Source organism: Collinsella aerofaciens (assembly GCF_028209885.1).
Lineage (GTDB): Bacteria > Actinomycetota > Coriobacteriia > Coriobacteriales > Coriobacteriaceae > Collinsella > Collinsella aerofaciens_BA.
This window is the reverse complement of the sequence record NZ_JAQLEM010000010.1, coordinates 1-57,671: the sequence shown is the minus strand read 5'-3', so window position 1 is coordinate 57,671 and position 57,671 is coordinate 1. Positions and strand designations below refer to the sequence as shown.

Sequence of the window (57,671 nt, the reverse complement as noted above, 5' to 3'; positions counted from 1 at the left end):
CCTTAAGGTCGTGCTCGCGCACGGCAGGGTTCACGTGGCGCAGCGCCTCCTCGACGATATCGTCCATGAGCTCGAGCGTGGTCGACAGGCGCATACCGCCACCCTCGAGCTTGGTGATGGCGAGCAGATTCTCGACGGTGGCGTTGAGCCACAGCGCATCCGAGCGAATGGATAGAAGCAGGCCGCGGCGCGTCTGGGCGTCGAGCACCGCGGTGCCGGTCGAGCCCTGATCGAGCAGCACGTCGGCATTACCCGAAATACTGGTAAGTGGCGTGCGCAGATCGTGCGAGATGGAGCGCAGCAGGTTGGCGCGCAGCTGCTCGTTTTTGGCGAGCACCGCCGCCTCCTCGCGGGCCTCCATGGCGCGGGCGCGATCGAGTGCCAGCTCGCCTTCGCTCACGATAGCATCGGCAAGTGTCCGCTCCTCATGTGTCAGCACGTCGGGCTCGGCAACGATAGCCAGCACGCCCACCACCGAGCCGGGGTCGCCCGAGCGCACGAAGCCGTCGCCCGTGCGAACCGTCAGGTAGATGCCATAAAACGCCGAGCCGCCAAACGTGGCGTCGAGCGGCGTTCCCACATAGGCGGACGCCGAGAGCCGCGGCGGCATCTGCGGCGCCGGCTCGTGCACCGGGGCGGCATCGCCCACGGCTGTGTACGTCGCACGCGGCAGCAGGTCATCGCCCTCGGCGTCGGCGCTGTACCACACGACCGGACAGCCCGAAAGACGCGCCAGCTGCGTGGCCATGGCGTGAACGATCTGATGCTGATCGGCGCACCGCTGCAGCATGCGGTTGGTCTCGAGCACCATATGCGTGCGGCGGTCGCTGGCGGCAGCCTGTGCCAAGGCGCGGCGCAGGGCCAACGCAATCGAGCTCGACACAAGCGAGACCACGAACATGATGAAGAACATGCCGGGATAGCCGCGGTCGATAAGCGACAGCGAGTAGCGCGGGTCGACAAACAAAAAGTTGTAGAGCGCCACGGCGGCAGCCGAGCTCAGCAAGCAATACAGGCGACTCCAGGTAAAGAATGCGCACAGCTGAACGGCGAACACATAGACGATCATGATGCTCGGCGCGAGACCCGGATGGTCGAGTAGCGCGCCCACAATCGTCGCCGCGACCAGCAGCCCCACCGATACGCAGGCGTCATACAGAGGAGTGCGGCGCGTCAGCGTTGTGCGCCGCCACCAAAAGCTATCGGCAATATCGCCGTCCGTACGGACGTCCATCAGCGTCCCGCCCCTCTCTCAAAAACAAAAACCACCACAAAGGGACAGGCACCTTTGTGGTGGTTTCCCTTGTGGTGGTTCCAAGTGTATAGCCTTTGCAACCGGCGGTCGCTAGACAAACAGCACGTGCGCGAGCAGGGCACACACGCACACCGCTCCAAATACCAGTGCCACGATCGAGATCACGCGGTCGGCCATGTCCATGTTGGCACGATTCGTAAAGAACCGATCTTCGGCGGCGTCGACGCGCGCCTCACGCACCATTTCGACCACCGCCTCACGGCCATCGAGCGCCTTTGTATCCATGTTTACCTCCCCGGCCTCATGCTTATCCATCAAAAACCAACTCCGTGTAGCCGCCGACGTCTACGGCCGCTCGTTGGGAGCCAGGCGTTGCATCTTGTTCACGGCCTTGAACTTGGTGAACAGCGGCACGTACTCAAAGCTCACGTTGGAGTTCTCCAGGCCGTACCAACGCGCGGGCGTGCCGGCGGCGCGGCGAATGATGTACTTGAGCGTGATGGCCGTACGCTCGCTGGGCTCCACATCGCTTTCGGGCGCCAGAAGCTTACGGATCAGGACGAACTTGAACGTGCCGATGTTACCCGGATCCTTGTAGACCGAGTAGTCATGCGTCTGCGGCGGCAGCTCGCCGGTGGCAGCCAGGTCCTGAACAACCTGACGCAGGTAGGCATTGACGCGCTGGTTGATCTTGTAGCCCAGGTACAGGTGCACGCGGAACACGTAGTCGGTGCCGAACGTCTCGACCGAATAGGCAAAGGTGTGCGGTTCGTCCATGGTCTCGACATTCACGAACCACCAGGCGCGGGCACGCTTGGGATGCTTGTCCAAGATCGAATAGACGATATCGCGGTCGATGTAGTCGGTATGGGTGTCCTTGGTCAGGTACACGACGTTGTCACTCATGCGCTCGTAACGGTCGTCGTCGCGCAGGCGCTTGAGCTGCGGCAGGTAGCTGCGCAGCGGCAGCAGCGTAAACTGGCGCTGCTCGACCGCCGTGCCGTTGTACCAGCACACCATAATGCCCATGATGAGTGCAGCCATGAGGATGGTGAAATAGCCGCCGTGGAAGAACTTGGTGAGCGAGCTCACGAAGAAGAAGCCTTCGAGCAAAAGGAAGAAGGCCGCGAAGATCCACGGAGCAACCTTGAGCTTGCGCTCCTCGTGCAGGTAGAAGAAGAGCAGCAGCGTGGTGCACATCATAGTCAGCGTAATGGCAAGGCCGTAGGCGGCTTCCATATGCGCCGAGTTCTGGAACAGCAGCACCACGATGACGCAGCCGACAAGCATGACGTTGTTGACCATGGGGATGTAGAGCTGGCCCTTGGTCTCGGCAGGGTAGAAGACCTGCATGTGCGGCATGAGGTCCAGACGGCTGGCCTCGGACACCAGCGAGAATGCGCCGGTGATGAGCGCCTGCGAGGCAATGATGGCCGCGACGGTGGAAAGGCCTACGGCAAACGGGCGCAGGCCCGGGGCGAGCATCTGGTAGAACGGGTTGAGGTCGGCAATGCCCATGAGCTCGGGGTTGGCAGCGTTGTTCATAAGCCAAGCGCCCTGGCCCATATAGGAAAGCAGCAGGCAGCACTTAACGAACGGCCAGGTAGCGTAGATGTTGCCGCGGCCGACGTGGCCCATGTCGGAGTAGAGCGCCTCGGCACCGGTGGTGGCGAGGAAGCAACTGCCCAGAATCATGATGCCCGCGTGGTTGTTGGGGCTCAGCAAAAAGGCGATGCCGCGCACCGGGTTGAGGCACAGCAGCACGGCGGGGTGCTGGAAAACAAAGAACAGACCCGTGCCGCCCAGGAACAGGAACCACAGCGTCATGATGGGGCCAAAGGCGTGACCGATCTTGGCCGTACCGATGCGCTGTACCAAGAAGAGCACGATGATGATGGCGAGCGTAATGGCGACGACGCGACCCTGGTCATCGCCCAGCACGGCATGGACCGCCGGGATGGTGCGCAGGCCCTCGATGGCCGTGGTAACGGTAACGGCAGGTGTCAGGATGCCGTCGGCGAGCAGCGCGGCGCCACCCAGCATGGCGGGGATGATGAGCCACTTGCCGCAGCGCTTGACCAGGCTGTACAGGGCAAAGATGCCGCCCTCACCATGGTTATCGGCGCGCAGCGAGATGAGCACATACTTGATGGTGGTCAGCAGCGTGACCGTCCACACGACAAGGGAGAGCGCGCCGAGCACGAACTCCTCCGTGACGCTTCCGATGCCGCCGTTGCCGGCAACGAGCGCCTTGGTTACATACATAGGGCTGGTGCCGATATCGCCGTACACCACGCCCAGCGTGACGAGCATCGCCGAGATGCTCACAGGAATCGCAGCGTGCGAGGCTGCCTCCTTGGCCTTTTGTTCCATAAGCCGGTTTCCTCCCAACTTTAATGTTCGAAGGGATTATAGGTAATCGGCCCATGTTTTAATGCACTGTTTTCCCAGCTAGATAAAGATTTATACAGTCTTTAGGCTACCGCGGCGATATGAAGTGTGACAAAGGGACTATCCCCTTGTCACATTCGTCATTTTCCGAGCCAGTTTTTGAACCACCACTCCATGGAGCGGCTCATCTCGGCCATAAAGGGGCTCGTGTGCTTGCGGGTGTAGATATCCACGACGCGCTCCCCCACCTCACGGGCGTGCGGGCGAAACATCGCATCCATCTCGGCCACCTGCGCATCCATAGTCGCGGCATCCGCACGGCAGTAGCGCTCCTCGTGCACCAGGTTCACCACGGGGTGCGCGATTGCCGGGCGCTCCTTACGGGGCGTGCCGATGATGAGCATCGACAGCGGCATGGTATAGGGCGGCAGATCGAGCAGCGCGGCAACTTCCTCGGCGTTCTCGACGATGTCGCCGATATAGCAGCTCCCCAGCCCCAGGGCCTCGGCGGCAACCACGGCGTTTTGCGCGGCGATCACGGCATCCTGAGCCGCGATGGCAAAGTCGCCCAGACCCGGCGCGCGGCGGGGCGCCTTGCCCGTACGCTCTACAAACTCGGGCTCAAAGCAGCCCACGTGCTCAAACAGATCGATCCACTTGGCATAGTCGACCACAAATATAAGTGCCCAGGGCGCCTTGGCGATCATGGGCTGGTGGTCGCACAGGTCGGCCAGGCGGTCGAGCGTTGCCTGCTCGCGGACGCTCACGATGGAATACATCATCATGGCGCCCGCCGACGGCGCGCGGCTCGCCGCATGCAAGATCGCCGCCCGCTGCTCGTCGGTCACCGCCACGGGACGGTCGTCGTCATCACGCGCGAAGGCACGCGTGGACGAGCGGTGTTCCAAGATGTCCAGCGCCGCGTTGCCCGTAGTCTCGACCGGATAGCCGCCCGCGTCCACGCCCACAGCTCCGCCGCAGTACTCGGTGCCCGTCATACAAACCTGCTCGCCCATAGCTCTATCCTCGCTAATTCTTTAAGAAGCCTTTACGTTTCCGTGTAATTCCCGTCCATTATCGCGCAGGCCGCCACTACATTGCGCCACACCGCCGCACGTGCGCGTTAATATGGCTGGTTGTTGTGCGCAGCCACCAATTGCAGCGCATATCTTGGTAACAATCGGGTAAACCCCCGCTTTCGTACGTTTTAGTTTGTGAGGAGTCTCAGCATGTTCGCTGCCGCCATCTCGCTCGTCGGTCTTGCGGCGACCGTCTACCTTGTCTTGCGCGAGGCCAAGGCCATTCGCGCTCAGTCGGGCACCGTTGCCAAAAGCGCTCTTGGGTGGAGCGTCGTCTTCGGCCTGTTCCAGGTCTTTTTGACTATTTGGGGCGCCATTGGCCTCGTCGCCCAAAACGAGCCGCTCGCCTTTGTGATGCTCATCCTGACCAACGCCATCCTCACCGGATGCGCCTGGGCCAGCATCGCCCGCGATCGCATCGCCCCGCGCGTCTTTGCGTTCGCCAAGCCCGACGCCCCCGCCCCCACCGGCAAGCTCGCCCGCCTGCGCGGCGCCTTTGTGGGCAAACCACTCGTCGCCGCCGTCCTGTGCCTGCTGCTCGCCGGCGTCTTTGCGCTGCTGGGCATGGAGGTCTCGTCCAACCACGACTTTACCTGCGTCTACCCCCTGTGCATCCTGCTCGAGTGGGCCATCATCACCGTGCTCATGATCGGCTTGTTCTTCCTGTTCCAGCGCCACGGCGCAGCTCCCGCGGTCCTGGCCTTTGCCCTCTTTGTCCTGGGCATTGCCGAGTTCTTCGTCATCACGTTTAAATCCATGCCCATCCAGCCGGGCGACCTTTCGGCCATCTCCACCGCCGCCGCGGTCGCCGGCACCGGCTACACCTTCTCCATCTCGCTGTTCTGTGTGCTGTCCATGGGCTTTACCGCCATCGCCATGCTGCTGTGCGAGTACGCCGGCCTGGTGGCACCGCACCGTCAGAAGGGCGCCGCCAACGCCAAGCGCATGCTGCTCACCAACCTGCTCGTCGCCGTGCTGTGCCTGGGCGGTGTGACCGCACACGTCACGCTCATCGACTACTACAACACCCTCGGCATCACCGTCTATACCTGGCGCCCGCTCGAGAGCTACTGGCGCGAGGGCTACCTGCCCGCTTTCATTAGCGCAGCGCAGTCCATCAAGCCGCCCAAACCCGCCGACTACTCCGTCGACGATGCCAAGGCCACGCTCAAAAAGTACGCCAAGGCCTACGACAAGTCCGACGCAGCCAAGAGTGACGAGCGCACCGCCGCAAAGGAGCAGTTCGACAGCGAGAAACCCACGGTCATCGCCATCATGAACGAGACCTTCTCGGACCTATCCATCTACCAGAATATGCGTGCCGGCTACGAGGGCCCGCAGTACTTTAAGAACCTGTCCAACTGCCTCAGCCGCGGCAAGCTCTACGTGAGCGCCTACGGCGGCGGTACCGCCAATACCGAGTTTGAGTTTATGACCGGCAACTCCATGGCCAACCTGGGCTCGGGCGTGTACCCCTACACCATCTACAACATGGAAACGACCGGGAACCTGGCAGAGCAGTTCAAGTCGCTCGGATATTCCACCACGGCCATGCACCCCAACCACGCAACCAACTGGAACCGCGAGAACGTCTACAAGGACTTTGGCTTTGACCAGTTCCTGTCCATCAACGACTTCCAGGGCGCCGATACCCTGCGCGGCATGGTGACCGACCAGGCGACCTACGACAAGATTCTTGAGCTGCTCGACCAGAACGCCGATCCGCAGTTTATCTTCGACGTGACCATGCAGAACCACTCGGGCTACGACACGGGTCTGCTGCCGGTCGACAAGCAGATGCACCTGAACATCGACACGACCGATCTGGACGCCAAGACCGTCGAGGACGGCACGCTCTCCGATGTCGACGAGTATGTCTCGTGCATCGAGCAGTCCGACCAGGCGCTTCGCTACTTCCTCAACGCCCTGAGCAAGCTCGACCGTAAGGTAGTCGTGGTGTTCTGGGGCGACCACCAGCCGTTCTTCCCGTCTGAGTTCAACGACAAGTGGTTTACCGGCGAGGACGATGCCACGCACCAGGAACGTCTGTGGCAGACCGACTACATCATCTGGGCCAACTACGACGTTGCCGGCTGCGACCAGACGAGCGAGGTCGACGACCTGTCCACCAACTACCTGTCCACGCAGCTTATGCAGCTGATCGGCGCACCGCTGACCGACTACCAGAAAGCGCACATGACGCTGCGCGAGTCGCTGCCCGCCATCAACTCGGTGGGCTACGAGGACGCCAGCCTGCGCTGGGCGCTCTCCTCCAACGTCACCGGTGACGATGCCGCTGCCGCGGCTGTCACCAAGGCACGCGAGGATTACGCCAAGATGCAGTACTACGAGATGTTCCGCGACGGCAAGAACGTGTACACCGAGCACTTCCAGACCGAGGCCAACGAGACCGACCCCAACCTGGCACCGGGTACAACCAAGATCAAGTAGCGGGTCGCTGCTAATTCACAACTGAAACGTCTGTCCGGGCGGAGGCATATAAGGTTCCCTGCTCGGACAGTCCTGCGCAAGACGGAGGCCACATTAAGTGGCCCCTTTTGCGTGCGGAACTCGCGATGAACCTTATATGCCTCCGCCCGGACAGACGCCCTGTTGTTGGAGCGCAGCTTGTCATAGGGGTATCCGCTGAACATATATAAGTCGAAGGCCATGTCTTGTGGCCTTCTTTGTATCCGGAAACCGTGTCCCAGAATTCACGTCCGGAACGGGATGCAGTTTCCGCTTGGGACCCGATTGGAAAAGTGTGTCCCACTATTCAGCTGGATTCCGGGATGTATTTTCCGGTTGAGGCTCGTTGGGAAAGTGCGTCCCACTTTGGGCTGATTCTGGGACGTGGTTTCCGGTTGGCTCTCATTGGGAAAGTTCATCCCATTTCTCGGCCTAATTATGGGACGCAGTTTCCCGTTGAGTCCCCCGCCCAGAGTGGGATGCACTTTCCGCAAAGCACCTCAACGGGAAACTACGTCCCATTCCAAAGGCAAATTCCGGGACGCATTTTTCGAAAGCCTGCCCATCCGGAAAGCCCGTCCCACTTTGGACGCATCCGGGCACGGAACCATCGACCTATCAGGCCTCCCATCAATAAAGAGGCGTCCTCCCGGACGGCGGGGCACGAAGTTCATCGCGAGTTCCGCACGCAAAGAAGGCCACTTAATGTGGCCTTCGTCTTGCGCAGGACTGTAGAGCAGGGAACTTCGTGCCCCGACGCCCGGGAGGACGTTTCATTTAGAAAGATGGACCGACCGCCGTCAGCGATGGGAGCTACTCCCCCAGCACGGCCTTCTTGGCGGCTGCGGCCATGTTGTCCAGGTCCTCCTTGGTGGGGTGATCCTTCGCGGCAACCCAGTTGTCGAGCAGCATCTTAAATCGGGCGTTGTCGGGATCTTGCTCGAGCATGGCCTCGTAGCGTTGCTTGACCGCGGGGCCCATTTTACCCTGGCACATCGCCCAGCCTACAAGCTCGGCATCCCCAGCCAAATTGGAAGTTACGCGGTCGATAATCTGCTGGTAATAGCTCTGGTCAGCGCCAAAACCGCAGGTACCAAAGAGGAAAACGCGCTTGCCGTGCAGAGCGGAGAGCAGCGCGGCAACCGAAGGCGTGCACGCGCCCTTGTCGCACCAAAAGCCAACGAGCACCGTGTCGGCCGCGCAGGCGCCCTGCGCCTCGAGCGCAACCTGATCTGCATCCGCATCGTCGCTCAACGCCGCGGCATGGACGAATTCAACGCCCGCAGCCTGCAGAGCGCGCTTGATCGCGCCCGAAACCATCCTGGTATTACCGCTCTTGCTGTTAACCACCAAAGAGCACGTCATAGTCACGTTGCCTCGTTTCCCCCAAAACTAAAGCCACTAATGCAATTTATTAGATGAATATCTTAGTACTAACGTGACAGATGTAAACCACCGTCTGTCGATTGATTAATTTGCCCCACGGGCTTCCTCACTGGGCGAACTGGCTGCGGTAGAGTTCGGCGTAGAAGCCGCCTGCCGCTAGCAGCTCGTCGTGCGTGCCGCGCTCGATAATCTCGCCGTCGCGCATCACCAGAATGCAGTCGGCGTTGCGGATGGTGCTCAGGCGGTGCGCCACGACAAAGCTTGTGCGGCCAGCCATGAGCTCGTCGAATGCCGCCTGCACCTGCAGCTCGGTACGCGTATCGATGCTCGACGTTGCCTCGTCCAGCAGCAGAATCGCCGGATCGGTGAGCATGACGCGCGCGATGCACAGCAGCTGTTTTTGACCTTGGCTAAACGTGCCGCCGTCCTCGCCGATCACCGTATCGTAGCCGCCTGGCAGCTGCACGATAAACTTGTGTGCATGCGCGCGCTTGGCCGCCTCGATAACCTGCTCGCGTGTGGCGCCTGGGCAACCGTAAGCAATGTTGTCCGCTACCGTGCCCTCGAACAGCCAAGTGTCCTGCAGCACCATGCCAAAGGCACAACGCAGGCTTGCGCGCGTGTAGTCACGCGAAGCCTTGCCATCGACCGCGATGCGGCCGGCATCGATATCGTAAAAGCGCAGCAGCAGGTTGATGAGCGTCGTCTTTCCGCAGCCCGTGGGGCCGACCAGGGCAAAGCGCATGCCGGGCTTGGCCTCGATGCAGATATCCTGCAGCAGTTTGCGGTCGGGCACATAGCTAAAGTCCACATGCTCAAACGAAACCTCGCCCTTCGGGGCGGCGAGCTCAATGGCATCCACAGCGTCGGGCTCCTGCTCGCGTGCATCGAGCAACGCGAACATGCGGCGCGCCGAGGCGTATGCGGTCTGGATCTGCGTAATGACGTTGGTGACCTCGTTGAACGGCTTGGTGTACTGGTTGGCATAGGACAGGAAAATCTGCACGCCGCCCACCGTGAGCGCAGCGGGCACGCCCGTGATCACGCCCACGCAGCCAATCACGGCGACCACGGCATAGATGATGTTGTTGATAAAGCGCGTGCCGGGGTTAGAAAGCGAACCCATAAACTGCGCGCGCTCGCCCGCCGTATAGAGCTCGGCGTTGAGGACATCAAAGCGCTGTTGAGCGTGCGGGCCGTAGGCGAAGGCGTCCACGAGCTTTTGCTCGCCCACATACTCCTCGATATGACCGCCGAGTTGGCCCTGGATGCGCTGTTGAGCAGTGAAGCTCTTATTGGAGAGCTTGGCGATGGCGCCGGCTGCAAAAATGGAAAGCGGCGTGACGAGCACCACCACGAGCGTCATGGTCAGGTTAATGGAGAGCATAAACGCGAGCGTGCCCACGATGGTGATGACGCCGGTGAAGAGCTGCGTAAAGCCCTGCAGCAGGCCGTCACCCACCTGATCGACGTCGTTGACCACACGGCTCATGAGGTCGCCGTGGGCATGGCCGTCGATAAAGCTAAGCGGCATGCGGCTGAGCTTGTCGCTCGCCTCCACGCGCATGTCGCGCACCGTCTCGTAGGACAGACGGTTGACGCAGTAGCCCTGCAGCCACTGAAAGGCCGCCGCACCCACCACGACAATCGCGAGCTTGGTAACGAGCGGCAGCAGCGACCCGAAGTCCACCTGCCCGGCGGTAACGATGAGGTCGATGCCCTCGCCAATGAGGATGGGCGTATAGAGCTGCAAGATCACCGAGATGGCGGCGCTCACAAACGACGCCGTAAACGAAATGCGATGCGGACGGACGTAGCCCAGCAGGCGGCGAGTTACCGCGCCCACGGGGTAGCGCTCGGGGTCGCCGGGCTGGCGCGGACCGTCGCCCAGGTCGCTGAGGTTATCGTTGCCGGACACGTTGGCCGTCATCGTGGCGACCGAACCGGAAGAAGTATACGGATTCATCTAGCAGCCCTCCTTTGCGCAAGTGGATGCCGGGGCAGCCGGGGCGCCTGGGGCGGGCGCGGGCATCGCGCTCCCCTGCTGACCCTCGAGCTCCTCGCGACGAAGCTGCGACTGGCAAATCTCGCGATAGAGCTGGCAGGTCGTGTACAGCTCATCGTGCGTGCCCAGGCCTGCGACAGAGCCGTGGTCGAGCACGCAGATCATGTCGGCATCGCGCACGGTCGAGACGCGCTGGCTCACGATGACGGTCGTCAGCGGCAGCCCGCCCTCGGCGGCACCGCGCACGCTGCGCTCGCGAATGGCATGGCGAAGCGCCGCGTCGGTCTTAAAATCGAGCGCCGAGGCGGAGTCATCCATGATCAGAACCTGCGGCGTGCCCACTAAGGCGCGCGCGATGGTCAGGCGCTGGCGCTGGCCGCCGCTGAAGTTCTTACCGCCCGCCTCGACCGGGGCGTCGAGCCCCTGTGGCTTGTTGTGTACGAACTCGCTTGCCTGCGCCATATCGAGCGCCGTCCACAGTTCTTCATCGGTTGCCGACTCGTCGCGCCAGGTCAGGTTGCTGCGGATGGTGCCGCTCACCAGCGACGCGCGCTGCGGGACGGTCGCAACCACACGGCGCAGCTGCTCGAGCGGCCAGGCGCGCACGTCGGAGCCCATCACGCTCACACTGCCGGTGCCCGCATCGTACAGGCGCGGGATAAGCGAGACGAGCGTGGACTTGCCGCTGCCCGTGCCGCCGATAATGCCAAGCGTCTTGCACAGCGGGAGTTCCAGGGTCACATCGCTCACGGCATTTGCGGCGCCCACGCCAAACGAAAAGCTCGCATGGTCAAAGCTCAGAGCGGAGACCGGGGCGTCGATGTCCGTCGCGGGTGCCTGGGGCAGTGCGACCGGCTCGTTATCCTCGTCGGTGATGCTCGGCACGCAATTGAGCACCTCGTTGATACGTGACGCACTGGCGCTCGCCTTGGTAAAGACCACGACCAGGTTGGCGACGTACACGATGGAGGTCAGGGTCTGCGTCATGTAGTTCACAAACGCCATGACCTGGCCCTGCGTGAGCTCGCCCGCGTTGACCTGAATGCCGCCCACCCACAGGATGGCGCACACACCCAGGTTCATCACCAAAAACGTCACGGGGTTGAGAACCGACGAGAGCTTGCCCACCGCGATGGCGGTATTGGCCTGGTCATCGGCGGCTTGGGCAAAACGCTCACGCTCGTGGCCCTCGCGCACAAAGGCGCGAACCACGCGGGCGCCCGAAAGCCCCTCGCGGCAAATGAGCGCGATGCGGTCGAGCTTTGCCTGCAGCTGCTTGTAGTACGGAATGCAGCGCGCCATGACAAACCAAAACACCAGGCCAATGGCGGGCGTGCAAATCAAAAAGATCATGCCGAGCTTAAGGTCGATGGCAAGGGCCGCGCACATAGAGCCCACCGCCAAGAAGGGCCAGCGGATGAGCATGCGCACGCCCAGCGCCACGGCAAGCTGCACTTGGTTGACGTCGTTGGTGATGCGGGTGATAAGCGACGGCGTGCCAAAGCGGTCGAGTTCGGCATAGCTCAACTTGTTGATGTGCTGGTAGAGCGCACCGCGGATATCGGTGCCCATGCCCTGCGAGGTGAGCGCCGCCATCTTTTGGCAGACGAGCGTAAACGAGATGCCGATCACAGCCATGGCGCCAAGTACCATGCCGTAGTGGATAACGGCGTTGACATCGTGTGCGCCAATACCCTTATCGATCATCTGGGCAATCACCAGCGGCGTCAGCAGGTCAAAGATCACTTCGATCAGCTTACACGCAGGGCCAATCACCATATACCGGCGAAACTTACCACCAAAACGCCTGAGCAGCTCAATCATGTATAGGCGCTCCCTATCATCATTCACACTCAATCCGAATCATGATAGTACGGTGAGCCCAAAAGAAGCGTAAACAACTCGTCATTTCTAATGGGATTCGGTTTCCAAAGAAGCGGAGAGGCGCGCACCCAGCCAGTGTCGGGTCGACCACTTGGCATACTTGCATTAGTGCTACCAAGTTAGTCGCCGACCCTTGAAATGAGGTGCCGAGATGAACGACATTCTCGCAAGAAGAGCAAGACGAGCAACTGTGGGCATCGCCCTTTCCGCGGCACTTGTCGCGGGAATCGCCCCCGTAACGGCGATCGCTGCAGAAACCAGCGCCCCCACCGGTGCGGCCGTTTCGCAGACGAGCGCCGCCAACGGCAATTCGGGCGCCCCGCAGACAGAAGACGCGGCCGCCGCAGAAGAAAAAGCGTATGCAGCCATGCAGGAAGCGCTCAAAAACCTCGAGGCCGCAAAAAACGCCGCAAGTCCCGAGAAAATTGCGAGATTCAATGATGACATTACCCGTTTTCAAGAGTACCGCGAAAAGATGGCGGCGCAAGCCGCCGAAGGGAGGGAACTCCTTCCCACCATGCAAGCGGACATCGATGCTGCCCAAGCCAAATACGACGGGGCCATCAACCGGGTAAGCGAGCTCCAGGCAGAATTAGAGAAGAAACATGAGATGCTTAAGACACTCGAAGCACTCGGCTACGAGGAGTTTGTCGAAACTGTTAAACAGCAAATAAAGCAGTTGCACAGTGAGATCATATCGGCAAAAACGCACGTAAACTATTGCGAAACGGAGCTCCGCGAGTTCCAGTACCGCCTCAGAAGAGAGGAAAGACGAGTTAATGACTGTGAACGTGCTGTAGAGAAATATAAAGCCGATATCGACCGGTTCACAGCCTGGCGAGATGCGCTCCTCGACAATTTGAAAAAAGCGCAAGCGGCCTATGACGACGCCTGCAAGGCATACGAAGAGGCGAAAGCCGCGGCAGACAAGGCCACCTCGCCCGAGATAACGAAACCGACCGAGACGACGCCTCCCTCCGCCTCAACGCAACCCGCCGAGGCGACACCGCCCGTTGCCTCACCTGCAACCGGCAAAGACGCCCTACCAAGCTCCACCAAGCAGGCGAACTCGAGCAGCGGCAAGCAAGCAGATACGACCGCCGGCAAGCTCGCGAACACGGGCGATGCAGCGCCGAGCGCAATCGCACTCGCAGCAGTCGCCGCCGCAGGCCTCGGAATAACCGCCACAGCCACACGCCGCATCAAGAACTCGAAATAGCTGCCAGCGGTTATTGTCTCCGCCAATCCACAAGCCAAGAGACAAAAAGAGGCCCGTTTCCCCAACCCAGGGAAACGGACCTCTTTACTTGAAAAAAACAAATGGTAATGCCGCCGTCTCTTGAACCACGCAGCCATCAATGCCCAGACAACACCAGCAAGCCGCGTTCCTTAAGGGATAGATTAAATTAGATAAACGCGCCTTTACGGGTGATTTTTGGACGACGGGGCCCGGCCGGTGACGAGGTATTTGGTAGTCGAGCGATCCCGCAGGCGCAGCCGAGGACCAGCGAGACACCAAATACCTCGCCGCCGGCCGGGCCATGTCGCGGCACCAAAAAGCGCCCGTGCGTTCGATGGATTCGGATGCCCGACAGAGGCTCCTTATGGCTGCTTCCTTCCGGACCTGACCAGATTCGGAACATGTCGTCATCCGAACCCATCGAACGCGCTAGGCGCTCGGTATATCTTACCTGCTCCCGCCCGCCAGAGCAAGGTAGCTAATTTGGGACGGAGCTTTTTTGACTACTTTTGCAGCCCGATTGCCAGAGCAGCCAATGAGTAGTCAAAATAGTCCCATCCCAAAATGACCGGCTTGGTGCCGCACCACAGAAAGGACCTATCTACTACGTTTAGGCCGCAAGGGTCAACCATAGCCGGCTTTTTCGAAAATCGGCAAGCTTTCTACCTGCGGTTTTGTTTTTGCAAATTCCGGGATGGTCGAAGGTGGCCGGTTTAACGTAGTAGATGGCCGCATTTCGTGGCAAACGGTCCGACCCAAGGCACAAGGCGGCCAACCTCGAATGGCCATTCTCGAAGTTGCGGTGGAATACGGACTGAATTGGCCCCTTAAAGGCAAAAACGCTCCGTATTTCACCGCAACTTATCGAGGGGATGGGTTTTAGATACGGCCAAGGTCGTAGGATCGAGCGGCCGCTTCGCCGGCGCAGATGAGGTTGGTTGTGGCTTCTTGCGGATCGAGTGCCTGTTCCAGGCCCATGGGTTTGCGGCAAATCGGCAGTACAAGGTCGATGCCTTGCCCATACACCGCATCCAGGTTATCAGCGCGACCGCCCACGACAGCAATCACCGGCTTGCCATATCGCTTCGCACGACGGGCCACACCCACCGGCGCCTTACCGGCGGAGGACTGCTCATCCATATTGCCCTCACCCGTTATGACCAGGTCGGCATCGCGCACGCGCTCGTCAAACCCCACGAGATCGAGCACCGTCTCCACACCCGAGCGCAGCTCCGCACCGAGCGCCAGCAACGCCGCGCCCAAGCCACCGGCAGCGCCCGCACCGGGCACGCCGAGCACCGAGCCAAATGTCCGTGCACCCTCGGGCACGCGCAGCAACCCTTGGGCCCGCGCCTCGAAAATCGCTGTATCGAGCAAGCGGCCGTAGCCGACCATCCAGCTGTCGCACCTGCTCAGTGCCTCGGCATCATCCGCCGGCAGACCCTTCTGTCCGCCGAACACCGCAAGCGCGCCGCGACGCCCTACGAGCGGATTATCGACATCCGAAAGCACAACAATACGAGCGCCATCCAAAGCCCGAAGCGCTGGCGCCAAATCAACGCTCGCCACCCGCTCAAGTCCGGCAAGACCGGGGGCGACATCGCAGCCCTGGTCATCGACCACACGCGCGCCCAGCGCCTGCAGCATGCCGGCGCCACCGTCGTTGGTGGCACTGCCGCCCAGACCAATATAGAGTGTCTTTGCGCCCATGCGAACCGCGCGAAGCATGAGCTCGCCCACGCCATAGGTTGTGGCCGCCAACGCCGCCGACTCCGTACAAGGCGAATACCCAATGCCGGCCGCCTCGGCCATCTCAATTACAGCCGACTCGCACTCGACATCAACCAGCATCCGGGCAGACGCGCGCTTGCCCAAGGGACCTGCCACCTCGCAGGTCACAATCTCACCGCCGCACGCGGCAACGGCATCGAGCGTTCCCTCGCCACCATCTGCCAGCGGCAATGCACACACCTCGGCATCGGACCACACACGGCGCATGCCCTCGGCAACCGCCGCCTCCGCCTGCGCACTCGACACGCTGCCCTTAAAGGAATCAATCGCCAGCAGCACACGGCGGGGTCGGCGGCACGCAGGACCAAAGTCAACCGCCATGCCAGCATCCTCACCGGCACCTGCAAGCGCCGCGGCGTGGGCGGCATGCGCCTCAAGGTTCGGACCGCAGCCATAGCCGCTGCCACCCGCTCCGCGCAGACCGCCAAAATAGCTACTCAGCAGCTCGCGGCATTCATCCGCCAGGACCCCAGCCGTCACGTTAAACCGATGATTCAGGCGCGAATCGGCATTCAGGTCATACAGCGAACCCAGCGCGCCCGCCTTGGCATCACTCGCGCCATACACGCAGCGCCCCACGCGCGCGTTGACCATAAGGCCCGCGCACATGCAGCAGGGTTCCAACGTCACATAGACCGTACAGTCGAAAAGGCGCCAGCGGCCAAGCGCCTGGGCAGCGGCGCACACGGCCGCAAACTCGGCATGAGCCGAAGGGTCCTGGTCGAGTTCGCGCCGATTGTGCGCCCGCGCGACGATCTCACCGTCGCGCACCACTACGGCACCAATGGGGACTTCGCCCACTGCCGCGGCGGCGCGCGCCTCGGCCAGCGCCTCGCGCATGAACTTCTCGTCGATTTCGGTGATCGTCATCGTTCGCCTTCCCTGTTGCAAATTCAAAACGATGCTATCATTACGACTCACGGAGAGATGGCAGAGCGGTTGAATGCGGCGGTCTTGAAAACCGTTGAGCGCGAGAGCGTTCCGGGGGTTCGAATCCCCCTCTCTCCGCCACTCCTAGTGATGCACCGGTGTCATGGTCCGCTCAAACAGTGCATCGACCACGTCGGCTATCTCAGGTCGACGCTCAAGATCGTGGCCCGATTCCCACCATATCGTGAAAAGACGAATAATACCGCCGGCGACAAACTCAGACGTCATCTCGAGTGACACGGGGGCCAGGGCGTCCTCGGCAAGCACGTTCATCACACGCTCGCGGATGGAGCGGGCAATGCGGTCGCAAATAACGTTGGTCAACATGCCCGACATGCTGCTTGCCAAAATGTTATCCATGAGCCGCTCGTGCGTCAGAATCAAATCCATGGCATCGTCCAAAATCGCGTGCCGAAGCGCGCGCACGTCCTCGGCAGACACTGCGCCGGCCTCATCGGGCTGTTTTTGCGGCAAGCCCGACATGAGCTCATCGATATAAAAGGCAAAGTAATCGTTCTTGTCGCGAAAGTGCTTGTAGAACGTCGTGCGGCGAATCATGGCGCGGTCGCACAGCATGGCAACCGTCAGGTCCTCAAAACGATGCTCCTCGAGAAGCTCGGTAAAGGCATCGAACAGGGCGCGGTAGGTTTTCTTGATGCGAAGGTCCACTGGTATCGCCATCCTCAGGGCAAAGACAACACTCGTCAATCTGTCGCATATCTTACACCTGTACCTCGCGCGCTTTGCCCCGGTGCCAACCCCGCCGAAAACACAACGCTTACCGGAAAGTTCGGCACGGTAAAACGTTGCGGGTATACTAGTAGCGTTATACCAACGGCAGCTGGCGCATGCCGCCGCGGCCATTCGAAACGGAGACATCATGATTACCGTCATCATCGGCATCGTTGTTGTCATTGTGATTGTCTGCGCCATCGCCGGCATCTACAACAACATGGTCACCAAGCGTAACCGCATCGATAACGCCTGGCAGAACATCGATACGCAGCTGCAGCGCCGTAACGACCTGATCCCCAACCTGGTCGAGACCGTCAAGGGCTACGCCAAGCACGAGCAGGAGACGCTCTCCGCCGTGATCAGCGCGCGTAACACCGCCGTCAAGGCCACCACGCCCGAGGCCAAGATGGAAGCCGACAACGTGCTGACCGGCGCACTGCGCCAGCTCTTCGCTGTGGCCGAGGCCTATCCCGATCTTAAGGCAAACACCAACTTCACGCAGCTGCAGGCATCGCTCGAGGATACCGAGAACAAGATTAGCTATGCACGCCAGAGCTACAACGACTGCGTGCTCAGCTACAACAACGCCATTCAAACGTTCCCGGCTGTCATCTTTGCCGGCATCTTCCAGTTTAAGGAGCGCCAGGGCTTCGAGGCCGCCGAAGCAGCCCGCCAGGCCCCGACCGTCAAGTTCTAGTAGTTTGGCAGCGCATCCTTAATCGGCCAAATGCATAAACCGCCCCGTCGAATGCATACTTCGACGGGGCGGTTTCCTTTTTCGCGAAGGTCCCCCTCTAAGCGCCGTGCATTTTTAGGAGCATTCAACATAACCAAGAGCTTCGGGCGCCACGATAAATGCCAAAGACCGCGAATATCCCTGCAAATCAAACGCTGTCAGCCCATAACCCCGCCCATCATCCGTAGAAAACATCGAGAAATCCCGATTTTTTGCCCGAGGCCGGTATGCAGGGGCCTTCGATTGCAGAATACTCGCAAAAATGCACGTCGCCACCGCCCCCACATGGCGCGAAGCAAAAAAGGGCGACCTTCCTTTCCGGCGCACTCCGCAGGACGAAAACCCCCGCCGCACGAAGTGCGCAGCGGGGGTTCTTTCATGTCCGAGGACGCACCGGAAAGGAAGGTCGCCCTCGGGCCGGACAGCTAAGGCAGCTTACGCGACGGTGTAAACCCAGTTGTGCTTATCCTCGACAGCACCAGACTGGATGCCGGTCAGGGTCTCGCGGAGCTTCTTCATCACAGGGCCGATCTCGGTGTATCCAGCCGGGAAGGTCACGGTCTCGTCGGCGCCGTAAACCTTGTTGTCGATTTCGCCAACCGGAGAGATGACGGCAGCGGTGCCGCACAGGCCGCACTCGACAAAGGTGCCGGCCTTGACCTCGGCCCACTCGACGGGACGCTGGTCGACGGTCATGCCCAGATCCTCGGCAACCTGAACGAGCGAGCGACGGGTGATGGAGGGCAGGATGGAGTCGGTGTGCGACTGCGGAACGACGAGGGTGCCGTCCTCCTTCACGAACAGGACGTTCGCGCCGCCGGTCTCCTCGACATAGGTGCGGGACTCGGAGTCGAGATACAGGTTCTCGGCATAGCCCCCGCGATGGGCCTCCATCGTGGGCTTGAGGGACATGGCATAGTTAAGGCCGGCCTTGATGTTGCCGGTGCCGTGCGGTGCGGCGCGGTCGTACTCGGAAACGCGCAGCTTGACGGGCTTAAGGCCACCCTTAAAGTACGGACCGACCGGGGTCACGAGAATACGGAACGTGTACTCAGGAGCGGGAGCCACGCCGATCACGTCACCGGAGCCGATCATAAATGGACGCACGTACAGGGTTGCACCGGAGCCGAAAGGCGGAACCCAGGCGGCGTTGGCAGAAACGACCTGCTTGACGGCCTCAACAAACTTGTCCTTGGGGAACGGGGGCATCTCGAGGCGCTGGGCAGAGTTATACATACGCTCGGCGTTCATGTCGGGACGGAAGCAGACGATGCTGCCGTCCTCGGCGGTATAGGCCTTCAGGCCCTCAAAGACCTCCTGGCAGTAATGGAAGATGCCGCCGCACTCGGAGACATGCAGGGTGTGGTCGGTGGTCAGGCCACCCTCGTCCCACTCGCCATCCTTCCAATGAGCCTCGTAGCTGTAATCGGTCTTCATGTAGCCAAAGCCAAGGCTACCCCAATCGATATCCTTCTTCTCGACAGCCATATGTCGCTCCTTACATACACAGTTGCATACTCGCGAACCCGCACGCAAGGACCGAGGCCGACCGCGTCGCAACGTCGCACGCCCGGAGCGTAGAGCCGGACGGGACACGCGAACAGCATCAAAGCCGATGGCACGTCGGTTCGCATGCACGAGATTGTACTCCCCGCATGCGTTGGATAAAACGTTTTTCTTTAACTAACTAAAGTATTTTCATTTGACCGAAGCAAAGGGCCCGCCACCGTAAACGGTGACGGGCTTCAACGGCACGGTTTGCGCGCTGGCTCGAGCTACGCGTTCTTTTTGCCCAGCTTAGCCTTAACCAGACCGACCACAGTCGGGATGATCGACACGGCAACGATACCAACGATTAGCAGCTCAAAGTGCTCCTGCACAAAGGGAATGCCGCCAAAGAAGTAACCCAGCAGCGTAAAGACCGTCGACCAGGTGATACCGCCCAGCACGTTATAGATGACAAAGTTACGCCAGTGCATGCCGCCCATACCGGCGATGAAGGGCACAAAGGTGCGGATAAACGGGAAGAAGCGACCCAGGAAGATGGCCAGGTGGCCCCACTTGTCCAGGAAGTCCTCGGACTTTTTGATACGCTCGGGCGTCATGGCCTTCACCTTGCCCGAGGCGATGATCTTTTGGCCAAAGAAATGACCGATCATAAAGTTGCACTGATCGCCCAAGATGGCAGCCGTCCATGCGACGGCCAACAGAGCCACGATGTTAAAGCCGCCGTTGTGGGCAAAGAAACCCGAGGCAAACAGCAGCGAGTCGCCGGGAAGGAACGGGAAGAACACCACGCCCGTCTCGATAAAGATAATCAGGAACACGCAGCCGTACGCCATAAGCGGGCCGGCGGCGATCCAGCCGGCGATCGCAGTGCGCGGATCCTTAAGCAGCTCGGCGATAAAATTGATGAAACCCATGAAGTAAAACCTCTCAGTTGTGGGCGCGGACACGTCCAAGTTGACCAGTATACGGTTACGACACGGCCACGCACACGACCTTACAAAAGCGTGACTTCATTACCAGCAAGTTTGCATAATTGACACCTGTCGCGCAAAGCAGGCAAGATTGCCCTTTCTAATCCCTAGCTAATCGCTATACTTTATTGAATTGCATTGTCGCGGCGCTAAGGGAGGGCGGCCGGTGAGCTTTATCAATACCATTCGCGAGGACATCAAGACCGTCCAGGCACAGGATCCCGCTGCGCAAAACGGCCTGGTCATCTTCCTCTCCTATCCCGGCCTACACGCCAAGTGGAACCACGTACCCGAGCACTGGCTCTGGGAGCACGGCCATCGCTCGCTCGCCCGCGTGCTCTCGCAAATCACCCGCCATATCACTGGCGTCGAAATTCACCCTGCCGCGCAGATTGGCAAGCACTTCTTTATCGACCATGCCATGGGCGTCGTCATCGGCGAAACCGCCATTGTGGGCGACAACTGCGTACTCTATCAGGGCGTCACGCTCGGCGGTACTGGCAACGAGACCGGCAAACGCCACCCAACGCTCGGCAACAACGTCACCGTGGGCACGGGCGCCAAGGTGCTCGGCAACATCCGCATCGGCAACAACGTCAAGATCGGCGGCAACTCGGTCGTCGTCAAAGACGTGCCCGACAACTGCACCGTCGTGGGCGTGCCGGGACGCATCATCAAGCGCAACGGCTGCCGCGTGTTCGAGGAGAGTTTCGACGCCAAGCAGCATCGCGAGTACATGCCCGATGACGCCGCCGAGCAGAGTGCCCTCAACCGCCAAGGCATCACCGAGAACGCCCGCCGCGTCAAAGAACTCGAGCGAGAGGTGGCGGAGCTCAAGGCCCTCGTCGCCAAGCTCGTGGACGAACGCTAGGGCTGCGGACGGTACAGACCCGCATCAACGCAAGAAGGCGCGCCAGGGAATCAATCCCCCGGCGGGCCTTCTTTTCGATGTGACAAGGGGACTGTCCCTTTGTCACCTTAGGCGAACTGACTCAGATAGAGGTCGGCGTAAGCGCCCTCGGCTGCGAGCAGCTCCTTATGTGTGCCCTGCTCGACAATGTTGCCGTGATCCATGACCAGAATCAGGTCGGCATCCACGATCGTCGACAGGCGATGCGCGATCACAAAACTGGTGCGCCCGCGCATGAGCGCGTCCATGGCGCGGCCGATGGCAAGCTCGGTGCGCGTGTCCACGCTCGACGTCGCCTCGTCCAGGATGAGAATCGCCGGGTTGTTGAGCAGCACGCGTGCAATGGTCAGCAGCTGGCGCTGGCCCTGACTAATGCTCTCGGCATCGTTGGCCACCCGCGTGTCATAACCCTGCGGCATGGTACACACAAAGAAGTCGACCTGCGCGGCGCGCGCAGCCGCCACGATCTCGTCGCGCGTCGCCTCGGGACAGCCGTAGGCGATGTTCTGCGCAATCGTGCCATCAAATAGCCAGGCGTCCTGCAGCACCATGCCAAACTGCTGGCGCAGCTCGCCGCGGTCCATACGGCTCGTGTCCACGCCGTCGAGCGTAATGCGGCCACCGTCGATCTCGTAGAAGCGCATGAGCAGGTTGATGAGCGTAGTCTTGCCCGCGCCCGTGGTTCCCACCACGGCGATCTTCTGGCCCGGCTCGGCGGTAAACGACACGTCGCGCATAAGCGGCTTGTCGGGCGAATAGCCAAAGCGTACATGCTCAAAAGCGACGCGACCCTCAACGCGACCCGGCAGCTTGGCGGCCTCGTCCGGCAGCGGATCGGCCTCCATCTCGGGCTCATCGAGCAGGTCGAACACGCGCTCTGCGCTCGCCAGCGCGCTCTGCAGCGAGTTAAAGGTAAACGACAACTGCGTCATGGGTTCGGACGCCTCGTAGATAAACTGGAAGAACGCCTGGAACACGCCGACGGTCATGTGACCGGCAACCAGCATACTGCAGCCCACCAGCGCGATCACGATCTGCGCCAAACGGCCGATAAAGCGCACCGCAAGGCCGACGGCGTTAATCATAAAGTCGGCCTTGGCACTCACGCGCGCCAGCTCGCCCGAGACTTCGTGCACCTCGGCAGAACTCTGGCGTTCGCGGTTGAACGCGCGAATCACCAGACGGCCCGAGTAACCCTCCTCAACCGCGCTCGTAATCTTGGAGACCCATTCCTGGCGCTCACCGGTTACGTCATGCGTGCGGTGCGAGACCACCTTGGTCACCAGCAGCGATACCGCCGTAAAACCCAAAAAGATCAACGTGAGCCTAACGCTATAGACGAACATCATGATGATGGCGCCCGTCACGGTGCCGATCGACATCAGCAGCTGCAGCAATCCGCGCTGCATGCTCTCGGACATCTTGTCCAGGTCGTTGGTCGCGCGGCTGACTACCTCACCGGGGCGATGCGCATCAAAGTAAGCGAGCGGCAGACGGCTGAGCTTTTGCGCGATGCGGTTGCGCAGGCGCAGGTTGAGGCGCTCAGCAACACTCGACATCAAAAAACTCTGCAGTGCATAGAACGATCCGGCGGCCGTCCAGATTAAAAAGTAGATGAAGATGGTTCTGCCGCAGCTCTCCCAGGTGATGTTGAAGGTGGTGTCGTTGGCAAACGCCACCTGTATATGGCCCCACAGCTCGTCGATAACATGAGCGCTATATGCCGGCGCGGCGGTGTTAAAGATGACGTAGAACACAATGCTCACGAACACGATATAGAAGCGCCAATGGTCGCCGGCAGCCTCACTCCACAGGCGGCGCACCGTCGCCCAGGTGTCGCGGGGCGTCTCGTCCTCGTCTTCGTCGTCCACGTCGCGCATACGCTCTGCCTCGGCGCGGGCGCGCTCGTCCTCGGCACGTTCGTTTTCCTCGTAGAGCGCTTGGCGGCGAGCCTCGCGCTCGGCTGCAGCCTTGGCGGCGTCATCCAGCTCGGTCGACGCGGCAGCCGTTTCCTCGACCAGTCCCGCGGCAGCGGCGTCATCAACGCCGCCCTGCTTCTTGAGCTCCTCGGTCATGCTACTCACCTCCCTTCATCTGCGATTCCGCGATAGCGCGGTACACCTCGCAGGTTTCCATAAGCTCGTCGTGCGTGCCTAGGCCCACGATCTTGCCGTCTTTGAGCACCACGATCTGATCGGCATGCAAAATAGTCGAGATGCGCTGGGCGATGATGAGCACCGCGGCATCGCACGTCTCGTCCCGCAACGCATGGCGCAGGGCGGCATCGGTCTTAAAGTCCAGGGCCGAAAAACTGTCGTCGAAGATATATAGATCGGCATGCTTCATGAGCGCACGGGCGATGGCCAGACGTTGGCGCTGGCCGCCCGAAAAGTTCGTGCCGCCCTGCGCCACCGGGGTATCGAGCCCCTGCGGCTGATCGAGCACAAAGGTGCTCTGGGCAACCTGGAGCGCATGAAGCATGTCTGCCTCAGTCGCGTCTTCGTTGCCAAAGCGCAGGTTGCTTGCCACGGTGCCCGAGAACAGCCACGCCTTCTGCGGCACATAGGCAATACGCCCGCGGATGTCGTCTTGCGAAAGTTCGCGCAGATCGACGCCGTTCAGGCGAATGGCGCCCTTCGTGGCATCGTGGAAGCGAAGCAAGAGCTTGGCCACCGTTGACTTGCCCGATCCCGTCGAGCCGACAATCGCAGTCGTCTGACCGCGGCGACAGGCAAAGTTCAGATCGCACAGCGTGTCCTCGTCGGCATCGTCAAAACGAAACGACATGTGATCGAACACGGCGACCGCATCCGATCCGTCCTTTGAGTCGGACGCGCTCGCGTCGAGCGTGCGTTCGCCATCCACGATACTCGGCTCGATCTCCAACACCTGCTGCGCACGGTTGAGGCACGCCGCGGCGCGCGGAAGCGTCAGCACCACCATCTGCGCCATCATCACAAAGAACAGGATCAGAAGCGCGTACTCCAGCACCGCCGAGATGCTCGCGATCTGCATGGCGTGGGCGCCCACGCGGTTGCCGCCCACCCACAGCACCGCCACCTCGGCGATGTTCATCAAAAAGAAGCTGGAGCTGTCGAGCCCCACAAACAGGTGGTTGACCTTAATGGCATTGTCCGCGTAATCGCTAAACACCTCGTCCAGGCGCTGCTCCTCATGGCGCTCCTTGTTAAACGCACGGATGACGCGCACACCCACGATGTTTTCGCGCAGCACCACGTTCATACGGTCGATAAAACTCTGCAAGCGCATAAAGATCGGAGCCGCGTTGGCAACCGTAAAGACCGCCGCAACCAGCACGATCGCAACCACGACGCCCAGAAGCATGCCCATGGCCGAATCGATGAGCCAGGCGAAGATGATGCCTGCCACCGCCAGGAACGGCACCGGCAGCACCAGCTGGATCGTCTGCAGAATCGCCTGTTGAATCACGTTGATGTCGTTGAGCGAGCGCGTGATCATCGAGCCCGTGCCAAAGCGCTCAAAGTCACTGGCAGACAGCTCGAGCGACTTGTCGTAGACGGCATTGCGGATATCGCAGGCCACGTTGGCGGCCAAGCGCGCCGAAAGATAGCAGCCCAACACCGCGCCGCCGCTGGCCATGCCGGTCGCGATAAGCATGTAGAGGCCGTTGCGCAGGATGTAGTCGACATCGCCCGTGGTGATGCCGGTGTTGACCATGTTCGCCAGCATCGTAGGAACCAACAGCGTACCGACGTTGTCGATTAGCAGCACCAACAACGTCACCGCGACAAGCCTGCGATACGGCTTCATAAACCTCATTAAGAGTCGCACGACTCCCCCTCACCTTGATTCTCGGCCTGGCTCTCGGCAGCGATATGCTGCTTAAAGGCATCGCACTCATCGCCGAGCGCATGGGAAAATTTTCCGATTAGGCGCATGATTTCGCGCTGTTCCCAGGGCTCGAGCACTTCGAAAGCCTGTTGCTCGGCTTCTTGCGCCGGCAGCGCATATTGCTCGGCAAACCGCATGCCCGCTTCGGTCAAACGCACAACCTTGTTCTTACGGCTGCCTTCGGCAAACTCCAACGTTGCAAAGCCCCGCGCCGTCAAGGTTTTAATTGCCGAGTTGATAGTCTGCTTGCTGTAGAACCATTCGCTTGTCAGACGACTCACAGCGATGCTACCGCCCGCCGTGCTGGTATCGACGAGCATCCAGTAAGCGCAGTCCGAAAGACCGCAGGCGCGCGAGAACTCCGAATAGATATGGTCGAGTCCATTGAGCAACCGGTCGAAGTCGACCAGCGTAACCGCACTATTCATCTATCCCACCATTCGATTGTCCGATTTTTGACCAATTTATGTCTCTAGATTAGTCCGAGTTTTGACTATCGTCAACAGGCGTTCCGCAAATGTTTGCACTTTTATGGCCTATCGGCAGAAAAAGACCGCCGGCGCGGGGGCAGCGCCAGCGGTCACGTGAAATTCGGGTTTTATTGCCTGTTAAGCGGCGACGGCCTCATAGACCGTAGCGCCCGAGAAGCTATCATGCAGGCTCTTGCCGGCAATCCACGGCAGCTCGACGACCTCGCAGACCGTATTGACGAGCTCGGAGCAGTCAGTAAAGTGGCCCTTGTCGTTGAGGGCCTCGCAATCCTGAACACGCCAATAGCCATCGGTGTGCGTGATGTAGTACTCGTGATCGTTGATCGACACGAAAGCGCGCGTCTTGGAACGCAGCAGCTTCAGAAATCCTTCGAAATCGGTCTCGACGACATCTCCAGCCTGGAACATGATAGTTACCTCCTGGCCCGGCGCCACCACGGCGCGTTGATAAACGTTGGTACTCCTTTAGTAAAACCTTTATCAGAGGTTATGCGTTCGTCATTTAGGCAAGTGGTAAAAAACCGCAGGGTAGACGGGATAAAACGTTTAACCATCCCATTGGTTTGTCACATTCTGAAGGTACTTTTATGCAAACCTACTTTCCCAATTGGAATCTATCCTTTTGGCCGGGCAATTGACCGTCTATCGTTTGAGCCCGACGGGTATGAACGGGGCATCTGCAACGCCATCGCAAGGAGACACCATGGAGACTATCGAAGCGCTCATTCACCGCCGCAGCTGTCGCAAATACAGCGATCGCCCCGTCGAGGCCGAAAAGCTTGCACGTATTATCGAAGCCGGCCAATATGCACCGAGCGGCATGGGCCGCCAGCCGGTGACGTTTGTCGCCGTCACCGACCCCGCGACCGCTGAGCGTCTCTCACAGCTCAACGCGCAAGTCATGGGCAGCAACAGCGACCCCTTCTATGGCGCCAAGACCGTTGTGGTGGTGCTGGTCGACCGCAGCGTGCCCACGCATCTGGAAGACGGTTCGCTTGCCATGGGTAACCTGCTCAATGCTGCCTATGCGCTGGGCGTTGATTCGTGCTGGATTCACCGCGCGCATGAGGTTTTCGATTCGCCCGAGGGTCTGGAGCTACTGGCCAGCTGGGGTCTACCCGCCGACGGAAGCCTACGCGGCGTCGGTCACTGCATTCTGGGCTATGCCGAAGACGCACTTCCCGAGGCAAAGCCGCGCCGCGACAACGTGGTCTACGTAAGGTAACCCAGGAGCGTCATAGGGGTAGCTAATTTGGGACGGGGCTATTTTAGCTACCCCTCTCGCAACTTATATTGACGTCGCCGTTGTCGTCGTTTCGTTCGTGTGAGTCGTTTCGGCTTCGCTGCTTTGTTCGTCCTCGTCCTTTTGCGCATCGGCGATGGTGGTGGCCGCCGCGACGATACCGCGTTGGGGCACAACGCCCGTCTGGGTCTGTGCGCCCTCGACAACTTCTGTGCCTGCATGCGCGAGCTCGGGCGATTTAAACATTGCGTCCAAGTTGGCGCCGCCGCCGGCGTAGCCAAGCGCAGCGAGCGCGATGACGATCGCTGCAACGACAACCACGATCGGCACGTAGCGATGCCAGCCGGCGGGATTGAGCCCGCTGCGGCGAGCCGCCCCGCGGCTGATGTAACCGAGTGTGCCGTCGTGCTTGAGCTTTGAGCCCACCACGCGCTTGCGGCCCCACAGCGACGACTCGGCCTGCATAGCCAAGCGAGCGCTTGCCGAAGGATAGCCATATTTAGTGCGCTTGAACGAGCCATCAAACCCCGAGGCGTGTTTGCCCCACGTCACCGATGTCGTGCGTCGGTTAACCGGCGCGGCGCTCCGTCTTCTGCGGCTCGGTTTTGAAGTCTCAGCCATATGCCCTCGCACGCCGTAACCAAATCGAAACAATAACGCTTTGGACTGTAGCACACGCGTCGCGCGCGGTCACGGGCGCCTCGCTCAACGGTCATCGTCCTTCAGCAAGCGCCACAGCGTTGTACGGCTTATGCCCAGCACCTCCGCCGCACGGGTTCGGTTGCCGCGTAGATGATCTACAACCAGATGCGCGATATCTCGCTCGGTATCGGCCAGCGGTCGCAGGATATACAGGTCACTTTCGAGTGTCGGGGCGCCAAAGGTTGCGGTCTTAATCACGTCCTCTTGGGCGAGCACTTCCTCCGCCACAGCGCGGTCCACCGCGCCCGCCCCCACCAATATATACAGTCGTTCCGAGACCTCGCGGAGCTGCAGATAATTGCGCGGCCAGCGGTAAGCATCGAGCGTCTTCGTCGCCGCGGCGGACAGCGTGGGTGCTGCCGTCCCAAATGCATCAGCGAGATATTCCAAATAGCGCGCAACCTTTGTCGACGCGGCTCCCTGCTCGGCAATCGCCGGCGCCACGCTCACCGCACAGGCGAAGCGCTCGGTCACAAAGGCGGCTTGATCACTTTCGCTGCCGCCCGGCATGTCGTTCGCCGTCAGCACCACATGGCAGCGCGTCGCCAACGCGGTGTCGGCCATCGTGGAAACGAGCTCGCGGAGGCGCTGGGGACCAACCGCATTCCAGCCCTCAATGCAAAGGGTCAGCCCTGTTTGAAACAGCGGCGATTCGGAGCTTTTGAGCACATGGCGCCAACCCCGATCGGTGAGCTCATCGAGCGCGACGGAAACAAAGGGTTGATCGGCAAAAGGACCGTCCAGATAGAGGCGCTTGGCTATCTCGACCTGACCCGCCCCCAGCTCGCCCTCGAGCATAAGGGGCACTCCGCGCGCGTAGCTCTCGGCGACCGGCGCAGCCATCGAGGCCGCCCCCTCAACGATGCCGTACGCGCTCGATTCGTAGCGGGCCTCAACTTCGTCGGCATTGAGCCATTCGATGCCCGCATGTGCCGCGGCGCCGCGCACCTCGCGGACCACGGCGACCCAAAGCCCCCCGCCCTCTTTGTCGGTGGGGCGAACGGTCAGGCTCAGGCGCGCACCCGCACGTCCCATAACCAGACGCGCGCCGTCTCCTATACGGTCGAGGCGCTCAGCGACAAAAGCCGCCACATCCCGCTCAAGAGCCGCGTCATTCATGGTAGAAATCGCGACGTCCCCCCGCGCATCGATTGCCAATGCCGAGGCCCCGGCAGCAGCCAGGGCCTCGGTCAAGATGTTCAGCTTGGAATCGCTATCCATGATTTGCCCCTGTCCGCGGCGATGTGCAACCGCCGACGGTCGCACGACCGAGTGTTTCAAAATTGAACGATATTGCTCACCAAACACTATAGGGCAGAAAGCGCCGTCCTGCGAGTATAGGTGTTGCCCCGCATCGCCATCCTGGCGGGGCGATAAGAGCTCTTCGGGACCTATCAACCTGCGGACAAGCCATACCCGCAAGAGCTCCTATCGCTCCACCGTGAGAATGCGCTCACCAGCAGCCAACACGCAAACTGGCTACTTCTCTACCAGATTCCCAGCACGTACTGCATTCCCAAGCTCATGCACGCAATGCCAATCCAGCAGCAAAGGCCCAGCGCAATGGGCTTACCGCCCTTTTTGACCAGCTCAACGATATCGGTATTGAAACCAATAGCCGCCATGGCCATCACGATAAAGAACTTCGAAAGCTCCTTGATAAGTGCCGTAACGGACGCGGGAAGCTGAAGCACCGTGGTGATCACGCTCGCCAGCACGAAGAACAGCACAAACATGGGAAACGCGCGTTTAAGCGAGAACGTGCTTTTGGCGTCGCCGCCAGCCTTGCGCGCTAGATGCATCTGCCAGCATGCGAGGACCAACGTAATGGGAATAATGGCCAGCGTCCTGGTGAGCTTGACCACCGTGGCGCTCTCGAGCACATTGGCACCGGGATGCATGCTGTCCCAGGCGCTCGCCGCAGCCGTTACCGACGAGGTGTCGTTGATGGCGGTGCCGGCAAACATGCCAAAGCCCTCGTTGGTCAGCCCGAGCATGCCGCCGAGCGTCGGAAACACGAGCGCCGCGATAACGTTAAACAGGAAGATGACCGAAATAGCCTGGGCAATCTCGCGATCGTCGGCATCGATGACGGGTGCGGTCGCGGCGATGGCAGAACCGCCGCAAATCGACGAACCCACACCCACAAGCGTCGCGATCTTGCTCGGCACGTTCATGACGCGGCAGAGCACGAAGGCGGCAACAAGCGAGGTCGAGATCGTCGCCACGATAATCGGCAGCGACTGGGCGCCCTTGGACAGAATCTGCGAGAGGTTCATGCCAAAGCCAAGCAGGATAACCGCGTACTGCAAGATCTTTTTGGATGTATAGGTGACGCCAGCAGCGAGCGGTTCGCGACGATTCTTGGGAAAGACGAGAGCCAGGACCATGCCAAAGAGGATGGCAAATACCGGCCCGCCAACCACCTCGATCTGCTTGCCGAGCAGCGTTGCGGGAATGGCGATGATCAGGCAGAACAAGACGCCCTTCCAGCGCTCGCGTACGATATTTGCCAGTTGCATATGGGATTCCTTCTTCCTATTTCACGTTTGCGACGACTTACGATACGACAACGCTAAGCGCAATCCCGCGCAAACGCAGGAAAAAATGTCGCAAAAGTTATCGGGCGGCGATTGAATTACCCACCGCGGAGGGCTGACTCGCGGCATAATAAACAACTGACATATGAGTGTGAATGAACGGTTGCGAGGCGCTATGGAAGAATCGATGCACATCGGCGAGCAAGAAGCGAGCCTACAGGACCAGTCCTACCACACCATTCGACGCAAAATCGTCTACCTGGACTACAAGCCGGGCGAAAAGCTGGGCGTTAAACAGCTTTGCGACGACCTGGATATGGGGCGCACCCCTGTGCGCGAAGCGTTGGTGCGTCTGGCGCAAGAGGGCTTGGTGCGCACCGTGCCCCAAAGCGGCACCTATGTCTCGCCCATCAACCTTACCCTTGCCGAGAGTGCCTGCTACATTCGCGAGCACCTGGAAAAGCAGGTGATCGTGGAGTGCTGCGCGCGTGCCACCTCGGTGGGCATCGAGCAGCTCGACCGCGCCATCGTGCTGCAGGAAAAGGCGATGGCCGAAGAGGATCGCATCGGCTTTTTTTTGAGCGACAATCTCATGCATCGCATGATCTTTAGCATCGCATGCCGCAGCACCGTGTGGTCGTGGCTCGAGGAGACCAATGCCGACCTAGAGCGCTTCCGCTGGCTGCGCGCCGCCACGCAGACGCTCGACAAGCAGGAGATTGTTAACGAGCACAAGCAAATCCGCCGCGCTATTGCCGGACGCGACCCCATCGAGGCGCGCTTTTTGGTGAGCAAGCACCTGCACATGATGTTCCGCAACCAGACCGAGATTCTGGACCAGTATCCCGAGTACTTCGAGACCAGCAAGCTCCGCTAACCTGCCAAAACCACCACAAAGGGGACAGGCACCTTTGTGGTGGTTTCTCCGTACAAAAAGGCCCGGCTCCGTCTGATGACGCGGAGCCGGGCCTTGGCTGTTGGAACGCCGGAACATCCGCTACTCGACAGTAACGCTTTTCGCCAAGTTTCGGGGTTGGTCGACGTCGCATCCGCGCAGGATGGCGACCTCGCGGGCGAGCAGCTGCAGCGGGACGCTCGCCGTGATGGGGCTGAACACGTCGCGGACTGCCGGCACGCGGATGATGCAATCGGCGATCTTGTTGATCTCCTCGTCGCCCTCAGTGGCAACGACGATGACCTTGGCACCCCGCGCCTTGCACTCCATAAGGTTCGACACGGTCTTGTCGTAGGTGGCGCTCTTGGTGGCCACGGCGATGACAGGGAAGCCCGGGTCGATCAGGGCGATGGGGCCGTGCTTCATCTCACCGGCGGCGTAGGCCTCGGCGTGCAGGTAGCTGACCTCTTTGAGCTTGAGCGCGCCCTCGTAGGAGATAGCGGCACCCATGCCACGGCCCACGAACAGCGCCGATTGCGCGTCCTTGCACAGCAGGGCGGCCTCATGAACGGTCTCGGTTTGGGTATCCAAAATCCACTGGATCTGCTCGGCCGTATCGGAAAGCTCGCGGAACAGCATGCGCGCCTGCTTGGTGGTCAGGCGGTATTTGACCTGCGCCAGCAGCAGCGCCAGCAGCGTCAGGCTCACAACCTGGCCGATAAAGCTCTTGGTCGAGGCGACCGCGATCTCCTTGTTGGCCTTGGTATAGATGACGCCGTCGCTCTCGCGCGCCACCGGGCTGCCCACCACATTGGTGATGCCGAAGACCTTGGCACCCTTGATGCGCGCGTCGCGAATGGCGGCAAGGGTATCGGCCGTCTCGCCCGACTGGGACACGGCCACAACAAGCGTCGTCGGCGTGATGATGGGGTTGCGGTAGCGGAACTCGCTTGCCGCCTCGACCTCGGTAGGAATACGAGCCCAGCCCTCAATGAGATTCTTAGCAATGAGGCCAGCGTGATAGCTGGTGCCGCAAGCGATCACGTAGACGCGGTCGATGTCGTTGAGCTCCTCGAGCGAAAGGCCCAGCTCGTCGATGTCGAGCTCGCCGGCTGGCGTCATACGACCGACCAGCGTGTCGCGCACGACGCGCGGCTGCTCGTGGATTTCCTTGAGCATGAAGTCGGGATAACCGCCCTTTTCGGCCATGTCCAGATCCCAGTCGATGTGAGTGACCTTGGGCTCGATAACATTGCCGGCCTCGTCGGTGTATTCGACGCCTGCGGGCGTGAGCTTGGCAAACTGACCGTCCTCGAGCACCACGACATCGCGGGTGGCGTCGATGAGTGCAATGACGTCGGAGGCGACATAGGCGCCGGTCTCGCCTGCGCCGACCACAATCGGGGAATCCTTGCGGGCTACGGCGATCACGCCGGGCTCGTCAGCGCACACTGCGGCCAGACCATAGGCACCGACCACGTGGGTGCAAGCCTCGCGCACGGAGGCCATCAGGTCGTGCGTCTCGGCATAGGCCTCTTCGATCAGATGCGCAAAGACCTCGGTATCGGTCTCGCTCTTAAAGTGGTGGCCGCGGCCCTCCAGCTCTTCGCGCAGCTCAGCGAAGTTTTCGATGATGCCGTTGTGGACGATGGCGATACGACCGTCGCAGCTGGTGTGGGGATGGGCGTTAACGACGGAGGGCTTGCCGTGGGTAGCCCAGCGGGTATGGCCGATGCCGCAGGTAGCGTCGCTGTCGATATTGGAAAGCTCGCTCTCCAGGCCCGCGACCTTGCCCACGCGGCGGATGACGTCGAGGTGAGCCGCGGCGCCCTCGCCCACCTCGAGCGCAACGCCCGAGGAGTCATAGCCGCGATATTCCATGCGCTTGAGGCCCGTGACCAGGATGTTCTTTGCAATATCAGAGCCGGTGTAGCCGACAATTCCGCACATAGGATAAATCCCTTCGTTCGCGTGACTGCAAGACGTCCACGCACAGGGGGCGCTGAGACGTATAACGTTCGAGTATTGTACTCACGCAAGCGCAAGCTGATATACCAGAAGTGGTATCTCAACTTAGATGCCACCCGATGCACACATGCCCAGCCGGTCCAAACCACCACAATGGGGACAGGCACCTTTGTGGTGGTTTGGACCGGGGCGGCGGCCTATCCCGGCGAAAGATCTCGATCTGTAACATCTGGGCCGCAATAAGCCGGCTTAGTGTTACAGATCGAGACATTACGGTTCGGCCCCTGCACTATGTCTCGATCTGTAACAGGTAGAGCCGGTTTTGCCGTCCAGATGTTACAGATCGAGACAATTGAAGGCCCGGGCAGCTCAAACCACCACAAAGGTGCCTGTCCCCTTCGTGGTGGTCCGGGGCAGTAGCGGCGTTTGCCCAGATAAAACCTGCCAAAATAAACCTGTCCCTAATTGGCAGGTTTTGACACCCTAGGGGCGGGCGATGCTACAATCTGCCTTGTACTTGAAACGCATCAAAGGGGCCGCTATGGCAAAGGTGAAAATCAGCGACGTCGCGCGCGAAGCGGGGGTCTCGCTGGGCACGGTTTCCAACGCGCTCAACCACCCCGAAAAGCTGCGTCCTGAGACCCTCAAGCTCATTAACGAAACCATCAATCGACTGGGCTACCTGCCCAACCAAAGCGCTCGTCAGCTTGCGGGCGGCGCCACCAAGTCCTTTGGCCTGGTGCTCCCCCGTCTCGATCACGGCTTTTCGCTCCAAATCGCCAGCGGCGCCCACAACGAGGCCCGCAAGCACGGCTACGATCTGCTCATCGCCAATGCCGATAACGACGATATTCTCGAGGATCATTACCTGCGCTACTTTATGGGCACTCAGATGTCCGGCGTCATGGTTCAGCCCATGGCATCCCCCGACTGGCACCCCGCCATGACCAAAATGCCCGTGCCGATCGTCCATCTGGACATCCACTGCTCCGAACCCGGTTACTACGTGGCCGCCGACAACGAGGCACAGGGGCGCATTATCGCCGAGCTCGCCATCGCCCGCGGCGCACGCCATATCACCGTTGTGGGCAGAGCGGCATTTATGCAGCTCACCCTGCGCGTCCTTGGCATCCACAAAGCACTTGCCCTGCATCCCGATATCAAAATTGAGGTCATCGATGCCGGAGAGTGGAATACCGCAGCCGACGGCTACAGCATCGGTACCCAGATTGCCGAACGCCCTGCTGACGAGCGCCCCGATTTTGTCATCGGCCTGACCGACGTATTGGCCTCGGGCGTTATCTCGGCGCTGACCGACAAAGGCATCTTCGTCCCCGAGCAGGTCCGTGTGGCCGGCTGCGACGGCAACCCCCTTGCATGGAGCGGGTCGGTTCCCCTTACCACCGTGGCGCCGCCGGGCTACGAAATTGGCCGCAAGGGCGTACAGCTGCTCATGGAACAAATCGAGGATAAACCTGTCGCCAAGACCAAACGAGTCCGCATCGGCTCCGCCGCGCGCACCGTCACCACGGTCACGGCCAGCGAGGACATTAACCGTCAGGAGCTCGTGCGTCCCTTCTTGCTCGAGCGCGTAAGCACCCAAAATGCCAAGCCGCACCCGACGGGCCAACCCATGGTCCCGACAACCGACATCAACCTGGGCGCCTACTTGTAACAAAAAACGCCGCAACGGAAACAGGCCCGCTGCGGCGTTTTTTACTGGCCCCATGCGCCCCCCGTTTAGCCGGACCTGCGGCTACGGATATTTATGGAATGTAATCCAATTTTCATTAACTTTTTTGTTAGAATAGACTCAATTCCATATTTTTAGATATTTCCTATAAATATTGATTTTGCTCCAGTTTTTTCTCGCCAAGAAAGGGGTTTCATGAATCTGATTGATCGCAAACAGTACCTCGACTGGCTCATTTCGTGGAAAGACTCGCACGTCATCAAGGTCGTTTCGGGCGTGCGAAGGTCCGGCAAATCAAAGCTATTCGAAATCTACCGTAGCTACCTGCGCGATTATGGAATCACAGGTGACCAGGTTATATCCCTCAACTTTGAAGACCTGGAGTTCGAGTCGCTTACGTCATATAGAGCACTCTACGACTACATTTCCGCCAGACTCGTCCCCGATAAGATGAACTACGTTTTTCTGGACGAGATACAGCACGTCGAGCATTTCGAAAAAGCCGTCGACAGTCTTTTTATCAAGGACAATGTCGACCTCTACATAACCGGTTCCAACGCCTATCTGCTCTCGAGCGAGCTGGCTACTTTGCTCTCCGGTCGCTACGTAGAGCTCAAGATGCTGCCCCTATCCTTTAAAGAGTTTTGCTCGGCAAAAACCAATGACGGAAAGGCTCCCGCGCAGTTGTTTGACGAGTACATCACCCGGGGCTCTTTTCCCTTTATCGCCGAGACGGGTATTCTGGGACCCCAGGCGCGCGATTATCTTATGAGCCTCTACGATACCATCGTCATACGCGACGTTATCGAACGCCTGAAGGTCTCGGACGTCCCGACCCTGCGCGATATCACCAAGTTCCTACTCCATAGCATTGGAAACCGGATCTCGATTAAAAAAATCTCCGACACGCTCTCGTCCAACGGCAACAAAACCGACCAGAAAACCGTAGCCAAGTACCTCAAAGGCTTAACAGACAGCCTTGTGCTGTACTTTGCTCCGCGCTATAACGTGCGCGGTCGGCAGCTTCTTTCAACAAACGGCAAATACTACGCCGTTGACCTTGGACTTAGAGGCGCTCTTGTCAAAACCCAAAGCAGCGATATCGGTCATATCCTCGAAAATGTTGTTTATCTCGAGCTCCTACGCCGTGGATACGACGTCTACGTGGGCGATATCGACGGCGGGGAAATCGATTTTGTTGCCCTAAACTCAGACGAGACAGCCTATTTTCAGGTTTCAGCCACAACGCTCGACGAAACCACCCTCAATCGAGAGTTGGCCCCCTTTAAGAAAGTCCGAGACAACTACCCCAAGACGCTTCTTACGCTCGACACGCTGTTTGCGGACGCGAACTACGAAGGAGTCCGCAAGCGCAACGTGATCGACTGGCTCCTTGAGTAACTTGTAGCGTCATAACCCTCCGCCAGCTCCTTACCAAGGCCGCAGCCCCAGTCGCTTAAAGCACAATGCCCCTCTTATCAGCCAAAACAGCAATCTTGGCGTGATAAGAGGGGCTGACTGCGTCAGCGCCTCCACGCAGGCGCCGTTGCCGCCACCGTCCCGCGGGATCGGGCGCGGGACATGGCGACTCACGTACAAACGCTAACACACGGCCTTGACCGCTGCCGGCAGATCGAACAGCGTATCGAGCACGGCCTCGCAGCCGTCCGCCACGTCCTGCGGCAGCGGCACGATGTCGGGAACGGCAAAGACATGGCAGCCGGCCGCGATGCCAGAGACGCAGCCGTTGCGTGAGTCCTCGACCACGGCGCACTCCTCGGGAGCAAAGCCCGCGCGCTCGCAGGCAAGCAGGTACATCTCGGGATCGGGCTTGCCGTGCGCGACGTCCTCGCCGCAGGTCACCGTCTCAAACTTGTCAAAGAGGCCAACCGTCTTAAGGTTGCGCTCGGCGGTAACGTGGCGCGACGACGTCGCGAGGCCCACGTGATAGCCCGCAGCCAGCAGCTCGTCGAGGCACTCGGCGGCGCCGGCCTTAAGCTCCAGATCGGTCTTGACCATCTCGTCGCGAATCTCCTTATGGCGACGATAGATTGCCTCTGCGGTTTCGCAGCTGCCGTAATGCCCATCAAGAATGTCCATGACATCGGGCAGCGTGCGACCGATAAACTGATGGATCAACGCATCATCAATCGCGAATCCCAGCTCGGCCGCGCCCGCCTTCCACGCCTTGATACCCAAACGCTCGGTATCGACCAGCGTTCCGTCCATATCAAAAATAACAGCCTTGATCATATCGGTCCCCCATCGCTTCGCGCTGCTGTACTCCCGCAACTTTACCGCACTTGTAGACTTGTATATAACGTATATAGCATATTGCGCTTTCGTTACATAGATAGAAGTCTTATGACAAGCGGCTCGGTAGGATTATAGTTTTCGACCGAGTACTCAACGGCAAGGATCGATTCATGCTTTCAGACACCACCGCACCTGCAGAGGAGCTTCAGGACAAACTCGCAGCGCTCGAGCAGCTGCTTTTGGCATATGGACGCGTCACCATCGGCTTTTCCGGCGGCGTTGACAGCAGCTTTTTGGCCGCCGTATGCGCCCGCATCATGCCTGCCGACACGCTTCTCGTTCACCTCACCACGCCGCTCATCGGCACGCCCGAGCAGGCTTCGTTTGAGCGGGCGGTTGACGGGCAGGCCAATGAGGGGCCGCATTTTAAGCTCCCCGTGCTCAATCTTTCGGTCGATCAGCTGCGGCTCCCCCAAGTAGCCTGCAACGATGCCGACCGCTGCTACCACTGCAAGCGCGCCGGCTTTACCGCCATCGTCAACCACGCCAAGTCGCTGGGCTTTCCCACCGTCATCGACGGCAGCAACGCAAGCGACCGCGGTGACTACCGCCCCGGCATGCGCGCTGCCGAGGAACTCGGCGTGCGCTCCCCTCTCATGGAGGTCGGCTTTACCAAGGACGAAGAGCGCGAGTTGCTGCGCGCCTGGGGATACCCCGTCTGGAACCTGCCGGCAGGAGCCTGCCTGGCCACGCGTGTCCCCACGGGCGAGGAGCTCACGCGCGAGAAGGTCGATGTAATCCGCACCTGTGAGGACTACCTGCACGACCTTGGCCTGGACCAGGTCCGCGCACGCCTCGTCGGCGGCTGCATGCATATCGAGGCCGCGCCGGCAGACGTCGCCAAGATCGCCGCCCTCGGCAGTACCGCGGTCAACGACGAGGGCAAGGCCCCGCTTCCCGTCGCCATCGAATCTGCCCTGCGTAACCTAGGCTGCGGTCATATCTCCCCCGAGGTAACCCCCTACATCCACGGCAACATGAACCAATAACCCACCAAAAAGGGACAGGTTTATTTTGGCAGGTTTTATCTGGGGAAATATCGCAGGGCAACCGCCTCTCTAGCATCCATCTATCTTTGAGAGACACTAGAGAGGCGACTCAGCCACATCTACCTCTTCCGATAGCGGCGGTTGCGGCTCGTCGATGAACCCATTACTTCAATGAGTCCTTTATCCGCCATTTTTGGCAGATGGTAACGGACGGACGAAATCTTGACCCCCGATGCAACCGCTATTTCTCGCGCCGTCATATCCATTCCGGCGCTGAGAGCCTCCAGGATCCTATCCGCCGTCGAAGCTGACAATTCTCTGCTCATATCGATAATTTCAAACGTGTCTTTGCCACATTTTGACAGGACATGTTTATCGACAAGGCCCCCGCAGATCAGGCGAATGTCATCCGAATCCCACTTCAAAGCCTCTCGTATTTTTTGAACATCGCATACGCACCCATGCTCCCGCATAAACATGAGCAATGTTTCCTCGCGATGCGTCAGTTCGGTGTCCACATGGCCCTGAATCCACGTGCGGTTTTCAGCAAGCTCCGCCCCGTGCCGGGAAAGCAGCACCGTAAACGAATCGGCCTTAACGATAAATTTCGGCCTGCCAAGCGAACGAGACTCCATCTCGCGAATCATAGCCGGGATACCAGATCCCTGGCTTTCCGCAACGGCCCCCTCGGCATGCTCTAACGGCGTCGCCCCCATTAGGCTCATGAGCTTTGGGTTTCGGCAGCGCGATTCCCCGTCTGCAAGATTGTCCACCGTCTTTCCGCCCCAAAGGCCGCCAGGGTTTTTGATCTCTATTCTGTCTGGATAGATATCGACACTCACGGCCTGCCCCACAAACATGGGCGAATATTCTCGATGGATGCAGGCATTTGCCAAGGCCTCGCGCAAAACCTCCTGGGGTACTTCCCAATCTTCCCTTCTACCAGCGCCTCGCACTATCGCCGCTTTGCGCAAGTTTCGTCCGATCGCAGCGAGGGCATCTTCGATGCAAGCCGGAATCGGGCCATCGCACAACTGGCGGTCAATAAACCGGGGTTGCCCAGGAGCAGATTTTTCCACATCGGAATGAACGGCGACATCGATCATCAGCTTAGGATAGAACTGCTGGGGGTAGATTCCCGCCGACAGCAGCCCCGCGAGCTTCACAGCTCCATCCTTTGTAGTGATATTGAGTCTGGCCAGCTGCTTTTCCAGCGTATCGGCCCCGCGCAAAACGCGCGGGGTCTGCAGCCGGCGATTTGCGATAATGGACCGCACGACATCTGGATCCAAATCCTCGACTGTTGCCTCCGAAACCACCGTACCGTCTGCATCGCTCGGAAGCAACGCACTCTGTAGCTCATATAGCTCAGCGGGCGACATCTTGATATCTTTATCATCCACGCGCTTGTAGCTACCGTTCTGCACGCCGCGCGCGCCGATATAGCATGGCTTCGCTTTGAGCTCAAGTTCAAAGATGCGCACCAGAAGTACCTGGAGCCCGTCGACCTCGCCTCGATCAAGCTCATACCGTGGCGCATGGGTCACCACCGCCGCTGAGCCTCCGTCTCCGATACCCGAAACAAACTGGTCGCGCACCCTGTCGATAGCAAAGTTGGCAGAAGGAACAAATCCTTCGGCTTCGTTCAGGCCCAAAATAATGAGCCCGCCCGCAGTGTTCGCAAAAGCACTCACTGTCTCCCATACGTCTGCACTCAATTTATTCGTGCAGGCTTTAACTTCTACCGATGCGTCATCGGTCCCCCGCCTGCGAAGGCGCTCAACGATAAGGCCAAGAGGTTCATCCAACAGCATTGGCATTCCGTCTCTCTAAAACAATAGATTTATCTCTCTAAAGCTTAGTATATCTCTCTAACTTTAGAGAGATGAGCACCTTCTTTTAGAGAGAAATTTAGAGAGATGTATCAAATTCACTGCTAGATTACCTAAGGCCATCTCTCTAACCGACATTCTCTTTAGAGAGACGTTTAGAGAGACGAGCGCATCTCTCTAACCATGGGCTCCGCTCTTTAAAGCGTACACATCCCAACCGTGCCCTAAGTTGCGGCGGGCATTACCCCGCCAACCCGCCAAAAGAGGACGGGATTATTTTGGCAGGTTTTATCTGGGAAAACGCAAGCGGGGCCACGCCGAAGCCACCGTCATCAGCCTCGGCGCATACCTTTAGCGCACGGCCCTGACCGCCGCCGTCAGATCGAACAGCGTATCGAGCACGGCCTCGCAGCCGTCCGCCACGTCCTGCGGCAACGGCACGATATCGGGAACGGCAAAGACATGGCAGCCGGCCGCGATGCCAGAGACGCAGCCGTTGCGTGAGTCCTCGACCACCGCACATTCCTCGGGAGCAAAGCCCGCGCGCTCGCAGGCGAGCAGGTAGATCTCGGGATCGGGCTTGCCGTTCAGGGTATCCTCGTTGCAGGTCACCGTCTCAAACCTATCAAAGAGGCCGACCGTCTTAAGGTTGCGCTCGGCCGCAACGCGGCGCGACGACGTCGCAAGGCCCACGTGATAGCCCGCAGCCAGCAGTTCGTCCAGGCACTCGGCGGCGCCGGCCTTAAGCTCCAGATCGGTCTTGACCATCTCGTCGAGAGCATCCCTGTAGTGGGCTTCGACCGTCTCGACGATTTCGCGGCTGCCATAATGCTCCTCAAGGATGTCCCTGACATCGGGCATCGAGCGACCGATAAACTGATGGACCAGCGCATCGTCAATCGCGATCCCCAGCTCGGCAGCGCCCGCCTTCCATGCCCTCATGTCCAAACGCTCGGTATCGATCAGCGTTCCGTCCATGTCAAAAATGACAGCCTTGATCATATCGGTCCCTTCATCGGCTTGCACGGCCTTCGTTACCGTCACTCTACCGCGCTTTACAGCTTGTATATAACGTATATATCATATTTGGCTTTCGCTACATGAATCAATAGCCTACCAAAAAGGGGCAGGTTTATTTTGGCAGGTTTTATCTGGGAAACGACCTGCGGCGTCTCCTGCTAGACTGGTAGATTCGCAACCGACTAACCAGGAGCCCCCATGTCGCGCAAGTCCGCCTACAAGCAAGTACTTTCCATCGGCACCGCCGTGGTGCTGGGGTTTGCGCTGTTTACGGGATCGATCGACGGAGCGCCCAAGCTGTTGTCGCCGCAAAGCGATGAGCAGGCGGCGGCTCTGGCCGAGAAGCAAAGCGAGAGCCCCAACCGCACCGACGACGAAGCGGACTTGGTCGCCCGGCTCGAATCGGGAACGGCGAGCCCCCCGGACCCTCAAAACAGCCAGGACTCTGGCGATGGCTCCGATTCCGCCGCAACCGACACCGGCGACGGCGCTTCCGCGGACAGCGCCGCCACCCCCATCGACGAGGTCGAAAACCCCGATCTCAACCGCGCCCGCAGCGTATATCTCAGCAGCATTCCCGACTACGCCGGCAACCCCTACGTTGCCCTTCGTGCCGACAGCACGCACGCGCTCGGCACGCCATCATTCACGCTCGATGAATACGAGCGCGCTGCAGAAGAGGGCTGCTTTAAGAAGTTCTCTAAACTCGACAGCCTGGGCCGTACCCGCAAAGCACTCGCCTGCATAGGACCTGAATCGCTCGGTCAGGGCAAGCGCGGCGATATCTCGCGTATCCACCCCGCCGGATGGCACCAGCAGCGCTACGACTTTATTCCGAGCCAGAGCCTCTATAACCGCTGCCACCTTATCGCTTGGTCGCTCTGCGGCGAAAACGCCAACCGCAAAAATCTCCTGACCGGCACGCGCTATCTCAACGAGACGGGCATGTTGCCCTTCGAAGAGCAGATCCTCGGCTATATCCGCGACACGGGCAACCACGTGCTCTACCGCGTCACGCCCATGTACAACGAAGAGGAACTCGTCTGCCGCGGTGTCCGCCTCGAGGCGCAGTCGGTCGAGGACCACGGCAAGACACTGTGCTTCCACGTGTACTGCTACAACCTGCAGCCGCATGTGCAGATCGACTACGCCACCGGCCGCAACCAGGCCTCGGGGGATTAGCCCCGAGCCACGACAAGAACCGATTTGCAACCCCACCGGGGATCAAAAAGGGCCGCTCCGGATCACCCAGAGCGGCCCTTGCATCGGCACGTATGTTACAGGCAACGTCACACGCTACTTGGCGCGGCCCTCCTCATAGCGCTCGACCAGCTTGGCCTGAACGTCATAAGGCACCTGCTCATAGCCCGCGGGCTTCATGGTAAAGTCGCCCGTGCCGCGCGTGATAGAGCGCAGGCGCGTCGAGTAATCCGTCAGCTCGGCCAGCGGCGCCTGGGCGATGACCACGGTGTCTCCGCGCTCATCGGTCTCCATGCCCGTCACGCGACCACGCGAGGCCGAGATGTCGCCCATCACGGCGCCGGCGTAGCTCTCGGGGATCGTCACCGTGATTTCCTCGATGGGCTCCAGCACCACCGGGTCGGCATCGGCGCACGCCTTGCGCAGGCCGATGCGGGCCGCCGCGCGGAACGCCATCTCGTTGGAGTCGACGCTGTGATACGAGCCGTCGTACACAGCCACGCGAATGCCCGTGAGCGGGTAGCCGGCGATGATGCCGTCCTTCATAGTCTCCTGAACACCCTTATCCACGGCAGGGATCAGCGAGCGCGGAATGCGGCCGCCCACGACCTCGTCCACAAACTCATAACCGTCGCTCGTACCGTCGGCGGTAATCATCGGCTCCACACGCAGCCAGCAGTCACCATACTGACCGGCACCACCAGTCTGCTTCTTATGACGACCCTGGGCACTTGCCGTGCGGCGGATGGTCTCGCGATACGGGATACGGATCGGCACGCTCTTAGCAGCGACCTTGGTGCGGTCCTCCAGACGATTGAGCAGGACCGAAACCTGCGCCTCACCCACGGCGGAGATAATGGTCTGGCCGGTCTCCTCGTCGCGGTCGATGCTCATGGTCGGATCGGCCTTGCAAGCCTTCTCGATAAACGTGTAGAGCTTCTCTTCGTCGCCGCGGTTCTCGGCTTCGATGGCGATACGGTACTGCGAGTTGGGGAACTTAAACGCCGCAGCCTCGACCTTACCGGTAATCGAGAGTGTATCGCCCGTCTCGGCAGCCAGCTTGGGCGCCACGATGATATCGCCGGCATACGCGTGCCCGACCTCGGTCATGTCGCGGCCGCACATCACATACAGGTGAGCCAGACGCTCGCCCTTGCGCGTGCGCGCATTGACCAGCTCAAGGCCCGGCTCAAGCGTACCCGTCAGCACCTTGATAAAGCTGATGCGACCCTGCTGCGGATCGGCCAGGGTCTTAAACACAAACGCCACCGGGCGGTCATCGTCGCTCAAGATCTTGAGCGAATCGCCATCGATAAGCGGCATCTCGCCGTAGTCCGTCGGCGCCGGGAAGTACGTGGCAATATCGTCCATCAGCGAGTTGACGCCCTGCTCCTTAATGCAATCGCCCGCAAAGACCGGCACAAAGATGCGCTCGGCGATCGCCTTGGACAACAAGCCCTCAAGCTCTTCCTGCGTCAGTGTCTCCTCGCCTTCCAGGTATTTCATCATCAGCTCATCGTCGGCCTCGGCAACGAGTTCGCACAGGTGGTCGTGGGCCTGTTCGGCCTGGGTACGATACTCCTCGGGGATCTCCGACTCAACGGCTTCAGCGCCGTTGCAATGGCGCGCCTTCATGCGCACCAGGTCGATGATGCCGTCAAAGTCCTCGCCCTCGCCCCAGGGAAGGGTCACGGCGCCCAGACGCGTACCAAAGCGCTCCTGCAGCAGGTCCATCGTGGTCGCAAAGCTGGCCTCGGGGCGCGACAGGCGGTTTACGAACACCGCACGCGCCAGGCGCAGGTCCTCGGCGGCATACCAGAGCTTAACCGTCGTAGGCTGCGGGCCGGCCTCGGCGTCGACAACAAACAGAGCCGTCTCGCAGACGCTCATCGCGGCATAGGCGTCGCCGATAAAATCGGGATAGCACGGGGCATCGAGCACGTTGATGCGCGCACCCTTCCAGTCGATCGGCGCAATGGTCGTCGAGATGGAAAATGCACGCTTGACCTCTTCGGGGTCATAGTCGAGCGTGGGCTTGGTGCCGTCGTGGCCGCCCAGGCGGGCGGTCTTGCCGGAAAGGTGGAGCATGGCCTCGGCGAGTGAAGTCTTGCCCACCCCACCTTGGCCTACGAGCACCACGTTCCTTACGTTACCGGTCTTGGGAGCACCCATGATGACCTCCTTGCAGGGCCGCGCGCATTGCGCGACGCCAACGGGGAGAGTTCGCGGTCGGTGCCGTCCCGGGAGCAGCATGGTCGGCAGTCGATCCGACTCACCCTCCAAATGTCCTATGCCACCACCCTACCCTTGCAGTCGCCTGTCCATGCAGACCTTTCGGCACGCGTATGGATACGGGCGGCGAGAGGAAGAAGAACGCATGCGGGGCGATTATTGGACCCCGCCGGTGCAAAAAACCGCCGCAGATCATAAGACCTGCGGCGGTTTCGCCTCAACAAACAGTTGAGTAAATAGCTGAGCCTATCCCTCGATACGGCTCAAGAACTCACGGGTGCGCTGCTCGCGCGGATGGTCGATGACCTGTTCGGCCGGACCCTCCTCGACAATGCGCCCGCCATCCATAAAGACCACGCGGTCGGCAACATCGCGGGCAAACTGCATCGCGTGCGTCACGATCACCATCGTCATATTCTGCGCGGCCAGATCCTTGATGACGCGCAGAACCTCGGCCGTCAGCTCGGGATCGAGTGCCGAGGTCGGCTCGTCAAAGAATAAGATTTCCGGATCGAGCGCCAGGGCGCGGGCAATACTCACGCGCTGTTGCTGACCGCCCGAAAGCTCACACGGAACCTTGTTCTCGTTGCCCGTAAGCCCCATCTGCGCGATCAACTCGCGCGCACGAGCTTCCGCCTGCTCGCGCGGGCGCTTAAGCACGCGGATCGGCGCATCGATGATGTTTTTCATCACGGTATAGTGCGGGAACAGGTTGTAATTTTGGAACACCAAGCCGAATCGCGAGCGTGCCCGCTTGGGCACATCGCCCTTCGCATAGACCGCGCCCGAACCCGCATCCGTCGCAACGGCAAGGTCACCAAACGAGAGCGAGCCTCCGTCGAGTGTCTCGAGCAGCGTGGCACACCGCAGCAGCGTGGACTTGCCGCCACCCGAAGGCCCGATAATCGCCACGACCTCGCCACGCTTTACCTCGAGCGAGATATCCTTGAGCACCTCATTGCCGCCAAACGCCTTACGTGCGTTTTCGATTTTCATCACTGAGTTAGTCATGATAATAGTCCAGCTTCTTTTCGGCGGCGCCCAGCAGCATCTCGACCACAAAGTTAAAGACCCAGTAGATCAACGCCGCAATCGCAAACGGCACCATGCTCACTTGCGAGGCGACCAGCGCCTTGGCCGTCGAGAACATCTCCCCCACGCCGATGGCAAACGCCAGCGACGTGTCCTTGACCAGCGTGATGATCTCGTTGCCCATCGCCGGCAGAATACGCTTGGCAACCTGCGGCATCACAATGCACAAAAACGTCTGCAGGCGCGAGTAGCCCAGCACCTCGGCGGCCTCGTATTGACCGCGCGGAATGGACTGCAGGCCCGAGCGATAGATCTCGGCAAAGTAACCGGCGTAGTTGATGATGAACGCTACGACGCACGCCGTCCACTTGGAATCGGGCGTGAGCGAAATGCCAAACACGTAGTACGGGGCAAAGTAGATGGCAAACATCTGCAGCATGAGCGGCGTACCGCGCATGACCGAGATATAGATGCGCGCAATCCAGCGAAGCGGCGCGATTTTGCTCATGCGCATAAACGCCACGGGGATTCCCAGCGGAATCGACCCCAGCAGCGTCAGCACAAACAGCTGCAAACTGACCAAGAATCCCTGGCCGAGCATCTGCATCATGACCTGAATAGACATTACTTGAGCACCCAATTATCGAAAGATAGACCATAGCTTGAATACTTGTCGCACAGGTCCTTGACCGTGCCGTCCTCATAGAGCGCCTTGAGCGACTCGGTCACGGCGGCGGCCGACTTGGTGTCGCCCTTCTTAAAGCCGACGGCGTAGTGCTCGCTGGACAGCGGCTCATCAAGCTGCGTATAGGCATCGGGCTTGGCGGCAAGCTGATACTGGGCAATCGAAAGGTCGCAAGCCACGGCATCGACCGCGCCGCTCTCGAGCTGCATAAAGGCCGTGTTGTACTCGCCGATCGTGTCGAGCGTGGCAAACGTCGCCGCCAGATCCTTCTGGTCACCCTCGAGCACATCCTGCGCAGCGGAATCGGTCTGCGTAATCACGGTCTTGCCGGCAAGATCGTCCCAGCCCTTGATGCCCGCATCCTTCTTTACCACCAGCACCTGCTCGTTGAGCATGTACGGCTCGGAGAACGTGTAGTCGTCCTCGCGACCCTCCATGGTAAAGCCGTTCCAGATGCAGTTGATGGCACCCGAGTTGAGCAGCGTATCCTTGGCATCCCAGTCGATGGCCTCGTATTTGACCTCCCAGCCCTGCTTATCGGCAACAGCCTTGGCCAGATCGAGATCAAAGCCGGTGTACTCGCCATCGTCGCCCACAAAGCCGTACGGAGGATAGGACTTATCAAAGCCCACCACGAGCTTCTTGGACTCCGCAGTGCCCTTCACGTCCTTGGCTGCAGCAGAACCGGCAGCAGAGCCCTTATCGGCACCGCCGCCACAACCAACCAGGCCAAGGCCTAGAACCGTGGCGAGCGAGCCGGCTAGACCAACAAACTGACGACGAGACATATCGGTGTTCATGGTATTCCCCCTTGATGGCACTTTAGTTAAGTAAAGTGAGTCGTGTAACGTCCAGAATCATACACTCTACCTTGATAAAGTACAAGGGAGAGGTTGCCCGGCGTGGGCGGGGAGCGGCGCGTAATTAAGTTTCCTGCTCTACAGTCCTGCGCAAGACGGAAAGCACATTAAGTGCTTTCCTTTGCGTGCGGAACTCGCGATAAACTTAATTACGCGCCGCTCCCCGCCCACGCCGGGCAAACATCGTTGGACTTATCGCTGACATGAAATGGGCGCTTGCATATCGTCTGCTAACTTGGCACGGTACAATGCTTTCAGATTTCAATTTGTAAATTAGTGGGGTTAATTCATGGCAGAATCTCGTGCGGAGCGTAAGGCTCGTCGTGCTTTGATCGAGGCGGCTGAGGGGTCAGAGGAGAAAAAAACTTCTCAGAAATCCAAGTCGTCTCAGGACGCGAAGGGTAAGTCGGCCAAGGGCAAGGCTAAGGCCAAGCGTCCCGGCTCTCGTCGGAGCGAGGATACGGCATCTCAGACTCGCTCCAAGCGCCCGTATAAGAATCCGGTTCCGTCTGCGCGCAAGGCCGTTGATCCCAAGTCTCCTTGTTCCATCATGAAAGCTTGCGGTGGGTGCACGGCGCTCAATCGTCCTTATAAGAAGCAGTTGGCGACCAAGCAGGCTGCTATGGAGGAGCTTTTTGCTACCCTTTGCGAGCGCGAGGGTATTAGCGTCGACCCCATTCGTGGTATGGGCGTCACCCTGGGCGACCCGGGTAAATATCCCGCGCCGCGTGGCTTTCGTCATAAGGCTGCCACTCCCTTTGCTCCCGGTAAGGAGGGTGCTGTCCGTTGCGGTTTCTTTGAGCGCGGCACGCACAAGATCGTTGCCGTACCCGAGTGTCCTGTCGAGGCACCGGGTGCCCGTCAGATTCTCAACGGCATCGCACGCGAAGCTGAGCGGCTGCATATTCCCGCCTTTAATGAGGACAAGCATCTTGGTTTACTTCGCTATGCCGTCGTCCGCTGCGGTTGGCGTACCGACCAGGTCATGGTCACGCTCGTGACCGCTCAGCGCGACTTGCCGCATGCGCAGGAGTTCTTTGAGGCTGTCGCCGCACTCAATCCGCACATCGTCACCGTCGCGCAAAACATCAACGGACGTCCCGGCAACGCCATCCTCGGCGAGGAAACCCGCATTGTATATGGCGCCGAGTGCATGCGCGACCAGCTGCTCGGCTGCGAGTTCGATATCTCCCCCACCGCGTTCTACCAGACCAACCCGCAGCAGACCGAGCTGCTCTATCAGCTCGCGATTGACGGCATGGACCTGCAGCAGGGCGACGTACTCATGGATGCCTATTGCGGTAGTGGAACTATCGGCCTGTGCGCAGCCAAAGCCGCCCAGGACAAGGGCGTCGGTATTATGCTGCTTGGCGTGGAGCGCAACCACGCCGGCATTGCCGACGCACGTCGTAATGCCGAGCTCAACGGCCTCACCCGCAGCGCTTGGTTTATGGCCGACGATGCCACCGACTACATCCTCGATGCCGCCGACAACAACGAACGCGTCGACGTCCTTTCCATCGACCCGCCGCGCGCCGGCTCCACCCCCGAGTTCCTCGAAGCTGCCTGCGCGCTTAAGCCGCGCCGCATCACCTATATCAGCTGCAACCCCGTGACTCAAGAGCGCGACCTGCACCAGCTCCTCGACGGAGGCTATCGCCTGCTCAAGATCACGCCAGTCGACATGTTCCCTCACACCGACCACACCGAAACCGTAGCGGTCCTCGAACGCCGCTAACCAACCTCAGTAGATTTTTGGGACAAGAAAGGGGGCGACCCGTCTGGGCCGCCCCCCCCTTCGCTTGGTTTATAAATTCCGCTACATCCCATTGCGCAGATCGCACACGCCGGCTGCCGCCATCTCGCGCAGCAGCGTCTCGCGATCGCGCGTCACGATCAGATCCAGCGGGAAGTGAATCTCGTCGAGCATCTTGCGAGCGTAATCGAGCTTACCAATCGCCATGCCAATGTGCGCATCGGTCGAAACGCCAATGCCCACGCCCAGCTCGGCGCAGCGCTCGGCAATCTTGCGGCATACGGCCCAATGCTCAGTGTCGACACCGTGTTCAAGACTATGGTTGTTGATCTCGATAATCTTGTGCTTGGCCTTAGCTGCCAACAGCACCTCGTCGATATCGAACGGCACGCCCGAACGCCCCGTGTGACCCAGCATGAACACCTTGGGGTGCTCCAGGGCATTGATATACATCTCGGTCGTCTGGGCCAGCGTCGCGCCCTCAGCAATCTGCGGATTATGCACGCTTGCAACCAAATAATCCAAATTACGCGTAACCAAATCGAACAGTGAATGCTGACGGCTGTACGAATCGCCGGCGATATCGAGCGTGACAGGAGTGTCCTCGCCAAACAGGCTTCCGTCCAGCGAAACGATATCGGCCTCGGCACCACGCAGCACCAGCACGCCGCTCCAAATGCGCGGCCAGATATCCTGGTTGATAAAGAACTGGTAACTGCGCAGGTCATTGGGGCAAGCCGTAACCATAGAGCTCAAATGGTCGGCAGATCCGAGCACCTGCAGACCACGCTCTGCCGCCCAGTACACATTCTCCTCAATGGTCGAATATGCATGCGCAGAGAACATCGTATGGGTATGAATGTCACAAGAAAGCAGGTAGGGCATCGGGTCTCCTTATCTGGCACGGCCGTCGCTTATATTCATTGTACGCATAGCCTTCGATAGTCGTAAAACCACTCCATCCCAAAGACACAACGTCCATGACAACGGGGTCCGGCTTAACACCAAACCCCGTTTCACGTAAAACATTGTAGGCAGAGCGCTCTACTTTTAACGATACTCGTCCGCCAACTGTTTCCAAGCGGGTAGCGAATTGACAATCGTTTCGTAGCTCACGCAATAGCCCAGGCGGAACCAACCCGGCATACCAAAGCTGTCCGAGGGAACCGCAAGCAACTCATACTTCTTTGCGCGCTCGCAAAACGCATTCGCATCGGGCTCGAGTGCCTTCACCCACAGGTAGAAAGCACCGTCCGGCTCAACATAGGTATAGCCGTAGTCCGTCAAAGCATCGGTGAGCGCCGTGCGGTTGCGGGCATAGGCCCCGACATCACTCGGCTCATCGATGCAATCGATGATCACGCGCTGGAAGAGTGCCGGTGCGCATACAAAACCCAGCGTACGGGCAGCGCCCGCAACAGCCGGCATCAGACGGGCAGCCTGCGGATTGGTGTTGGGAACCAAGATCCACCCCACGCGCTCACCCGGCAGCGACAGCGACTTGGAATACGAGTAGCACACGATGGTGTGCTCGTAGATCGAGGGCACCCAAGGCACCTCGGCACCGTACACGATCTCGCGGTACGGCTCATCCGAGATGAGCATAATCGGATTCTCGGGATCGCGCTGAGCGTTGGCCTCGCGCAGAACATTGGCCAGTCGCGTCAGCGTGTTGCGTGTATATACGGCACCAGTCGGATTGTTGGGCGAGTCGATGATGACGGCAGTCGTCTTATCGGTAATCGCCTTGAGCACGTTGTCCACGCTCAGCTGGAACGTATCTTCATCGGCGAGCGCCTCAACACACGTACAGCCGGCCTTCTCAATCCAAACACGATACTCCGGAAAGTACGGGGCGATAACAATAACCTCGTCGCCCGGGTTCGTAACGGCGTTGAGCGTGCAGGTGAGCGAAGCCGCGGCACCCACCGTCATAAAGACGTCCTTACCCTCATAGTTCGTTCCAAAGCGGCGGTTGAGCGATTCGGCGACGGCTGCTCGACATTGCGGCAGGCCCGGAGCGGGGGTGTAGCCATGCAACTGGTCACTCGGCAGCTCCAGGGCCTTCTTAATCGACTCAGCCACAGCAGCGGGCGCCGGAACGCTCGGATTGCCCAGCGAAAAATCGAATACGTTTTCCGCACCGATCTGCGCCTTGCGCTCAAGGCCATAGCTAAAAATCTCACGGATGATGGAGCTTTCCGCACCGCGAGCATACATAGTTTCGTTGATCATCTGTTCCCCTTTCGCATAGGCGCTATTGTACGCTTTAGCCGAGCAAAGTGCCGCAGCAATGTTGATTGGGGACAGACTTAAATGCGTGAAAACGCTCATTTAAGTCTGTCCCCAATCAACAGACGGCCCCATATCGCTCAAAAGAAAAAGCCTCCGCAGGTTTCCCCGCGGAGGCTTTCGCCACAAAGACTATTTGTCGGCGTCGGTGTCGGCATCGACGACGGCATGGTCATCGTCAGCATCATCGGATGCGGCTTCGGCATCCTCCTGCATGGCCGCCTGCGCAAAGGCCGCGGCATCAGCCGCCAGCTCCTCCTCGCTCATTCGAGGCACGCGCTTCTTGGTCGGCATGCCGGCCGCCTTGGCATTGCGCTCCTCCTTGGCCGCCAGGATATCGCCCTCGCGCTCAAGGTAGGCATTCCACTCGTTGTCGAGCAGGGCGTTCACGGCGTCGCCCTCGACGGTCTCGCGCTCAAGCAGCACCTTCGCCATCAGATCAAGCTGATCGCGACGGGCGTCCAGAATCTCGACCGCACGACGATGGGCCTCACGCATAATGCGCTGAACCTCGATATCGATGCGGCGCGCCGTCTCCTCGGAGTAATCCTGGTGATCGGCGTAATCGCGACCAAGGAACACCTGATGTTGCGCCTCGCCAAACACTTGCGTGCCCAGCTCCTCGCTCATGCCCAGGCGCGTGACCATCTCGCGCGCCATCTTGGTTGCGCGCTCCAGGTCATTACTCGCGCCCGACGTGATGTCGTCGCACATGAGTTCCTCGGCAACGCGACCGCCCAAGAACACGGCAAGCTCGTCGAGCATCTCGTTCTTGGTCTTGAGGAAGTGGTCCTCCTGCGGAAGCTGCAGCGTGTAGCCCAACGCCTGGCCGCGGCTGACGATCGAGATCTTGTGGACCGGATCGGAGTGCTCCAGGATGTGACCCACCAAAGCGTGGCCGCTCTCGTGGTAGGCAATCGTGGTGCGCTCGGCTTCGGTCATCACGCGACCCTTGCGCTGCGGTCCGGCAATCACGCGCTCCATCGATTCCTCGACCTCGTTCATCGAGATCACGGAACGATGGCGGCGGGCAGCCAGCAGCGCAGACTCGTTGAGCAGATTTGCCAGATCGGCGCCGGTGAAGCCAACGGTCATCTGGGCGAGCTTCTCAAACTTAACGTCCTCGTCCATCGGCTTGTTCTCGGCATGCACGCGCAAGATCTGCTCGCGGCCCTTCACATCCGGACGGTCGACCGTAACCTGACGGTCAAAACGACCGGGACGCAGCAATGCCGGATCCAGGATGTCAGGACGGTTGGTCGCAGCGATCAGGATGACCGACTCGCTCTCCTCAAAACCGTCCATCTCGACAAGCAGCTGGTTGAGCGTCTGCTCGCGCTCGTCGTGACCTCCGCCCAAGCCAGCTCCGCGCTGACGTCCCACGGCATCGATCTCATCGATGAAGATGATCGACGGGGCCTGGGACTTGGCCTCCTTAAAGAGGTCACGCACGCGGCTGGCGCCGACGCCCACGAACATCTCCACAAAGTCAGAGCCCGAGATGCTAAAGAATGGCACGCCCGCCTCGCCGGCAACGGCCTTGGCCAGCAGGGTCTTACCGGTACCCGGAGGGCCAACCAGCAACACGCCGCGCGGGATCTTGGCACCCAGCTTGCGATAGCGATCCGGATCGCTCAAAAAGTCACGGATCTCCTCGAGCTCCTCGACTGCTTCGTCCACGCCAGCGACATCCTCAAACTTGACCTTGGGACGCGTGGCCTCGTTGGTCTTGGCGTTGGTCTTGCCAAACTGCATGTTCCTGTTGTTGGCGCCCATCATCTGGCGCATAAAGTAGAACATGATGGCGATAAGGGCGATCGTCGGAAGCACGCTCATCGCCAGGTCGCCCCAAAAATCGGGATCATTGGTGTTGACGATGTACTTGGTATCGGGGTGCTCCGCCATAAGCTCGGCAAGCGAATCGGAGCCGACATAGGTCGAAGAGAAGCTCTTGAGCTCGCTCGTATCGCCCTTGTCCTTCTTCGTCTTCCAGTAATGACCCGTCACGCTTCCGTCTTGAACCGTATAGGTCAGATCTTCGACGCGATCCTGCTTGATGGCGCTCACCATCTCGCTCGTCGCGAGCTTTACGGTATTGCTGGAATTGGCAAAGCCGGAGCCCATGTTAAAGAAGGCGTAGCCCAGAAGCGCGCAAGCCAAAATAAAATACAGCCAGCCCGTACGCGTGGGCTTCTTGCCTCCGGGCATCCCCGGGATCTTAGGCTCCCGGGGAGTCTGGGAATTGTTATCGTTACGGTCGTCGGGCATCTTACGAATAAACCTCCGGTTTCAAAATGCCCAGATACGGAAGGTTACGATAGCGCTCGGCATAGTCGAGGCCGTAGCCCACCACAAAGGCATCGGGGCAATGGGTTCCAACATACTTGGGCGTGATGGCCGAGACGCGGTCCTCAACGTCCTTCCACAGGAAGGCAGCGACCTCCAGCGAAGCGGGCTTGCGGCTCTCGAGGTTCTTCATCAGGTACTTGAGGGTCAGGCCCGAGTCCAGAATGTCCTCGACGATCAGCACGTCGCGACCGCGGATGTCGATATCCAGGTCCTTAATGATACGCACGATACCCGAGGACTTCACACCGTCGCCATAGCTCGAAACAGCCATGAAATCGATGTTGGTCGACAGCTCGATCTTGCGCATCAGGTCGCCCATAAAGACAACAGCGCCGCGCAGAACCGCGATCAGCACCAGATCCTTACCCGCGTAGTCGCGCGTAATCTGCTCGCCTAGGCGAGAGACGATACCGTCGATATCCTCCTGCGTAAACAGAACCTTCTCGATATCCGGATGTTGAGAAGCCATGACAACCCTTTCTTGTGCTTAATCGCCCACACACCGCCGTATGGACGCGAACTACACATTCTAGCAGCGCACGGGGTATATTTTCCAGCCCGCGCACCATTAGCGCGGGAATACCGTCAACGTCGCACAGAACAGCTGGTGCGAGGGACTAATCCGCATCAACCACGCGAAGCAGATAGGCCACGCGCGTTGCGGCCGTGCATTTAAAACGCTCGTCCGCGCGAACTCCGGCGACCCATACCACGGCACCTCCCGGAGCCGTTCTCACCACAGGAACGCCTGCGCGCTCAGAAACGGGAATACGAGCCTCGTTCAGCAGGTCTGACACTTTCTTGCTTCGGCCGTTCATCCCCAACGGGCACATCACATCTCCCGGTGCAGGACCGTCCACCCACAGGCGCGCCAATCGCGCCTCGGCAGGGATCTCGCCACGCGAGCCCGCCAGGATCCGCTCACTATCGCTGTCGGCAAAACCCAGGGCAGCCGCGTCTACCAAAGCTGTCACTTCCCCGGCAGCCGCAAGCTCACGGGCGCGGCACACGATATCGCATCCCGGCTCAACGGCCATCGGCTCTGCGACCAGCACACGTCCCCCGCCCAACGGCAAACGACCGGGTACGGTAACCCAGTCCGCGACCAGGCCCTCGCGAGCCACCGGCGCCTTAAACGCCAGCATGCCAAACTCAATGCGTGCGTCAATCCCCGCCGGAAGCGTGACCGAGCCGGCGCCCTCGGCAACGCAGGAAAGGACTCGCTCCACATGTCGCATCTCTGGACGAGCGTCCGGATCGATGCGTTTAATCGCCAGTCTCACGATGCGCCGCGCGATTACCACCTCAGCCGCGGACAGTCGACGAGCGTCAAGGACCAGTGCACCCGCCGCCTCCTTACGCAGGCAGCTTCGGAACGCCTGTGCGGAAAGTTGGGAAAGAAAGGCGTCCTCATCGCCTAAGATCTCGCAGGCGGCGCCAATCGTCTTGCAGACGCTCGCGTTGCGCTGCGCCACCACCGGCATCACTCGATGGCGCACGTAGTTACGCAAGTACGACACGTCCTCGTTACTCTCGTCCTCTCGCCACGGCTGACCATGCACCTGTAGATAGCCCACGAGCTCATCATGAGTCAGGTCGAGCAAGGGACGCACCACGATATTCCTCCGGCGAGGAATGCTCGATAGACCAGCGGGCCCCGAGCCCTTAATCGCGTTCATCAAAAACGTTTCCGCGCGATCCGAAGACGTGTGCGCGGTGCAGATACGAGCCGCCGTTCGCGGTGCCCCCGTCTGGGCGCAGAGCTCGCGAACATACCTTCGCGCCGCGGCATAGCGCACCTCGCGGGCAGCCGCCTCGATATTGCCCGATTCATCATCAAAATAGGCATGCTCAACACACAGCGGTAGACCATATTGCGCGCAGAGCTCACGCACGAAGGCCTCGTCGCCATCGGATGCCTCGCCGCGCAGATGATGATTCACATGCAGCACATGCAGGCGCTCGCGAGCAATGGAGGCAACACCGCGTCCGTCTTGGATATCCAGCTTTGATGTGCACGCCATAAGAAGCAGTGCCGTCGAGTCCGCACCACCTGATACCATGAGCACGACAGGAGCAGCCTGCTGCCTCGTCCGGGTCTCATCGACTACCCCAGGCGCGGCATGGTGTCCGTAATGCTGAGATACCGTTGGCATTTGCTTCCTCCTCTATTCGTTCGCACCCATTGTATCCTTTGGAATCTTATGTCTCGTCTGCACCTTCATATCCTCGGCAGTGGCTCTAAAGGCAACTGCGCACTCATCGAGGGCCCGCAGGGGCTCATTATGGTCGATGACGGACTGTCTCGCCGCGAGACATTAAAGCGCATGGCAGAACTGGGGCTCTCGGCAGACAACGTCTCGGCTCTTCTCATTACTCATGAGCACAGCGATCACATCAAGGGTCTCGATGTCTGGTGCAAGCACTGGCACGGCCCCCTCTTTGCCAGCAGGGGCACACTTTCGAGCAAAGAAAATCTTTCGCATCTGCCTGTCGAGGAATTCGATCCCGGTGACACCCTATCCATTGCCGGCATCCACGTGCAAACCTACTCAACGTCACACGATGTCATCAATCCAGTCGGCTATCGATTCGACACCCTCAATGATTCCATCGGCTTTGCCACCGACACCGGAGAGCTATCGAGCCAAGCCATGAACACCCTCAAAGATTGTCGAGTCCTCGCGCTCGAAAGCAACCACGATGTGACCATGCTGCGCGAGGGAGAATATCCCCGCTTTCTTCAGGAGCGCATCCTGTCTGCAAGGGGACACCTCTCCAATAGCCAAGCCGCCGAAGCCGCGCGCGAACTTGTTACCGATCGCACCGAACAGCTCATTGCCATGCATATCAGCCAAGATAACAATCGTCCGAGCCTTACCGTCAAAAGCTATGCCAAAGCTCTGGCCGCAACCCTGGATGACGAGGTCGGCAGGTCCGCAACCCTTCTCCAAGGATCGCGAAAACTCTCGATACGCCCTGCGAGTCAGTATCAACCGGCAACCTTTCAATAGACTGTCCTAGACAGCAAAAGGGGCCGAGAATCGCTTCCCAGCCCCTTTTGCTGTCTTTTAATAGCGCAGAACACCAACGAAGTTAGTCGATGGAAATCTTCGTAACGTTCTTCTTCTCGACGATCTTGGGAACCGTAACGGTCAGGATGCCGTCAGCATACTTAGCAGAGAGACCCTCGCTCGAAGCGTCCTTCAGATATACGCCACGCGTCGCGCTGTACGAGCTGAACTCCTTCTGCAGGAAGTTCTTGCCCTCGTTCTTCTCGTTTTCCTCGACATTCACGCTAATGGACAGACGGCCCTCGTTAAGCTCGACATCGATATCGTCCTTGGCGACGCCGGTCAGATAAGCCTTGACCTCATAGCCATCGCCCTTATCCTCAACGTCAACGGGGAACGCCTTGGAAGCAATCGAGTTATTTGCAAGGTCGGTCATATCATCAAACAGATCGAACAACGAGCTAGCAGAAGGACGAACGCCAAAAACCGAACGATAAGGAACCATGCTTGCCATGTTTACCACTCCTTTTAAGGACTGCCGAGTCATCTTCTAGGTGACTGGGACTTCTTTTGACGTTCTTATATATGCCCACACAGTGCTTATATATACATCGACTATAAAGTTTTTTGAGTCAAGTACTATAAGTATATCTAAGTGTAATTGACTCAGGTTTTAGTAAGGTTAAGGTTCTTTGAACCAGAGCTTAAATAACAAGTATGTTCGCAGCTAAAATAACAAGGGGCTTACAATGAGCGCGTACACGTTGTTGGTAACGAGCTAAAGGGCATCATGGACGACCAAAACCAGAACAAAATGTTTATGCCGACGCAGGGGGAAGATACTTCCACGCAGCCGCCGCGGTTCCATCGCCCCCACATCTCGCAAGAGCCCATTAATGATCCGGAGCCCGAGTATGTGACGAGAAATCGATATCAAACACTCGAGGATGCCCAAACGGGACGTAAACATATGGGCGTCGCCTCGGGAGACCCTGTATATCTAAAAGACGCACCGTTATCTAAAAACAGCGCAGCTAGTGATAAGCCACTGAAAGCATCAGCCGCTCATCAACAAAGAGGTTCACGACCCAAGCAAACCTTGACGCATTCGGCTCGCTATCTCGAAACGCCAAAACAGGGAAAATCAATCTTCGTTTCGTCAAGTAAACGACGCAAGCAGCATCGACTGATAATCCTGCTTTTGATCATTGTGGCCATAGCAGTTGCCCTTGTTATTCGATTTATTTTCTTTAAATAAAAGCTCAATACCAAAAAGAATTAAATCGTCTGGCGTAAATGAGTCATTTATGCCCCGCAAACTCAAAAAAGGGGGAGGCCGCGAGGCCTCCCCCTTCTCAGTTCAAGCGTACGGCTCGGTGCCGTCCACCGGTCAGCGGC

General features: G+C 59.6%; 45 protein-coding genes, 1 tRNA gene and 1 other RNA gene (1 of these 47 running past the window's edge). 14 read left to right on the top strand and 33 right to left on the bottom strand.

All coding sequences use genetic code 11. The features are described 5' to 3' along the window. From PMX21_RS04050 to PMX21_RS04035, 4 genes are all read right to left on the bottom strand, one after another. Window positions 1-1,234, bottom strand: partial view of an ATP-binding protein gene (locus tag PMX21_RS04050; RefSeq protein ID WP_271758199.1) — the 5' portion only. It extends 392 nt beyond the left edge of the window; only the first 1,234 of its 1,626 coding nucleotides appear in the window; it begins with the start codon at window positions 1,232-1,234; its stop codon lies off the left edge, out of view. A gap of 111 nt (window positions 1,235-1,345) precedes the next feature. After that, entirely contained in the window at window positions 1,346-1,540 is a 195-nt protein-coding gene (locus tag PMX21_RS04045; RefSeq protein WP_035138755.1) for a hypothetical protein, read from the bottom strand. A 60-nt stretch (window positions 1,541-1,600) separates the two neighbouring features. Continuing rightward, window positions 1,601-3,628, bottom strand: a complete 2,028-nt coding sequence (locus PMX21_RS04040; protein WP_035138754.1) for a KUP/HAK/KT family potassium transporter — start codon at window positions 3,626-3,628, stop codon at window positions 1,601-1,603. A 158-nt stretch (window positions 3,629-3,786) separates the two neighbouring features. Continuing rightward, window positions 3,787-4,662: a nitroreductase family protein gene (locus PMX21_RS04035; RefSeq protein WP_271758196.1), complete on the bottom strand. Its 876-nt coding sequence runs from the start codon at window positions 4,660-4,662 to the stop codon at window positions 3,787-3,789. A gap of 213 nt (window positions 4,663-4,875) precedes the next feature. Here PMX21_RS04035 and PMX21_RS04030 point away from each other — a divergent pair, with 213 nt between their 5' ends. Continuing rightward, window positions 4,876-7,176, top strand: a complete 2,301-nt coding sequence (locus PMX21_RS04030; protein WP_271758194.1) for an LTA synthase family protein — start codon at window positions 4,876-4,878, stop codon at window positions 7,174-7,176. Window positions 7,177-8,007: 831 nt separating this feature from the next. Here the strand turns inward: PMX21_RS04030 and bilS are convergent. From bilS to PMX21_RS04015, 3 genes are all read right to left on the bottom strand, one after another. Next, window positions 8,008-8,559, bottom strand: coding sequence for a flavodoxin family protein BilS (gene bilS, locus PMX21_RS04025; RefSeq protein WP_271758193.1), 552 nt, complete (start codon window positions 8,557-8,559; stop codon window positions 8,008-8,010). Between the two features lie 127 nt (window positions 8,560-8,686). After that, window positions 8,687-10,546, bottom strand: a complete 1,860-nt coding sequence (locus tag PMX21_RS04020; protein WP_271758191.1) for an ABC transporter ATP-binding protein — start codon at window positions 10,544-10,546, stop codon at window positions 8,687-8,689. After that, complete coding sequence (locus tag PMX21_RS04015) at window positions 10,547-12,409, bottom strand: ABC transporter ATP-binding protein (RefSeq protein WP_271758189.1); 1,863 nt, start codon at window positions 12,407-12,409, stop codon at window positions 10,547-10,549. Between the two features lie 211 nt (window positions 12,410-12,620). Between PMX21_RS04015 and PMX21_RS04010 the strand changes: the two genes are divergently transcribed. Then, on the top strand, window positions 12,621-13,688 hold the full coding sequence (locus tag PMX21_RS04010) for a hypothetical protein (protein ID WP_271758187.1): 1,068 nt from the start codon (window positions 12,621-12,623) through the stop codon (window positions 13,686-13,688). A gap of 351 nt (window positions 13,689-14,039) precedes the next feature. On the opposite strand, the gene ffs is transcribed toward PMX21_RS04010, so the two are convergent. Continuing rightward, window positions 14,040-14,131, bottom strand: an RNA gene (gene ffs / locus PMX21_RS04005) — signal recognition particle sRNA small type. Window positions 14,132-14,588: 457 nt separating this feature from the next. Continuing rightward, window positions 14,589-16,370 (bottom strand): tRNA adenosine(34) deaminase TadA, encoded by a 1,782-nt coding sequence (gene tadA, locus PMX21_RS04000; protein ID WP_271758185.1) that lies wholly within the window; start codon window positions 16,368-16,370, stop codon window positions 14,589-14,591. Between the two features lie 51 nt (window positions 16,371-16,421). On the opposite strand from tadA, the gene PMX21_RS03995 reads away from it, so the two are divergent. Next, window positions 16,422-16,511: transfer RNA gene (locus tag PMX21_RS03995), tRNA-Ser, on the top strand. A gap of 3 nt (window positions 16,512-16,514) precedes the next feature. On the opposite strand, the gene PMX21_RS03990 is transcribed toward PMX21_RS03995, so the two are convergent. Then, on the bottom strand, window positions 16,515-17,099 hold the full coding sequence (locus PMX21_RS03990; RefSeq protein ID WP_271758183.1) for a TetR/AcrR family transcriptional regulator: 585 nt from the start codon (window positions 17,097-17,099) through the stop codon (window positions 16,515-16,517). Between the two features lie 211 nt (window positions 17,100-17,310). On the opposite strand from PMX21_RS03990, the gene PMX21_RS03985 reads away from it, so the two are divergent. Continuing rightward, entirely contained in the window at window positions 17,311-17,862 is a 552-nt protein-coding gene (locus PMX21_RS03985) for a LemA family protein (protein ID WP_082421874.1), read from the top strand. A gap of 474 nt (window positions 17,863-18,336) precedes the next feature. Here PMX21_RS03985 and PMX21_RS03980 read toward each other — a convergent pair whose 3' ends face one another. Both PMX21_RS03980 and PMX21_RS03975 read right to left on the bottom strand, forming a co-directional pair. Further along, window positions 18,337-19,389, bottom strand: a complete 1,053-nt coding sequence (locus PMX21_RS03980; RefSeq protein WP_271758181.1) for a branched-chain amino acid aminotransferase — start codon at window positions 19,387-19,389, stop codon at window positions 18,337-18,339. A 287-nt stretch (window positions 19,390-19,676) separates the two neighbouring features. Beyond that, window positions 19,677-20,324, bottom strand: a complete 648-nt coding sequence (locus PMX21_RS03975; protein ID WP_117734868.1) for a DedA family protein — start codon at window positions 20,322-20,324, stop codon at window positions 19,677-19,679. Window positions 20,325-20,547: 223 nt separating this feature from the next. On the opposite strand from PMX21_RS03975, the gene cysE reads away from it, so the two are divergent. Continuing rightward, complete coding sequence (gene cysE / locus PMX21_RS03970; protein WP_117717063.1) at window positions 20,548-21,252, top strand: serine O-acetyltransferase; 705 nt, start codon at window positions 20,548-20,550, stop codon at window positions 21,250-21,252. 107 nt (window positions 21,253-21,359) lie between these two features. On the opposite strand, the gene PMX21_RS03965 is transcribed toward cysE, so the two are convergent. From PMX21_RS03965 to PMX21_RS03950, 4 genes are all read right to left on the bottom strand, one after another. Next, window positions 21,360-23,366, bottom strand: coding sequence for an ABC transporter ATP-binding protein (locus PMX21_RS03965; protein WP_271758177.1), 2,007 nt, complete (start codon window positions 23,364-23,366; stop codon window positions 21,360-21,362). Between the two features lies 1 nt (window position 23,367). Then, a complete protein-coding gene (locus PMX21_RS03960) occupies window positions 23,368-25,092 on the bottom strand; it encodes an ABC transporter ATP-binding protein (RefSeq protein ID WP_271758175.1) in 1,725 nt (574 codons plus the stop codon). Next, window positions 25,092-25,592 (bottom strand): MarR family winged helix-turn-helix transcriptional regulator, encoded by a 501-nt coding sequence (locus tag PMX21_RS03955; RefSeq protein WP_118099199.1) that lies wholly within the window; start codon window positions 25,590-25,592, stop codon window positions 25,092-25,094. Before PMX21_RS03955 ends, PMX21_RS03960 begins: the two co-directional genes overlap by 1 nt. Before the next feature lie 180 nt (window positions 25,593-25,772). Next, window positions 25,773-26,063, bottom strand: a complete 291-nt coding sequence (locus tag PMX21_RS03950) for a hypothetical protein (RefSeq protein WP_006235631.1) — start codon at window positions 26,061-26,063, stop codon at window positions 25,773-25,775. A 295-nt stretch (window positions 26,064-26,358) separates the two neighbouring features. Here PMX21_RS03950 and PMX21_RS03945 point away from each other — a divergent pair, with 295 nt between their 5' ends. After that, window positions 26,359-26,880: a nitroreductase family protein gene (locus tag PMX21_RS03945; protein WP_117734865.1), complete on the top strand. Its 522-nt coding sequence runs from the start codon at window positions 26,359-26,361 to the stop codon at window positions 26,878-26,880. Window positions 26,881-26,943: 63 nt separating this feature from the next. On the opposite strand, the gene PMX21_RS03940 is transcribed toward PMX21_RS03945, so the two are convergent. From PMX21_RS03940 to PMX21_RS03930, 3 genes are all read right to left on the bottom strand, one after another. After that, a complete protein-coding gene (locus tag PMX21_RS03940) occupies window positions 26,944-27,519 on the bottom strand; it encodes a hypothetical protein (protein ID WP_147356369.1) in 576 nt (191 codons plus the stop codon). Between the two features lie 84 nt (window positions 27,520-27,603). Continuing rightward, window positions 27,604-28,821, bottom strand: coding sequence for a helix-turn-helix domain-containing protein (locus tag PMX21_RS03935; RefSeq protein WP_118099196.1), 1,218 nt, complete (start codon window positions 28,819-28,821; stop codon window positions 27,604-27,606). 266 nt (window positions 28,822-29,087) lie between these two features. Continuing rightward, on the bottom strand, window positions 29,088-30,122 hold the full coding sequence (locus PMX21_RS03930; RefSeq protein WP_271758168.1) for a YeiH family protein: 1,035 nt from the start codon (window positions 30,120-30,122) through the stop codon (window positions 29,088-29,090). A gap of 193 nt (window positions 30,123-30,315) precedes the next feature. Here PMX21_RS03930 and PMX21_RS03925 point away from each other — a divergent pair, with 193 nt between their 5' ends. Continuing rightward, the gene (locus PMX21_RS03925; protein ID WP_233502147.1) at window positions 30,316-31,017 is read left to right on the top strand and encodes a GntR family transcriptional regulator; all 702 of its coding nucleotides are present in this window, start codon (window positions 30,316-30,318) and stop codon (window positions 31,015-31,017) included. A 120-nt stretch (window positions 31,018-31,137) separates the two neighbouring features. On the opposite strand, the gene glmS is transcribed toward PMX21_RS03925, so the two are convergent. Next, on the bottom strand, window positions 31,138-32,985 hold the full coding sequence (glmS, locus tag PMX21_RS03920) for a glutamine--fructose-6-phosphate transaminase (isomerizing) (RefSeq protein ID WP_271758166.1): 1,848 nt from the start codon (window positions 32,983-32,985) through the stop codon (window positions 31,138-31,140). 559 nt (window positions 32,986-33,544) lie between these two features. On the opposite strand from glmS, the gene PMX21_RS03915 reads away from it, so the two are divergent. Together PMX21_RS03915 and PMX21_RS03910 are read left to right on the top strand one after the other, a co-directional pair. Next, on the top strand, window positions 33,545-34,678 hold the full coding sequence (locus PMX21_RS03915; protein WP_271758164.1) for a LacI family DNA-binding transcriptional regulator: 1,134 nt from the start codon (window positions 33,545-33,547) through the stop codon (window positions 34,676-34,678). A gap of 213 nt (window positions 34,679-34,891) precedes the next feature. Further along, window positions 34,892-36,097 carry an ATP-binding protein gene (locus PMX21_RS03910; RefSeq protein ID WP_117799159.1) on the top strand — a complete coding sequence of 402 codons (1,206 nt, stop codon included), beginning with the start codon at window positions 34,892-34,894 and terminating at the stop codon, window positions 36,095-36,097. 201 nt (window positions 36,098-36,298) lie between these two features. Here PMX21_RS03910 and PMX21_RS03905 read toward each other — a convergent pair whose 3' ends face one another. Further along, complete coding sequence (locus tag PMX21_RS03905; protein WP_271758162.1) at window positions 36,299-36,949, bottom strand: HAD family hydrolase; 651 nt, start codon at window positions 36,947-36,949, stop codon at window positions 36,299-36,301. Between the two features lie 173 nt (window positions 36,950-37,122). On the opposite strand from PMX21_RS03905, the gene larE reads away from it, so the two are divergent. Then, on the top strand, window positions 37,123-38,001 hold the full coding sequence (gene larE / locus PMX21_RS03900; RefSeq protein ID WP_271758160.1) for an ATP-dependent sacrificial sulfur transferase LarE: 879 nt from the start codon (window positions 37,123-37,125) through the stop codon (window positions 37,999-38,001). A 119-nt stretch (window positions 38,002-38,120) separates the two neighbouring features. On the opposite strand, the gene PMX21_RS03895 is transcribed toward larE, so the two are convergent. Beyond that, window positions 38,121-39,815, bottom strand: coding sequence for an ATP-binding protein (locus tag PMX21_RS03895; protein WP_271758158.1), 1,695 nt, complete (start codon window positions 39,813-39,815; stop codon window positions 38,121-38,123). Window positions 39,816-40,184: 369 nt separating this feature from the next. Next, complete coding sequence (locus PMX21_RS03890) at window positions 40,185-40,835, bottom strand: HAD family hydrolase (protein WP_271758156.1); 651 nt, start codon at window positions 40,833-40,835, stop codon at window positions 40,185-40,187. 216 nt (window positions 40,836-41,051) lie between these two features. Between PMX21_RS03890 and PMX21_RS03885 the strand changes: the two genes are divergently transcribed. Continuing rightward, window positions 41,052-42,035 carry a DNA/RNA non-specific endonuclease gene (locus tag PMX21_RS03885; RefSeq protein WP_271758154.1) on the top strand — a complete coding sequence of 328 codons (984 nt, stop codon included), beginning with the start codon at window positions 41,052-41,054 and terminating at the stop codon, window positions 42,033-42,035. 114 nt (window positions 42,036-42,149) lie between these two features. On the opposite strand, the gene PMX21_RS03880 is transcribed toward PMX21_RS03885, so the two are convergent. The 4 genes from PMX21_RS03880 to PMX21_RS03865 all read right to left on the bottom strand — a co-directional run bounded on the left by PMX21_RS03880 (window position 42,150) and on the right by PMX21_RS03865 (window position 46,802). After that, window positions 42,150-44,225: an elongation factor G gene (locus PMX21_RS03880; protein WP_271758152.1), complete on the bottom strand. Its 2,076-nt coding sequence runs from the start codon at window positions 44,223-44,225 to the stop codon at window positions 42,150-42,152. A 306-nt stretch (window positions 44,226-44,531) separates the two neighbouring features. Next, window positions 44,532-45,296 carry an amino acid ABC transporter ATP-binding protein gene (locus PMX21_RS03875; protein WP_271758150.1) on the bottom strand — a complete coding sequence of 255 codons (765 nt, stop codon included), beginning with the start codon at window positions 45,294-45,296 and terminating at the stop codon, window positions 44,532-44,534. Further along, complete coding sequence (locus PMX21_RS03870; protein ID WP_271758148.1) at window positions 45,289-45,942, bottom strand: amino acid ABC transporter permease; 654 nt, start codon at window positions 45,940-45,942, stop codon at window positions 45,289-45,291. Before PMX21_RS03870 ends, PMX21_RS03875 begins: the two co-directional genes overlap by 8 nt. Further along, complete coding sequence (locus tag PMX21_RS03865; protein WP_271758146.1) at window positions 45,942-46,802, bottom strand: transporter substrate-binding domain-containing protein; 861 nt, start codon at window positions 46,800-46,802, stop codon at window positions 45,942-45,944. The genes PMX21_RS03870 and PMX21_RS03865 overlap by 1 nt, the downstream gene beginning before the upstream one ends. 349 nt (window positions 46,803-47,151) lie before the next feature. Here PMX21_RS03865 and rlmD point away from each other — a divergent pair, with 349 nt between their 5' ends. Beyond that, a complete protein-coding gene (gene rlmD / locus PMX21_RS03860; protein ID WP_271758144.1) occupies window positions 47,152-48,600 on the top strand; it encodes a 23S rRNA (uracil(1939)-C(5))-methyltransferase RlmD in 1,449 nt (482 codons plus the stop codon). Window positions 48,601-48,681: 81 nt separating this feature from the next. On the opposite strand, the gene PMX21_RS03855 is transcribed toward rlmD, so the two are convergent. The 5 genes from PMX21_RS03855 to tilS all read right to left on the bottom strand — a co-directional run bounded on the left by PMX21_RS03855 (window position 48,682) and on the right by tilS (window position 55,415). Further along, the gene (locus PMX21_RS03855) at window positions 48,682-49,503 is read right to left on the bottom strand and encodes a phosphatase (RefSeq protein ID WP_055286222.1); all 822 of its coding nucleotides are present in this window, start codon (window positions 49,501-49,503) and stop codon (window positions 48,682-48,684) included. 165 nt (window positions 49,504-49,668) lie between these two features. After that, window positions 49,669-50,853: a pyridoxal phosphate-dependent aminotransferase gene (locus PMX21_RS03850; RefSeq protein WP_215693567.1), complete on the bottom strand. Its 1,185-nt coding sequence runs from the start codon at window positions 50,851-50,853 to the stop codon at window positions 49,669-49,671. A gap of 189 nt (window positions 50,854-51,042) precedes the next feature. Further along, on the bottom strand, window positions 51,043-53,178 hold the full coding sequence (gene ftsH / locus PMX21_RS03845; protein WP_271758140.1) for an ATP-dependent zinc metalloprotease FtsH: 2,136 nt from the start codon (window positions 53,176-53,178) through the stop codon (window positions 51,043-51,045). A gap of 1 nt (window position 53,179) precedes the next feature. Further along, complete coding sequence (gene hpt, locus PMX21_RS03840; protein ID WP_271758138.1) at window positions 53,180-53,728, bottom strand: hypoxanthine phosphoribosyltransferase; 549 nt, start codon at window positions 53,726-53,728, stop codon at window positions 53,180-53,182. 148 nt (window positions 53,729-53,876) lie between these two features. Next, window positions 53,877-55,415: a tRNA lysidine(34) synthetase TilS gene (tilS, locus tag PMX21_RS03835; protein WP_271758136.1), complete on the bottom strand. Its 1,539-nt coding sequence runs from the start codon at window positions 55,413-55,415 to the stop codon at window positions 53,877-53,879. 48 nt (window positions 55,416-55,463) lie between these two features. Between tilS and PMX21_RS03830 the strand changes: the two genes are divergently transcribed. Further along, window positions 55,464-56,273 (top strand): MBL fold metallo-hydrolase, encoded by an 810-nt coding sequence (locus PMX21_RS03830; RefSeq protein WP_271758134.1) that lies wholly within the window; start codon window positions 55,464-55,466, stop codon window positions 56,271-56,273. Window positions 56,274-56,355: 82 nt separating this feature from the next. On the opposite strand, the gene PMX21_RS03825 is transcribed toward PMX21_RS03830, so the two are convergent. Beyond that, window positions 56,356-56,787 (bottom strand): Hsp20/alpha crystallin family protein, encoded by a 432-nt coding sequence (locus tag PMX21_RS03825; protein WP_271758132.1) that lies wholly within the window; start codon window positions 56,785-56,787, stop codon window positions 56,356-56,358. A gap of 276 nt (window positions 56,788-57,063) precedes the next feature. On the opposite strand from PMX21_RS03825, the gene PMX21_RS03820 reads away from it, so the two are divergent. Continuing rightward, the gene (locus tag PMX21_RS03820) at window positions 57,064-57,531 is read left to right on the top strand and encodes a hypothetical protein (RefSeq protein WP_271758130.1); all 468 of its coding nucleotides are present in this window, start codon (window positions 57,064-57,066) and stop codon (window positions 57,529-57,531) included. Window positions 57,532-57,671: the final 140 nt, after the last annotated feature.

Bases quoted from the DNA above. Each gene is read 5' to 3' on its own strand.
- PMX21_RS03915 (WP_271758164.1), top strand. From the start codon at position 33,545: ATGGCAAAGGTGAAAATCAGCGACGTCGCGCGCGAAGCGGGGGTCTCG.
- PMX21_RS04035 (WP_271758196.1), bottom strand. From the start codon at position 4,662: ATGGGCGAGCAGGTTTGTATGACGGGCACCGAGTACTGCGGCGGAGCT.
- PMX21_RS04045 (WP_035138755.1), bottom strand. From the start codon at position 1,540: ATGGATACAAAGGCGCTCGATGGCCGTGAGGCGGTGGTCGAAATGGTG.
- PMX21_RS04015 (WP_271758189.1), bottom strand. From the start codon at position 12,409: ATGATTGAGCTGCTCAGGCGTTTTGGTGGTAAGTTTCGCCGGTATATG.
- PMX21_RS03985 (WP_082421874.1), top strand. From the start codon at position 17,311: ATGATTACCGTCATCATCGGCATCGTTGTTGTCATTGTGATTGTCTGC.
- PMX21_RS04040 (WP_035138754.1), bottom strand. From the start codon at position 3,628: ATGGAACAAAAGGCCAAGGAGGCAGCCTCGCACGCTGCGATTCCTGTG.
- PMX21_RS03830 (WP_271758134.1), top strand. From the start codon at position 55,464: ATGTCTCGTCTGCACCTTCATATCCTCGGCAGTGGCTCTAAAGGCAAC.
- hpt (WP_271758138.1), bottom strand. From the start codon at position 53,728: ATGGCTTCTCAACATCCGGATATCGAGAAGGTTCTGTTTACGCAGGAG.
- PMX21_RS03850 (WP_215693567.1), bottom strand. From the start codon at position 50,853: ATGATCAACGAAACTATGTATGCTCGCGGTGCGGAAAGCTCCATCATC.
- PMX21_RS03880 (WP_271758152.1), bottom strand. From the start codon at position 44,225: ATGGGTGCTCCCAAGACCGGTAACGTAAGGAACGTGGTGCTCGTAGGC.
- PMX21_RS03825 (WP_271758132.1), bottom strand. From the start codon at position 56,787: ATGGCAAGCATGGTTCCTTATCGTTCGGTTTTTGGCGTTCGTCCTTCT.
- PMX21_RS03960 (WP_271758175.1), bottom strand. From the start codon at position 25,092: ATGAGGTTTATGAAGCCGTATCGCAGGCTTGTCGCGGTGACGTTGTTG.
- PMX21_RS03870 (WP_271758148.1), bottom strand. From the start codon at position 45,942: ATGTCTATTCAGGTCATGATGCAGATGCTCGGCCAGGGATTCTTGGTC.
- PMX21_RS04010 (WP_271758187.1), top strand. From the start codon at position 12,621: ATGAACGACATTCTCGCAAGAAGAGCAAGACGAGCAACTGTGGGCATC.
- rlmD (WP_271758144.1), top strand. From the start codon at position 47,152: ATGGCAGAATCTCGTGCGGAGCGTAAGGCTCGTCGTGCTTTGATCGAG.
- PMX21_RS04030 (WP_271758194.1), top strand. From the start codon at position 4,876: ATGTTCGCTGCCGCCATCTCGCTCGTCGGTCTTGCGGCGACCGTCTAC.
- PMX21_RS03965 (WP_271758177.1), bottom strand. From the start codon at position 23,366: ATGACCGAGGAGCTCAAGAAGCAGGGCGGCGTTGATGACGCCGCTGCC.
- PMX21_RS03895 (WP_271758158.1), bottom strand. From the start codon at position 39,815: ATGCTGTTGGATGAACCTCTTGGCCTTATCGTTGAGCGCCTTCGCAGG.
- PMX21_RS03935 (WP_118099196.1), bottom strand. From the start codon at position 28,821: ATGGATAGCGATTCCAAGCTGAACATCTTGACCGAGGCCCTGGCTGCT.
- PMX21_RS04020 (WP_271758191.1), bottom strand. From the start codon at position 10,546: ATGAATCCGTATACTTCTTCCGGTTCGGTCGCCACGATGACGGCCAAC.
- PMX21_RS03875 (WP_271758150.1), bottom strand. From the start codon at position 45,296: ATGACTAACTCAGTGATGAAAATCGAAAACGCACGTAAGGCGTTTGGC.
- PMX21_RS03820 (WP_271758130.1), top strand. From the start codon at position 57,064: ATGGACGACCAAAACCAGAACAAAATGTTTATGCCGACGCAGGGGGAA.
- PMX21_RS03910 (WP_117799159.1), top strand. From the start codon at position 34,892: ATGAATCTGATTGATCGCAAACAGTACCTCGACTGGCTCATTTCGTGG.
- PMX21_RS03945 (WP_117734865.1), top strand. From the start codon at position 26,359: ATGGAGACTATCGAAGCGCTCATTCACCGCCGCAGCTGTCGCAAATAC.
- glmS (WP_271758166.1), bottom strand. From the start codon at position 32,985: ATGTGCGGAATTGTCGGCTACACCGGCTCTGATATTGCAAAGAACATC.
- ftsH (WP_271758140.1), bottom strand. From the start codon at position 53,178: ATGCCCGACGACCGTAACGATAACAATTCCCAGACTCCCCGGGAGCCT.
- PMX21_RS03885 (WP_271758154.1), top strand. From the start codon at position 41,052: ATGTCGCGCAAGTCCGCCTACAAGCAAGTACTTTCCATCGGCACCGCC.
- PMX21_RS03925 (WP_233502147.1), top strand. From the start codon at position 30,316: ATGGAAGAATCGATGCACATCGGCGAGCAAGAAGCGAGCCTACAGGAC.
- PMX21_RS03865 (WP_271758146.1), bottom strand. From the start codon at position 46,802: ATGAACACCGATATGTCTCGTCGTCAGTTTGTTGGTCTAGCCGGCTCG.
- PMX21_RS03930 (WP_271758168.1), bottom strand. From the start codon at position 30,122: ATGCAACTGGCAAATATCGTACGCGAGCGCTGGAAGGGCGTCTTGTTC.
- PMX21_RS03950 (WP_006235631.1), bottom strand. From the start codon at position 26,063: ATGTTCCAGGCTGGAGATGTCGTCGAGACCGATTTCGAAGGATTTCTG.
- PMX21_RS03980 (WP_271758181.1), bottom strand. From the start codon at position 19,389: ATGGCTGTCGAGAAGAAGGATATCGATTGGGGTAGCCTTGGCTTTGGC.
- PMX21_RS03975 (WP_117734868.1), bottom strand. From the start codon at position 20,324: ATGGGTTTCATCAATTTTATCGCCGAGCTGCTTAAGGATCCGCGCACT.
- bilS (WP_271758193.1), bottom strand. From the start codon at position 8,559: ATGACGTGCTCTTTGGTGGTTAACAGCAAGAGCGGTAATACCAGGATG.
- larE (WP_271758160.1), top strand. From the start codon at position 37,123: ATGCTTTCAGACACCACCGCACCTGCAGAGGAGCTTCAGGACAAACTC.
- PMX21_RS03955 (WP_118099199.1), bottom strand. From the start codon at position 25,592: ATGAATAGTGCGGTTACGCTGGTCGACTTCGACCGGTTGCTCAATGGA.
- tilS (WP_271758136.1), bottom strand. From the start codon at position 55,415: ATGCCAACGGTATCTCAGCATTACGGACACCATGCCGCGCCTGGGGTA.
- tadA (WP_271758185.1), bottom strand. From the start codon at position 16,370: ATGACGATCACCGAAATCGACGAGAAGTTCATGCGCGAGGCGCTGGCC.
- PMX21_RS03940 (WP_147356369.1), bottom strand. From the start codon at position 27,519: ATGGCTGAGACTTCAAAACCGAGCCGCAGAAGACGGAGCGCCGCGCCG.
- PMX21_RS03905 (WP_271758162.1), bottom strand. From the start codon at position 36,949: ATGATCAAGGCTGTTATTTTTGATATGGACGGAACGCTGGTCGATACC.
- PMX21_RS03855 (WP_055286222.1), bottom strand. From the start codon at position 49,503: ATGCCCTACCTGCTTTCTTGTGACATTCATACCCATACGATGTTCTCT.
- PMX21_RS03890 (WP_271758156.1), bottom strand. From the start codon at position 40,835: ATGATCAAGGCTGTCATTTTTGACATGGACGGAACGCTGATCGATACC.